This window comes from Streptomyces macrolidinus, from assembly GCF_023887685.1.
GTDB classification, from domain to species: domain Bacteria; phylum Actinomycetota; class Actinomycetes; order Streptomycetales; family Streptomycetaceae; genus Streptomyces; species Streptomyces macrolidinus.
On sequence record NZ_JAMWMR010000021.1, the window covers coordinates 57,672 to 114,650 of the forward strand.

Below are 56,979 nucleotides of genomic sequence, written 5' to 3' on the forward strand. Positions count from 1 at the left end.
TCCTGAGCGCGACAGGCGGCTCCGCGTCCCCGACACCGGGCGCCCCCAAGCCCTCCTCCTCCCCCACCCCATCCGACTCGCCCTCTCCCACGGACACCGCGACGGCCCCAACTCCGCCTGCGGGCACCGGCAATGACAACGGACCACTCGGCGGCAGCCTGGCCTCCACCGGGTCCTCGTCGACCCTCCCGCTCGCCGGGACGGCGATCGTGGCGGTGGCGGTGGGCACGGGCGCGGTCGTACTCGTACGCCGCCGGAAGACGAACCGGTCCTGACGGCACGAGCGTCCACGACGCTGCGTGCGTGGGACATGTGCGCACCGTACGCAGGAATACGCTCGGTGCTCAGGCGAAGAAGGTGCGGAACGCCCCTGCGATGCCGACCTTCATGTCTCCGCCTCCAGCGGTTCCAACTGTTCGGCGGGCCAAGGCGGTTGCATCTCCAGGGGTACGACCGCCTCGCTGGTGTGCACCAGGAAGGTCAGCGTCTCCTGGAAGTACAGCCGGATGCTGTGCTCGTCGTGCGACAGGTATCCGATGGACACGTCCTGGCCGAGGTGCAGTGCGAAGTCGCCGCCCCGCCGCGACAGCAGGAAGGCGCCGTCGATGGCGGGTGCCCAGACGATGTCGCCGTCGAGTACTCGGGCGATGTGGTTGATGATCGGGTAGCCGTAGTCGGACGTCTCACTGACGGCGGTGTACGCCTCGGCGCTCAACGCCAGGGCGTACGGGCCGCCGACACCGGCGAGCCGCAGCACGGTCAGGGCCTTGCTGACGGCGTCCGGGTAGGCGCTCACCTCGGTCGGCAGGGTCAGCGCCGGGTTGGACGAACCTTCCCGCAGACCGACGATGTGCGCTGCGGCGTACCCCTCGAATACCGCGCGGTCCTCGGCGATGGCGATCTTCCGGGCGGCGTCCTTGACCGGCTGCCAGTCCGCGTCCTTCGCGCCGCGAGCGACATCGTCCACCTGCTGCCGGTCGACGGTGAACGGCACCCGCAGCTCGACCAGGGGCTGGAACCGGCGCAGCCGGGCCTCTACCCCGTCGGCCGGTGCCTCGACACCCTGAAGGTGCCCGCTGCCCACCCCTGCCGGATCGAGTCCGCCCGTCGCGGGCATGTCCACGATCCGGCGGGCCGCGACGTGCCGGGTGAACGTACGCCGTGCCTCGTCCTCCAGATCGGCCCAGGCTGCGGCGGAGACGGGTGCAAGTTCCCGGTGCAGGTTGTCCATCGCGGGGCTCGCCTTCTCTCGCCTTCTGTCACTTCCTCAGGTCGCCGATGCCCAGGGAGCCGTCCGAGGCTGCGAGCCGGGCCGGTGCCGTCCTGTCCTCCTCGCTCTCCTCGCTCTCCTCGCTCTTCTCCCTCTCGCCGCTCTCGCCGCTCGCCTCGTCGGGGAGGTTGTCGAGGAAGTCGCTGGTGGGCGCGTAGAACAGCGAGCCCGTCACGGGGGTGGAGAAGTCCAGGATCCGGTCGTGGGAGGCGGGCGGCGCACCCAGGAACATGCGCTCCAGCATGCGTTCCGTCACGGCCGGGGTACGGGCGTAGCCGATGAAGTAGGTGCCGAACTCGCCCTGCCCGATGGTACCGAAGGGCATGTTGTCGCGCAGGATCTCGTGCTTGGTCCCGTCCGGGTCCTCGATCGTGGTCAGTGCCACGTGGGAGTCGGGCGGCTTGACGTCGTCGTCGAGTTCGACGTCGGACAGCTTCCTGCGTCCGATCGCCCTCTCCTGCGCCTCGACGGGAAGGGCGTTCCACGCCTGAAGATCGTGCAGGTACTTCTGCACGATCACATAGCTGCCTCCGCTGAACTCGGCGTCCTCGTCACCGATCAGGACCGCCGCGTTCGCCGCGGGCCCCGTCGGGTTCTCGGTGCCGTCCACGAATCCGAGCAGGTCACGCATGTCGAAGTAGGTGAACCCGTGCACCTCGTCGCGGACGGTGACAGCGCCTCGGAGCCGGTCCATGATCTCGCTGCCCAGGGCGAAGCAGAGGTCGGGGCGCGCCGCGCGGATGTGGAAGAGCAGATCGCCGGGTGTCGAGACCGCCCGGTGCCGGTCTCCGGCCAGCTCACGGAAGGGATGCAGTTCCGCGGGGCGGGGCCCAGCGAAGAGCCGGTCCCAGACCTCCGAGCCGATGCCGACGACCGCGCTCAGCCTCCCCTCGGACATCGCGCGGAAGGCCACGGCCCGCTGGAGCCCGTTGAGGTCCGCCAGGAGCTGCCGTACGACCGGTTCGCCACCCTGGTCGACGGTCACGACGAGGAAGATCGCGGCGTGCGTGAGCGGGGACAGCACCGGCTGGGGTATCGGCTCCTGGGCGTGGGCGCACATGCGAGGGCCCCTTCCAGCCGTGGCGGACGGGCACGGTACGACGAGGAGTACGGCGTACTGGGAGGGGGAAGTGCGGCGTACTGCGAGGGGGAGGTACGGCGTACTACCAGAACGCCCCGCGGGGCGTCCTCTGGTTCACCGTATGCCGCGGACCCGGCACTCGCCACCGCTTGGCGGCCCGTCGACGGGACAGCCACAGCTACCGACGATCGGCCGCACACCCGGGAGTGGCGCGCACCCGGCACCTACGTGTCCGCGAGCACCGCGTCGATCATCTTGCGCAGACGCTCCTCGGACAGTCCCTGCAACGAGCGGGCCGCGATCTTCCCGTCCTGGTCGAGCACGATCGTGGAGGGGAGTGTCTGCGGGTTCAGTGTCCCCTTGGGGAATCCGGCGAGGACGAGCTTCCCCGTGGGGTCGTACAGACTCGGGTAGTCCACGTGGAAGTCCTTCTCGAAGGCGACGGCCTGGGTGCGGCTCGCCTCGCGTGTGTTGATGCCGACGAACTCCACGCCCTTGCCCTTGACCGCCTTGGCGACCTTCACGAAATTCGGGATCTCGGCACGGCAGGGGACGCACCACGAGCCCCATACGTTCATCACGACGACCTTGCCCCGGAGATCGGCGACGTCGAGCCGCTTCCCGTCGAGGGTTTCGCCCTTCATGGCACCGGCTGGTTGCCGATCGGCCTTGCGGACGGTGGAGATGCCGTCGGCGTCGGTCACGTAGTGCGCCCGGTCGCCCCCGGCCCCACTGTTGTCGCAGCCGGTCAGGGACAGGGCAGCCGCGGTGACCAGGGCTGCCGCCAGGGGGAGGTGAAGGGCTCGGCCGAGATGCATGCGCGCAGTCTCGCACGGCCCTCGCCGCGCCCCTTCACCGCCTTCGGATCATGGAACAGCTCAGATCAAGCCATCTCGGCCGCCGCTCAACCACGGGACATCGGCGCGCAGTTCGCGAATCCTTTCTGCCGACTCCTGACCAGGTCAGAGGCCTTCTTGCACCGCTCGGCCCCTCGCCGTGACGCCCGCTCGGGCTGTCCGGATCACGCTCCCCTCCCCCGCCGATTGTCAGTGGTGTGCAGGAGGGTCGTTCCCAACCGCTTCCCTCACCGAGGAGACTCCATGAAGACCGTGCTCGCCCTCACCGCCCTTCGGCCCGCGCTCGAGAACCCTCCTGCTCGGCTCGCCGCTCCGGTCGCGTTCCGGCGCGTGGTCGACGCTCGCCGCGCCCTGTTCGCCTCCGCGTCACGACCGTCATCGAGGTGGGGGGCATGACCGACTCGACCCTGCCCGCACCGGCCCTGCTCGACTGGGTTCGCAAGGAACTCCGTACGCCGGTCTCCGTCACAGCGCACCCCTCACCCACCCGCGAGGACTCCCGCGTCTGGGCTCTTCGCCGCCCCGACGGCGTCCGGTTCTGCCTGAAGGTCTCTTCCCGGCCGCTGAGTTACGAGCGGGAGACCTTCGCGCTGCGCCACGCGGTCCCGGCGCTCGGATCCGGCCACGCACCGCAGTTGCGCGCTTCGAGCGCCGAGCATCTGGCCCTGCTGCTGACCGCCGTCCCGGGCCGCCCGCTCGGACGGCTGAAGCTGACCCCCGCGGAGGAAGTCCGCGCCCACTGGCAAGGCGGCGCTCTGCTGGCCCGGTTGCACGCGGCCGGTGATCTGTCCGGCCCCCGCCGCGCCGAGGCCGCGCGGTCGCTGCGGGCCGCGGCGGACGAAGCCGAGGAGTATCTGCAACAGGCCGCCGGACGGCTGACACCGGCCGAGCGGAGGCTCGTTCGCGAGCTCACCGAGCGGCTGCGCTGCCTTCCACCGCTGCCGCTCGCGTTCGTCCACGGCGCTGCCCGGCCTCGGAACCTCCTGTGGTCCCCGGCTTCGGCGCAGGCCTGCTGGATCGGCTTCGAACGGGCCCGATTCGCCACCGTGGTACACGACTTCGTCCCGATGAGCTGCGGGATCTGGGCGGAACGGCCCGAGTTGGCGGCGGCGTGCTTCCGGGGCTACGGCCGCGAATTGGTACCCGAGGAGCACTACGCACTGAGAGGCCTTGCGGCCCTCGACGCGGTGCGCTGCCTGGTCCGGGGCCCCGCGCACCATGACGCCGCGACGACCGCGCGAGGAAGACGCACGCTGGACCAGCTCACGGCAGGGGCGTTCGGGGAACTCCACGCCCTCGCTCGGAGTCGCTGACCGACGCATCCACGAGGCTGTACCATGCCGGGGCGCGGCCCCGTGGCCCCCGGCTCGACGGCACCGGGAGAGGAGATGCCCCGGCGCGGCCCCGCTCGTTCGGGGAGCAGTACGAGCAGCGCGCCGAGGAACAGACCCAGTGCGGGCAGCGTCGGGAAGCGACCGTCATGGGCCAAGCCCTGTACGGCGAATCAGGTCAGCGCGGCGGCTGTTGCGGCCAGGCCCAGCCACAGCCGCCAGGGACGGCGCGGGTCGGCGTGCGGGCGAGCCCACTCGTACAGCAGCGAGAGCACGTGCTCCAGCGGTCCGAGCGCAACCACCACACCGGTCATGACGATGCCGAGCACCACCAACCACGGCACACGCAGGGTCCACCAGGCCGAGGAGGCGAACGCGGGCTCGGGGGCGAGTCCGGTCAGATAGAACGCGGCGGCGACGAGCAGCATGTGCCACAGGTACAGGGTCATGCTGGCGCCACCCACCGGCCGCACCACCCGCCCTACGCGTTCGCGGTCCGTCAACCGCCGTGCCCACGGGGCGACCAGAAGGCACAGTCCCACCTGGGCCACGGTCCAGGCCAGCATCGCCGCCGACGGCGGATTGGTGTGCGGCCCGGCGCGCGGCAGGTGCGGCGGAGAGCCCGTGTCGCAATCAAGCTGTGCCCTGTACGACACCGGGTGTGGTCGCGCGTTGACCTTACGAGGGTCGGCTGGTGGTGTCCGGGGACAGGGCCGGACTGAGGTCGGCCTGGCGCAGTTCGGCCAGCAACTCGCTCTGCCCTGCGAGCAGTTCGGTCAGGATGCGGCGGGCCGCGCGCAGGAGTTCGGCGACGTCGCCGCCGGCGAGCGCGTAGCTGACGGTCGCGCCCTCCCGTATGGACACCACGATTCCCGAGCGGCGCAGGACGGCCAACTGCTGCGAGAGGCTGGACGGTTCGATCCCGATCTCGGCGAGCAGGTCACGTACGGGGACGGGACCGCGCTGCAACAGTTCCAGGACCCGGATACGGACCGGGTGTCCGAGCATGCGGAAGAACTCGGCCTTGGCCTGGTAGAGGGGGACCTGCATGGTGAGTGGCTCGCTCCCTGCCGCGTGACGGGTGGTGTGCTGGGCGCGGCGGCCCGGTGTGTGCCGCCGCGGGCTGTCCTGCGGACCGATCCTCGCGGCTCCGGCCCCGCACACCCGTGAGATTGCTCTGATCTGGATGTGTCCAGATGAAGAAGTCTTCAACTCGTGGGTGTGCGGAGGCAGTGACGGAAGGGCTGCTCAGACCTCGAGGTCGGCCTCGATGCGCTTGAGCTGGTGGCGGGCCATGGCGAGGTTGGACCGTTCCCTGTCGAGCACGAGGTAGAGGAACAGCCCGTTGCCGCCTCGGCCCGTGAGCGGGCGGATGAGGTGGTACTGGCTGCCGAGCGTGATGAGTATGTCCTCGATCTCGCCCTTGAGGCCGAGGTGTTCCATGGTGCGGGTCTTGGCGCGGATCACGTCCGTGTTGCCCGCCGCGGCGACGGTCAGGTCGAGGTCCTTGCCGCCGCCCAGGGTGCCCAGCGCCATACCGCTGGTGTAGTCCACGAGGGCCGCTCCCAGGGAGCCCTCGATCGAGGTCATCATCTCCTTGAGGGAGATCTCCACATTGGCCATACCGGTGTCTCCTCCTGGTCACTCCTGACCCGGGCGTCTCCCGCCGGGCTGGTGCCCTGGACCTTACGGACTGTGCGCAACCGGTAACCGGCTTGCTTCGGGATTGATCGAGAGAGCCCCGAAGCGACGACAGATGTGCGTTCTCTGATCGCTTACGTACGAAGAGTGATCGCATCGCCCAGCGAGGTTCAGGGTTCCGGGTTCGGCATTCGACGCCCGTGAACGTGACGGCGGCCACACCATCACCCATGACCCTCACCACATTCGCGCGCGAATCCGGCCCGCAGTGACACCGATCACCGCGTCACCTGGGGTGTTTTGTCTACGTTCGTAGGCGCATGCCCCCTTCCCCCAAGAACTGTTGAGGCCTGCCTCCATGCCGTACCGTCTCTTCTCCCTGTCACGTCCGCACTCGATGGGCGGGCACCGGGGCAGGCGCGCCGTCGCCTGCGCCGGTGTGATCCTCGCGTCCGTGACGACGTTCCTCTCGCTCGACGCGATCACCGCGGAACCCGCCCGCGCGGCCACGTCGTCGTCGCACACCGACACCCACGAGGGAGCCGCCGGACCGATGGAGAAGAAGCCCGAGGCGCGCGTGACGGCGGCGGTGCTCAGTCTGGACGGCGCACATCCCGAGCCCACGGTCTACGGGGCCGACACCCCGTACGACACCGCGAGCATCATCAAGGTCGACATCCTCGCGGCGGTGCTGCTCCAGGCCCAGGACGAGGGGCGGTCCCTGACTCCTCAGGAAGAGGAGTACGCGAAGGCCATGATCGAGCACAGCGACAACGACTCGACGAGCGCCCTGTGGCGGCAGATCGGGCTGGCGCCGGGCCTCGAGGCGGCCAACAAGCGGCTGGGCCTGACCGCGACGAAGGGCGGCCCCGGTCCTCTGTGGGGGCTCACCCAGACGACGGCGAGTGACCAAATACGGCTGCTGCGCGTGCTGTTCGACACCGGCCCGGCCACGCACACGAAGGCCACGGACGCCACAGACGCTTCGGTCGCCAAGGACGCCAAGGATGCCGAGGACTCCACAACTCTGAACGAGGCCTCCCGCGCCTACATCCGGACGCTCATGGCCCATGTCGCCGACGACCAGGCGTGGGGTGTCTCGGCGGCCGGGCCCGGAGCCGAATGGGCGCTGAAGAACGGCTGGTTGCAGCGCAGCACGACCGGGCTGTGGGACATCAACAGCGTCGGGCAGGTCACCGTCGAAGGACACCGCTACCTCGTCGCCGTTCTCTCCGACGGCAACACGTCGATGAAGGACGGCATCTCGGTGGTGGAGCACGCGGCCCGGACGGCCGTGTCCTCGGCCTCCGCCCGGTGATTCGGCCGGGTCCACGTCCGGTGATTCGGCCGGGTCCACTCCCACTGGCTGCCCACTGACCCGGCCGTGTCCACCGGTCGAGTGACGGCAGGGAGACCGCCGGTCGGGTGACACCCCTTCGGGTGACATCGGCCCGTAGGGCCGCCCACCACCGCGCTGCCCGGCCCCGTACCCCTCCCCCGTCCGGTGCGGGGCGCCGCCCGGCAGCACAGCCCTCGGCCTCGCTCAACACGGATCGACACAGCGTGACGGAGCTGACCCCCGCTGTGAACGGGCCGTGCTAAGGCAGAGGTATGAGACAGTCCCGAATCGCGGCCGGTGTGACCTCCCTCCTTCTCACCGCCGCCTGCGCCCTCACCGGCGCCACGTCCGCACAGGCACTCCCGCACACAGCGGCGGCCCGGGGCTATGTGGCCCTCGGCGACTCCTACTCCGCCGGTGTCGGAGCCGGTCGCTACCTCGGCTCCAGCGGCGACTGCCTGCGCAGCAGCCAGGCCTATCCCGCCCTGTGGGCCGCCGCCCACGCGCGCTCGTCGTTCAGCTTCACCGCCTGCAACGGCGCCCACACGACCGATGTCCTCGGCCGCCAGCTCGGCCCGCTCAACAGAAGTACGGGCCTGGTGAGCGTCACCGCGGGCGGCAGTGACTCGGGCTTCTCCAGTGTCATGAAGAACTGTGTGCTGCGGGGCACCAGCGCGTGTCTGACCTCCGTCGCCGGGGCGCGCAGGTACATGGACAAGACGCTGCCGCGCGACCTGGACCGTCTCTACACCGGCATCAGGCGGAAGGCGCCCGTCGCCCATGTCGTGGTCATGGGCTATCCGCATCTGTACCAGCTCAACGGCAGGTGCGCGGCGGGTCTCGCGGAGACCTCCCGGTCGGCCGTGAACAACGCCGTCGACCATCTCAACACCGTGATCGCGAAGCGCGCCGCCGACCACGGATTCACCTTCACCGATGTCCGGGCCGCCTTCCGCGGACACGAGATCTGCTCCACGAGCCCCTGGATGCGCAGCATCAACCTGCTGGCTCCCGTCGAGTCCTACCACCCCACGGCCCTCGGCCACTCCCGCGGCTACCTGCCCCTCTTCAACCGCACGACCTGACGTACCACGGCGGCCGGGCGCCCGGTTGTGTGCGCGGCTCACGCCTCGCGATCGAACGCGCGCCGCGAACACGGCGCCGCGCACTCGTTCCGATCGGCGATTGAGCCGGGGCACGGGATTCGAGAGCGTGGAGCGCGTCGGATCACGGGGCGGGGACGCACCACGCATCACTCCGCTCCCGCATCACGTGTCACGCATCAGGCCCCGGTTCGCCGGGGCCGGAACACCAACGGGAGAATCAGATGTTCGGCATGAAGACGAAGCGCGCCCTCGCTCTGAGCGGGGCGAGCGCCGCCCTGGTCGGCGCGGGAATGCTCGCCGCCACGCCCGCCCTGGCCTCCACCATGGTGGTGGCCTGGAAGCACGCCAATGTGCACGCGGGTCCCGCCGTCGGTGAACGCAACGTCAGCTTCGTCAATCCCAACCAGAGCTACACGGGGCTGTGTTGGCTCGAAGGCGACCTGGTCACCGACGGTGGCATCAGCAACCGCAACTGGGTCCGCCTCCAGCTCAACTCCGGCGGCATCGGCTACGTCAGCGCCATCTACCTGAAGGGCAACGACAAGGGGAACGTGCCCAACCACTGCTGATACAGCGGCTGGTGGTGGCGTCCGCCCGAACTCCGGGCGGGCGCCGCCGTCGTCTGTACGGGCACAGTGACGGTGCCGTTCACTCACTCACGGTGCCGGGTCCCGGTGCGAGCAGCCCGAGGCGGGTCAGTGCCGCGTTCAGCCAGGCGACCGGGGCAGCCGTGGGCGACGGCGAGGACGGTCCCGTCCCCTCGGTCTTCCGATTCCCCTCGACCTTCCGGGAGGCGGCGGTCATCCAGTCCGTGTCGGCGAGGCGGCACGCCAGTGGCTTCAGCTTCGCGTGGAGGAGCGTCGCGGTGGTGATGGCGGTCAGGGTGATGCCCCAGCCGACGGGGCCCAGCGGGGTCGATCCGAAGAACCGGCTGACGCCCGGGGTCTGGATGATGCCGACGAGCACGGCGGCCGAGCCGAGGGTGGCCACGAGCACATGACGGTCGGTGCCGCCGCTGGTGAGCGTCTGCGCGAGCTGTGTGCCGACCACGGCGGCCAACGCCACGGTGCCCGCGCGGCGTCGGGTACCGGTGCAGCGCGCACCGGCCCAGGCCAGCCCGGCGCCGAGAGCGGTGGTGAGACCGCGTTGCAGCATCTCCTGGGTGAGAGCGGTGCCCAGCGCGTGATGAGGGCCTTCCTGGAGGAGCTGCTCCCCGGTGTTCTCGGCCGGGGTGCGGACGGCGATGGAGAGCGCGGGAGCGAGGTCGGTCAGCAGGTTGACGAGCATGATCTGGCGGGCGTTCAGCGGTGAACTGCCCGCCGACGCGGAGGCGAGCACGCTGAAGCCGACCTCGCCGAGGTTGCCGCCGATCAGGATGGCCAGTGCGGTCCGCACGGAGGTCCACATCGCCCGGCCCTCGGTCAGGGCGGCGACGATCGTGTCCAGGCGGTCGTCGCCGATGACCAGGTCGGCGGCGGCCGTGGCCGCGGGGGTGCCGCGCCGTCCCAGCGCGATCCCGACGTCCGCGAGGCGGATGGCGGGCGCGTCGTTGGCGCCGTCGCCGGTCATCGCCACGACCCGGCCGAGCCGCTGGAAGGCCTGCACGATACGGACCTTGTGGTGGGGGGCGCAGCGGGCGATCACATCCACCTTGGGCAGCAGTTCGTCGAGCGCGTCGTCCTCGAGCGCGTCCAACTCCGGCCCCGTGCACACGGTTTGATCCAGGTCGCCGGTGACCGAGGCCGCGATGGCCTCGGCGGTGGCGGCGTGGTCCCCGGTGACCAGGACCGTGTGCACCCCGGCCGCGCGCAGCCGGGCGATGGCCGGTGCCGCGCCGGGGCGCACCGGGTCGGCCAGGATGACGAAGCCGACGAAGACCAGGTCCCGCACGCTGTCGTCGGTGAGTTCCGCTCCCGACCGTACCGTCCGTTCGGCCACGGCGAGGACGCGGCGTCCGGCACCCGCGAGTTCCTCGGTGGCCGCGGTGAGGGCCGTGCGCGCGGCGGCGTCGAGCGCGCTCTCCGTTCCGTTCAGGCGTCTGCGGCGGCAGCGGGCCAGGACGACTTCGGGGGCGCCTTTGATGCTGAGCAGGGTGGCGCCGCCCGCGGTGCGGCCCGCCGTGGCGTGGTAGGCGCGGGACGGGTCGAAGGGCAGGGAGCCGGTGCGCCGCCAGCGGGGTGCGCCGCGGCTGACGGAGACGCGTGCCCGGCGGGCCGCCAGGTCCACGGCCCGGTCGGTCTGGTGGGCCATCGGCTCGGACTGCCGGGCGGCCGGTGTGGCCCGGAGCGCGGCGGCCAGAACCGCCTTGTGCCATAGGCCGATCCGGTCGACGGGCAGGGTCCGCTCGCCGTCGCTGACGGCGGAGAGCTGGAGATCGCCCTCGGTGAGGGTGCCGGTCTTGTCGAAGCACAGGACGTCGGCCCGGCCGAGTGCCTCGATCGTGCGCGGGTTGCGTACCAGCGCGCCCCGCTCGGCGAGTCGGCGCGCGGAGGCCAACTGGGCCGCGTTGACGAGGAACGGCAGTCCTTCGGGCACCGACGCGACGGCCAGGTTCACCGCGGACACGAGGGAGTCGGCGAGCGGGCGCCCGTGGAGCAGTCCGGCGACCGCCACGGCCGCGGCGGACACCGTCGCCACCGGCAGGCTCGCCTTGGTCAGCGCCGACAAGCGCGCCTCGACGCCGGTCACCGGTGCCGCCTCCCGCGCGGTGGCCATGGTGCGGCCGGCCTCGGTGGCCGCCCCGGTGGCGACGACCACGGCGACCGCGTCCCCGGCGGAGACGGTGGTGCCCTCGTAGAGCATCGAGTGCCGTCCGGTGAGCTGCGAGGCGACCACCGGTGCCGGGTCCTTGGCCACAGGCAGGGACTCGCCCGTCAGCGACGACTCGTCGACCTCCAGACCGTGGGCCTCCAGGAGTCGGCAGTCGGCGGGGACCACGTCCTCGGGGCGCAGCAGCACGATGTCCCCGGGGACCAGTTCCTCGGCGGTGACCAGGCGCTCGCCGCCTCCGCGTCGTACGCGTGCGCCGACCGCGGAGCGGGCGGTCAGTTCGGCGAGGGCCCGCTCGGTCCGGACTCGCTGCACCCCGCCGACCAGTGCCGACGTGGCCGTGATCGAGGCGACCAGCGCGGCGTCGGCCCGCGATCCCACGACGGCGGCCAGGGCCGCGCCCCCGGCGAGGACCGGGGTGAGCGGGTTGGCCAGTTCTTCGAGGAACGCGGACAGCACGCCGGTACGGGGCGTCCCGGTCCCGGTGGGGTCCTTGGCGCGTGCCGCGGCGTCCTCGGCGCTGAGCCCGGCGCCGCTCGTACGCAACCGGTCCATGACCCTGGAGGTGGGCATCAGGTGCCAGGGCACGTCTTCGGCGGAGGGGGTGAGGGGGCGGGCGCACAACTGGCGGGCGCGCCAGACGCCGAGGCCGAAGGCGATCCCTCCGGCGGTGGTGGACGCCGTCTGGCCGCGCGCGCACGCGTCGGCGGCCCGTGCGCGCAGTGCGGCGACGGCGCCGATGCCGCCGCCGCTCGCGGCCAGGACGGCGCAGTCCCGGTCGACCTGGCGGGCGACGCCGACGCCCGCGAGGAGCAGCGCGACCGCGTCCAGGTCGGTGCCGACCAGCAGGTGGGCTCCCCAGGCGGGCGGCTCGCCCGCCGGGTGGACGCCGATGCCGCAGTCGGAGGCGCCCAGCGCACGCCGGTTGCCCGAGACCAGCAGTACGGTCGCGCCGTCCGCCTGCAACGCGCGTACGGAGGCGACGAGGTGGCCGTCGGCGGGCACCATCGCGTCGACGAAGCCGAGTTCCGGGCAGGGCTGGTCGGCGGCGAGCACCACGCGGATGCCGGAGCGGCGGGCGGCGGCGGTCAGGGCCTGCGCGCCCGGCAGCGTCTGCATCGCCGCTCCCGCGACGGCCATCAGACGGCGCTCGAAGGCGAGGCCCAGGACCAGTTCGCCGCCCTCGTCCCGCAGCCGTTCCGCGTCCCGTCGCCCGGTGCGGCCGGTCACCTCCAGGTCCTCCAGCGGGCCGAGCGACCAGCCCGTGCCGTCGTGGTGGACCTGTGCGGGCGCGGCCGGGTCGAACAGGGCGAAGAGGATGTCGGCCACTTGTTCGAGTTCGACGCCGTCGAGCAGGGCCAGGTCGGTCAGTTCGTACCGGCCGCTGCGCAACGCGTCCACGTCCAGGAGCACGGTGTCGAGCTGGCCCAGGCGGCGCAGTACACCGCGGTCCATGGCCACGACGCCGCGCAGTGCGAGGAAGCGGCCGAGGCTGGTGGCGAAGCCCTCGCGCCCGGCCTCCGGTGCCTTCGGCAGGCCGGCCAGCGCCACCGACAGCGCGCGCCGCGGTCCCGCGTAGGGCAGGGTCAGGGCGCCGACGGTGGCCCCGGCGGCCATGGCCCGTTCGGCATAGCCCGCCGTCAGGTCCTCGCGGGCCTTGGGCCGTTCCCGCACGATGGGTTCGGCGTGCGCGTGGTCCGGGCCCGGCACGAGGTGCGGCTCCGCGCGGGCCCACGCGTCGAGGGCGGCGTCGGCCTCCCGCCACTGGGCCAGGCGCTGGACGGTGTCGAGGACCAGGCCACCGCCGCGCGTGGCCATGCCCTGGAGGAGCGCGTTGAGTACGGGGACCAGCGCGTCCGAACGCTCCGCTCCGATGAGCCCGTGCGTCATCACCCTGCGCAGCCGGGGGTGGTACTGGACCGCCGTGGCCAGTGCGCCCACTTCGCCCGGCAGGGGCGTCCACGGGGACACGCGGGTGGCCGCCGTGAGCACCAGGCCCGCGAGGTCCGCCATGAGCACCGGAAGCGCCGGTCGCCTGTGGCGCCCCTCGGCCGGGTGGTGCGGTTCGGGGTGCCCGTGGTGGGGCACGCCCGGACCGTCGGTCATGGCGGCCCCCGCGGCCTCGGCTCGGGCGACGATCCGGATCAGTTCCCGCTGGGGTGGGGGCGGCGAGGCCAGCTCCACGACGACGCGCTCGGCGGGGGCGTTCAGCCGGGCCCACAGCACGCCGGGGTGGTCCTCGAGCGCGCGTTCCACGATCCGGCCCACCGATGCGCCGCTGGGTCCCCGTACGCCGCGCACCTCGATGTGGCAGCGTCCGGGACGGGACCAGACGTCCCGGCGCTCCAGGCCGAGCAGGACGGCGGCCGTGCCGGCGGCGCCGCGCACGGCGGCGGTCATCGCGCCGGCCAGCCCTCCGGCGAGCGCCGCGGGTAGCTGCGAGGGCACCCCTGACAGCAACGACATCCGCGCGCCACCTCCCGAGCAGGCCGGTCCCTCGGTCTCTCGTCCTGTTTCCGGTCATCATGACCCGCTCCGAAGGCCCCCGCCTGTGCTGCTGATCCGAACGGCTCCCGGCTCGCAGGCCTCTGAGCGCGCGGGTAGCTTGCACTCAGCGGGGGGCCGACGTCCCGGACCCACGAACGGATGTGAACCGTGACCACGCCGAAGACCCCCGGCAAACGCCCGGCCACGACGAAGACCGGGACGTCCCGCCCGGCCGCGAAGGCGACGCGCACCCCCCGCACACCCCGGTCCGGTACGCAGCCGGTCGCGAAGGCCGAGCGCGCGCCGCGGTCCTCACCTACGCAGCCGGTCGCGGCGTCGCCGAAGACGGACCCCGGCGGCCACACGATCACCCTCACCGTGCCGACGCTCGGCGAGGCCGCCACCCGGGCGCTCAACGCGGCGACGACGCCTGTGGCCACCGCCCGGCGCCTCCTGCCCGTCAAGGGCGGCCTGCCGCTGTACACGGGTCTCGGCGTCCTGACGGTCGCAAGCGTGATCGAATGGCCGGTGGCCCTCGGTATCGGTGTCGGCTACGCCGTTCTCCGGGCCCATGGCCACCTCGTCCAACGCCCCGCGCGGGAGCGGTGAGACGACGACTCGTACCCGCGGCCTCACCCACGGCGACAGCGGTCGCACGGTGTTCCGTGGCAGGGCACTGTGGAAGGCATGGGCGCCAGACGTCAACATGTCGCACGTGTCTGGCAGCCGTGGCTGTCGAGCCACGTGCTGCTGCTGATACCGATCACCCTCATCGTGCTGATCACGTTCGCCGACGTCGTGACCCCGCGCGACATCGTCCTCAGTCCGCTGCTGGCGATCGCGCCCGCGATCACGGCGTGGTTCGAAGGCCCCCGGGTGACCGCCTTCATCGGTGCGCTGGCCGTGGCGGGCCAGGCGCTCACCGGGTGGAGACACGATCTGCTGCTGTCCCGCAACATCCTGGCTCCGATGGCCGCTCTGGCGATCCTGTCGGGCGTGGTCGTGTTCTTCTGCGTGGTCCGTGACCGGCAGCGGCGTCAGCTCGCGCAGGTACGGACGGTCGCCGAGGCCGCCCAGCACGTCCTGCTGTGGCCGCTGCCCACCCAGCTCGGCCCGCTGCAGCTCGCCTGTCTCTACCAGGCGGCCGAGGAGGAGGCCGAGATCGGTGGCGACCTGTACGCCGCCGCTCGTACGGACAGCGGGGCGCGGGTGATGATCGGCGACGTGCGCGGCAAGGGCCTGCCCGCCCTCGGCGAGGCCGCCCTGCTGCTCGGCGCGTTCCGTGAGGCGGCCCATCAGCACGCCTCGCTGCCGCGGCTCGCCGCCGCGCTGGAGCACAGCATCGCCCGCTATCTCACGGACTTCGAGCCCGAGCACGAGGGCGAGGCGGGCGAGCGCTTCGTGACCGCTCTGCTGCTGGAGTTCCCCGACGACGAGCCCGTCATCCGGATGACCAGTTGCGGCCATCTCGCACCCATGCTGCTCGGCCCGTACCACACCGTGACCATGCCCAGCCTGCATCCCGCGCCGCCGCTCGGCATCGGCCTGACCGATCCCGACCAGCACGCTCTCGATGTGGTGCCGTTCGGCCCCGGCGACACCCTGCTGCTCTACACCGACGGGATCATCGAGGCCCGCGACCGGCACGGCACCTTCTATCCGCTGGCGGAACGCGCCGCCCAGTGGGCCGGCCACCACCCCGAGGCGCTGCTGCACCATCTCCAGCGCGATCTGATCGCGCACACCGACGGGCGGCTGGACGACGACGTGGCGCTCATCGCCATCCGTCGCACCCCGGTCCCCCACCCGGGCCACCACCTCGGGCGCACCTTCCAGACCGGCGCGTTCCGCTATCCCTCCGAGAGCACGGAGTCGTAGGGCTCCTGATCACAGGCGTCAGCCGTCGTACGGCCAGTCTTCCGTTCCGGGACCGCCTCCGGCGGTGAGGCGGCGATAGGCGGCTCTGGCATGGGCCAGCCGGGCGACCGTCGTCCCCACGAGCGCGGCGCCGAGCAGGCAGGCCAGCCAGCGCGTGTCACGGCCCTCGGCCCAGGTGAGGGTGCCGGCGGGCGGGATGGCGAAGCCGTTGAGGAACAGCCAGCACAGGACGGCCGTGCCGGGAGCGGCGGTGAAGCGTGCGCACAGGCTCAGCAGGACGGCCATCAGGGACAGCCCGATCAGAGCGAGGCCGGGGCGGTCAGGGCCCACGACGGTGTTGAGGGACACCACCAGTACGAGGGCACCGCTGAAGGCAGCGGTCCATATCAGCGGGGTGGCGACGGGCTCAGGGACGGGCCTGGCCCCGTTGCCGAGGGACACCCACTCGATCATGCAGATGCTTCCTTCCGATCGCACGGTCTCCGGCGATGTGTATGTACTCGCACACGTGAGAGGGTCCGCATCACAGCGGCCTGGTCGGCCAGTCGAGCAGCCGGGCGCCTATCACCGCGGTCTGCAAGGTGTAGCGGTGGGCGGGATCGGTGGGGTCGTAGTCGGTCATCGCGTGGATACGCGCCAGCCGGTAGGTCAGAGCGCGCACGCTGAGCGACAGCCGCCGGGCGGTCTCGGCGGCCACGCACCCGGTGTCGAAGTACACGGAGAGGGTCTCGAGCAGGGGCCGCGCCCCGCCCCGTGCCGCCGCCAGCGCCCCCAGGGTGTTGCCGACCAGGTCCACCAGCGCCTGCCGGTCCCGGGCCAGGACGGGGAAGACCAGCAGGTCGGCGGCGCGCAGCACGGGCTCGTCGAAGCCCATGCGCTGGGCGACGTCCAGGGCGTTGAGGGACTCTTCGTAGCTGTGCCCGATGCCGGTCACACCCGGCCGGGACCGGCCGATGGCGACCTGGCTGGTGCCCGTGGTGCAGGCGTAGACGAGCTTGGCGAAGTGGGTGAGGACGTCGTCCTGGTCGCCGGGGGCGATGCACAGCATCCGCCCCTCCTTCGTGGTGAACAGGATGCGGCGGTTCTCGAAGCGTGCGAAGAGTTCGCTCATGACCTGCCGGGGCACGGGGTCGGTCTCGTCGTACTTCTCCGGTCCCTCGGCCACCGCGACCGCGTGCGCGCGGGACAGGCGCAGTCCGAACCGCTCGGAGCGGGCCGCGAGATGGCCCGGTTCCCCGCGCCCGTGGAGCAGGTCGTCGATGAACTCGCGCCGGGCCGCCTCCTCCTTGCGGACGACGAGGCGCTGCGCGTGCTCGTATCCGTCGGCGAAGGCGTCCACCGCCTGGGCTATGACGGACAGGACGCTGTCCGGGTCGGCCGCCGCGGGCCAGCCTTCGCGGCCCGCGACGAGATGCGCCCGTACCAGGCCGCGCCAGCCGTGTCCGGCCTCGGCCGCGCGGGCGCCGAGGGCGCGTCGGGACTCGATCTCGTCGCGTGTGAGGCGCCGGCCGGTGGGCGCGGCGTCGGCCAGGATCTGCTCGAACCCTTCGAGGAACACCTCGGCAGCGTTCTGGACCATCCTGTCTTCCCCTTCCGGCGCGGGCCTCGTTCCGCGCGTGTTCACATAGGGCCGCGTCACATGGGGCCGCGTCACATAGGGCCGTATCACATACGGCCGTCCGGGTGAACGCCTTCCGGCCTGTTCGGCGGCCTCACACCCTGCGGCCTCAGCCTGTTCGGCGGCCTCACACCCTGCGGCCTCACGCCCTGCTCCTGCCCTGTCAGCCGTGCGCATGGGCCGCCTCGGCGTCGCGGGCGGCGGCGGTCTCGTCGCGAGGCTCGGGGGCGGGCCGACGGCCGATCCGGCGGGCGAGGGGTTCGGTCCAGCGGGCGGCGAGCGGTCCGAGGACGACCAGGATCAGGACGTACGCGGTGGCCAGCGGCCCGATCCGCGGTTCCACGCCGACGGCGAGCCCGGCGATGACGATGGAGAACTCGCCGCGCGCGACCAGGGTGCCACCGGCCCGCCAGCGGCCCTTGACCGAGACTCCGGCGCGGCCCGCCGCCCAGTACCCGGTGGCGACCTTGGTCAGCGCGGTGACGACGGCCAGGGCCAGCGCGGGGAGCAGCACGGGCGGGATGGCCGCCGGGTCGGTGCTCAGGCCGAAGAAGACGAAGAAGACGGCGGCGAACAGGTCGCGCAGCGGGGTGAGGAGGTTGCCGGCGCCCTCGGCGACCTCGCCGGACAGGGCGATGCCGACCAGGAACGCGCCCACGGCGGCCGAGACCTGGACCTCCTGCGCGAGTCCGGCGACGAGCAGGGTCAGGCCGAGCACGACCAGGAGGAGCATCTCGGGCAGTTCGGAGGAGACGGCGCGGCTCACCAGGCGGCCGTGGCGCAGGGCCACGTACAGGACGACGCCCACGGTGCCGAGCGCGACGAGCAGGGTGAGGGCGCCCCCGGCCGGGCTGACCCCGGCGAGCAGGGCGGTGAGGATCGGCAGGTAGACGGCCATGGCCAGGTCCTCCAGGACCAGGACGCCGAGGACGGCCGGGGTCTCGCGGTTGCCGAGCCGTCTGAGGTCGCCGAGCACCTTGGCGATCACGCCGGAGGAGGAGATCCAGGTGACTCCGGCCAGGGCGACGGCGGCCACCGGTCCCCAGCCGAGGACCAGCGCCGCGAGGGCGCCGGGGGTGGCGTTGAGGACCAAATCGACCACACCGGAGGGGTATTGGGTCTTGAGGTTGGTGACGAGGTCGGAGGCGCTGTATTCGAGGCCGAGCATGAGCAGCAGAAGGACGACTCCGATCTCGGCACCGGTGGCCACGAACTCCTCGCTGGCCTGCAGCGGCAGGATACCGCCGCGTCCGAAGGCGAGTCCCGCGAGGAGATACAGGGGTATGGGTGACAGGCCCACCCGGCCGGCGAGGCGGCCCAACAGTCCCAACGCGAGGATGGTGGCCCCGAGTTCGATGAGCAGCGCGGTGGTGTTGTGCACGGGCGTCTGACCTCCGTGGGATCGGTGCGGTGGCGGCGTCTGTGCCTGGCGGGGCCTGGCGGCGGGGCGGAGCACAGGAAGGTGTGCCGTGCCGTCGCGTGTACGCGGGGTCGCCTCCGGGGCCGGTCGGTCGCGCGCTGTCTTCCGGCGGGACGGTGCGCGAAGGGACCGGTGCGGGCGTGGGGGTGAACGAACGGCCCGTCCGTGCGGGCTGGTCGGGGTGGCCGCGGCGGCGGCTCACGTCAGCGCGAGAGGCGGATGCTCAGACCGCGCTGTCGGTATCAGGAACGCTGTCACGGGCGGCGTTGATCACGCGCACGTGGATGATCCGCCCCATGTCACGCCCCCCTCATATCGGGCCGGAACACCGGCCGTTGCCCCGATGACGAGCACTCTCACGCCCAGTGGGGGTAAGCGCTCGATAAGGAACTCTACCGCAGGGTAAATACCTAATATCGCACCAAGTGGCGCGTCAAGGCATCAGTCGAGCGCGGGAACGGTGTGAGAGAGGCCGATAACCGCCGGGGGCCTCGCGGGTGTTCGGCCCGCGTCGCCTCGCCGTGCGTCCGGGTCAGTGTTGTCCCAGGTCCCGGCCGTCCAGGGACAGTTCGTCCAGATCCTCCTGGAACTCCTCGGCGTTGAGGAGCAGCATCGGGTCCAGCCCGTCGGGCGGCCCGCCCTGACCGTCCGGCCCGAGCAGGGGCTGTTCGGTCCAGATGCACTTCCCCGTCGAGGTGTAGCGCGCGCCCCAGCGCTGGGAGAGCGCCGTGACGAGTTGAAGGCCTCGGCCGCCCTCGTCGTTCTCGGTGGCACGGCGGATGCGCGGCATCGTCAGGCTGCCGTCGAAGACCTCGCAGATCAGTTCGCCCGCGCGCAGCAGGCGCAGCCGGACCGGCCCCTGGGCGTGGCGTACGACGTTGCCGACCAGTTCGCTGGCGAGGAGTTCGGTGGTGGGGGTCAGGTTCTCCAGGCCCCAGGCGGAGAGTTGCTCCCGTACGTGCTGGCGGGCCTGCCCGGCCGCCTTCGGGTCCTTGGGGAGCGGCCAGGAGGCCATCCGCTCGTCGTCCAGGGCGTGCAGCCGGGCGATGAGGAACGCCGCGTCGTCCTCCGCCTGGCTGTCGGCGGGGAGCAGTTCGGCCTCCACGGCGTCGCACAGGCGCTCCAGGTCGGCGTCGAGGCCCTCCTCGTGGGCGGTGCGCAGGACGCGGGCCAGATCCGCCATGCCCGTGTCGACGTCCCGGTTCGCCGACTCGACCAGCCCGTCGGTGTAGAGCACGAGCAGGCTTCCCTCGGGGACCTTCAGGTCCACTGTCTCGAAGGGCGGGTCGGCGGCGCCCAGCGGCGGGTCGGAGCCCAACTGCGGGAAGTGCACGGTGCCGTCGGGGTGCACCAGGGCGGGCGGCGGGTGCCCAGCGCGGGCGATGGAGCAGACCTGGGTGGTGGAGTCGTAGAGCGCGTACAGGCAGGTGACGTACGACTCCTCGCCCATGCCGCCGACGATGTCGTTGAGGTGTCCCATGATTTCGTCGGGGGGCAGTTCGAGGTCGGCCAGGGTGTGGACGGCGGTGCGCAGGCGGCCCATGGTGGCCGCCTCGGGCAGCCCGTGGCCCATGACGTCTCCGACGACGAGGGCGACCTGTCCGCCGGAGAGCGGGATGATGTCGTACCAGTCACCACCCACGTCCATGCCCTGTCCGGCGGGGAGATAGCGTGCGGCGGCCGTGCACGCCGGGTCGTGGGGCAGGTCCCGGGGCAGCAGGCTGCGCTGGAGTTCACGGGACCGGGTGTGCTCGGCGTCGTAGAGCCGGGCCCGTTCCAGCGCCTGGGCGACGAGGGCGGTGATCGTGTTCAGCAGGGTGCGTTCCTCGTCGGTGAGGCGGCGGGGACGGTCGAAGCTGAGGACGTTCACCCCGAACGTACGGCCGGACGCGGTCAGCGGCAGGAACGCCCAGGCCTGCTTCTTCGCCATCGCGGCCAGATGGGAGAGTTCGGGTCCGTACGCGGTCATCTCGTGCACCGACGACACGAACAGGGGCGTGCCGGACAGGATCGTGCTCCAAGGCGGCTCGTTCGGTCTGCGCACATGGCCGTCGACGGCTTCGAGGAAGTCCTCCGGGTAGCCGAAGGCTCCGACGTTGCGCAGCCGGTCGCCCTCGACGGCCTGCACCAGCAGGCCGGTGGCGTCGAAGGGCGGCAGCACGCGCCAGGCGACCGCGTCCACCACGTCGCGCGAGGTCGTCGCCTTGGCGAGCGCCGTGGTCAACTCCGTGATGTGCGCGGCCCGTTCGGATGCCGCACGCTCGGCCGCCTCGCGCTCCTCCTCCATGCGCCGCCGGTCCGTGACATCGGTGAGGTAGAGGGTGCGGCCGTCGGCGCCCGGGACCAGCCGCAGGTGGTAGCAGCGCCCGGTGTCCGGCATGCGCAGATCGAAGCCGGAGGTCCGCTCCTTGGCGGCGGCCCGGCGGCAGTGGCTCTCCAGGTCCGGGATCCTGCGCAGGGCGGGGACGTCCCACAGCAGACGTCCGAGCAGCTCCTTCTCGGAGCAGTCCAGGGTGTGTTCCGCTTCGAGGTTGGCGAAGGTGATCCGCCAGTCGTCGTCCACCGCCAGGAAGCCGTCGCTCATGTACCGCAGGGCCCGGCCGAGCGCGTCGCGGGCGGATCCCTCCTTGCTCTCCCACACCACGCCCCGCATATGGCGGGGTCGGCCCTTGCTGTCGTAGATCACCCGGGCGCGGGTCTGCAACCAGCGGTACGTGCCGTCGGCGCGCCGTACCCGGTACTCGATCTCGTACGGGGAGTGGTCGCGGATCGCGCGCTGCGCCGCCGCGAACGTGGGGGCCAGATCGTCGGGGTGCATGTCCCGCATCCAGCCTTCCATCTTGCCGTTGAACTCGGCCGGATTGATGATGTACAGGTCCAACGCCGCCTGGTCCAGGATCAGTTCGTCGGTCTCGATGTTCCAGTCCCACGATCCGACCTTGACCTCCTGGAGGGCCTGCCACAGGCGCTCGCCGTTGTGCCCGGTCCGGGAGGGTCCGGCCGGTGGCGGCGCCTGGGCCATGCGTTCCTCGGCCCAGGCGACCACGGCCCGCAGGAAGTCCCACTGCCGGGGCGTGGGTTCGCCTCCCTCACTCGTCAGGACGGTGAGCACGGCGATGTTGCGGCCCCCGCCGGACAGCGGCAGGGCGACCAGGCCGGTGCCGGGCCAGGCGATGCCCTCCGTCGACGCCCACGGCCCCTGGGCGTCGGTGGACATCAGCGGCGCCCACAGACCGTCGTCATGGTGCAGGGCACGCGCCGGGACCCTCGGGCTCTCCTGGTCGATGGTCTCCCAGGAGTGGGTGAGGGCGGAGGGAAAGCCGACCGACGAGACCAGGCGCAGCGCGGCCGTCGGGCCGCGCAGATGGATCGTGCCGCCCAGGGCGCCCAGCTCGCCCACGGCATGCTCCAGCGCCAGCCGGAACACCTCGCTTTCCGGGACACCGGGAGCCACCGCACTGAGCAGAGCCAGCCGTGCGTTCATAGTGCGGATTTTATCGTTATCCCACCATTTACAGCCATGCCGCACCAGAGCACCCGCTTCCGGCCACCCCCTCTCAGCGTCCTCTCAGCAGGTGCCCCACAGGCTGGGGCATGACGGGGGAACGACACGTCACGAACCGAGAAGCGACGAAAGGGAGCCCATGGCCTCCCACACCGCGGCCCGGCCCGTCATTCCGTCCGAGGGCCCCACAAGGACCACCCCGGCGACGGACACGGCCTCCCGACTGCACGAGTTCTTCGAATCCACCTGTGACCGCACCCCGTCCGCCGTGGCGCTCGTGTGCGAGCAGCGGCATCTGACGTACGCCGATCTGGAGGCACGCGCCAACCGGATCGCCCATCACCTGCGCGGCCTGGGCGTCACCTCGGGCACGCGGGTGGCGCTGCTGCTGCCGCGCTCCGTGGGCATGTACGCGTCGCTGCTGGGTGTCTGCAAGGCCGGGGCGACGTACGTGCCCATCGACCCGACGTCTCCACCGGACCGTGTCTCCTACATCCTGGGCGACGCCGAGGTGGCCGTCCTGCTGACGACCTCCGCTCTCGCGCCGGGGATACGGCGGGCAAAGACCTCCCGGGCCTGCCGGGTGATCGAGGTCGACACGTGGGCCGGTGAACTGGCCGCCCTCCCCACGACACGCCCCTCCCTCGGGCCGCAGGCCGCGGCCGACCCCCTCGCGTACATCACGTACACCTCGGGATCCAGCGGCAAGCCCAAGGGCGTGGAGATCGCCCAGTCGAGCATCTGCAACTTCCTGCGGGTGGTGACCCCTGTCTACGACGTCCGTCCGCACGACCGGGTGTACCAGGGCATGACCATCGCGTTCGACTTCTCGATCGAGGAGATCTGGCCGACCTGGTCCGTGGGCGCCACGCTCGTCGCGGGGCCGGCCGGCCCCGGGCGGCTCGGCGCCGAACTCGCCGACTTCCTGGAGGACACCGCCGTCACGCTGCTGTACTGCGTGCCGACGCTGCTGGCGACGATCCCGCGCGAGCTGTCGCGCATCCGCAGCATCGTCGTGGGCGGCGAGGCGTGCCCGGAGCCGCTGGTCGAGCGGTGGAGCAGACCCGGCCGCCGCATCCTCAACACCTACGGGCCGACCGAGGCCACGGTCACCGCGACCTGGCAGGAGCTGCGTCCGGACCGGCCCGTGACCATCGGGCGCCCGCTGCCGACCTATTCGGCGGTCCTGCTGGACGAACAGCGCCGGGCCGTGCCCGACGGCGCGGTGGGCGAGATCTGCCTCGGCGGTCCCGGCCTCGCGCGCGGCTATGTGGGACGGCCGGATCTGACCGCCGACCGCTTCATCGAGCACCCGCTGGCACCCCGTGGCGGTCGGCTCTACCGCACCGGGGACCTCGGCCGGATCGGTGACGGCGGGGAGATCGAGTATCTGGGCCGGGCCGATGCGGAGGTGAAGATCCGCGGCTACCGGGTCGCGCTCGGTGAGATCGACAACGTCCTGCTGGAGGAGCCCGGTGTGGCCGAGGCGGTCACCGCGCTCGTCGCGACGCCGGACACGGGAGCGGACACGGGACCGGACACGGGCGCCTCGCGGTCCGCGGACGGCGCGGGCGAGAACGGCAAGGTCCTCGCCGCCTACGTGGTCCGCGCGACGGACTCCCCGGGCCTGGACGGCGCCTCCGACGAAACCCTCGCCGCCCGCCTGCACGAACGCCTGCGGCGCGCGCTGCCCGCGTACATGGTGCCGTCGTTCCTCGACGTCCTCGACCGCCTCCCGGCCATGCCGAGCGGCAAGGTCGACCGCAAGCAACTCCCCGCGCCCACCGGCCGCAGGCTCGTGGGCACCGGTCATGTGGTGCCCGCACGGGGCGAACGGGAGACCCTGGTGCGGGACGTCTGGGCCCAGGTGCTCGGCATCCCCGCGCACACCCTGTCGGCCGAGGCGGACTTCTTCACCGACCTCGGCGGCCACTCCCTGCTCGCGGCCCGCGTCGTATCGCTGCTGCGCGGCCGGCCGGGCGAGAGCGGCGCCACACTGCGTGACCTGTACGAACACCCGACGGTGCGCGCGTTCGCGGCGCGGCCTGGCACCACGTCGGCCACGGCCCCCACGGCCGGGCCGCCCCGCCCCGCCCCGATCCGCCACGGCAGCCGCCGGATCGCGCTGACCGGTCTCGCGCAGGCCGGGGCGCTCTATGTCCTGCTGTTCGTGCTGACCTTGCCGGTATCCGTGTCGTACGCGGTCCATCACGGCACGGTCTCGGGCTGGACGGCGCTGCAGCCCTTGCTCGCCGTGCTGGCCGGCTACCTCGTCGTCCGCTGGATCGCCCCCCTCGCCCTGGCGCGCCCCCTGGCGGCGGGCATACGCCCCGGCAGCTACCCCTTGTGGGGCCTGACCTATCTGCGCCTGTGGCTGCTGAACCTGCTGCTGGTCGGCGTCAGCCCGTTGCGCGTGCTCAGCGGCTCACCGCTGATGGGCCCCTGTCTACGGCTGCTCGGCGCGCGCGTCGGAGCTCGCACCACGATCGCCACCAGCCTCGTCTCTCTGCCGACCCTGCTGAGCGTCGGCAGCGACACGGCGATCGGCTACGGCGCCTCCCTGCGCTCCTGGCACGTCGAGGACGGATGGGTCACGGTCGCCCCGATCAGCATCGGCGAGCGGGCGTACGTCGGCGCGGGCGCGGTGCTCGAACCGGGCGCGCGCATGGGGCACCGCTCGGGCGTCGGCGAGCAGTCCGTCATCGGCCAGGGCGAGGCGGTGCCCGCCGGAGCGCGCCGGGCCGGGTCGCCCGCGCGCGCTGTCGAGTCCCTGTCCCCCACCGTCGAGCGCATGCTGGGCAGACCCGGCGCCCCCGACCGCTGGCGGCCCCGTCATCTGGCCGGCGCGCTGCTCGGTCTGGCCTTCCTGGAGTCGGCCGCGCTGATGATGATCGCGCCGAGCGTCGCGCTGTTCTGGTTCATGTGGCTGCGCTGGGGCACGGGCGCGGGACTGGCCGCCACCGCGCTGTCCGGCCCGCTGTCCGTGGTCACGGTGTGCCTCGTGGTCGCCGTCGGCAAGCGCGTGATCCTGCCGCACGTGCCCACCGGCATCCATCCGGCGCGCTCCTCGCTCGGCGTGCGCAAGTGGATCGCGGACAAGCTGCTGGAGTACAGCCTCACGTTCACCAACCCGCTCTACGCCACCCTCTACACCGTGCCGTGGCTGCGGCTGCTCGGCGCGCGCGTCGGCCGGGGCGCCGAGGTGTCCACCACCGCGTACATCGATCCGGACCTGCTCACCCTCCGGGACGGCAGCTTCGTCGCGGACATGGCGAGCGTGGGCGCCGCCGCCTTCGGGGGCGACCGGATGGCGTTCGGGCCCACCGAGGTCGGCAGCCGCGCCTTCGTCGGCAACGCCGCGCTCGTACCGGCCGGGACGGAGCTGGGAGCGGGCTCGCTGGTCGGCGTGGGCACGGTCCCGCCGCCGGACGGCGCCGCCGACGGCACCACCTGGCTGGGCTCGCCCGCGCTGCGGCTGCCGGTGCGCCAGAGCAGCGGCTCCTACCCGGAGGAACTGACGTTCCGGCCGACCCGCAAGGCGGTCCTCGGCCGCCTGGGCATCGAGTTCTTCCGCGCCACCATGCCCGCCTCGCTGCTGGCCGCGAGCGCCTACCTGTATCTCCTCACGCTGTCCGGCCTCACCTCCCGTACGGGGCTGGTGACGGCGGTCCTCGTGTCACCGCTCCTCGCGATGGGCGCGGCGGGCGCGGTCGTCCTGTACTGCGCGGCGGTCAAGCGTGTCGTCGTCGGGACGTACCGGCCGCGCGTCGAGCCGCTGTGGAGCCTGTTCGTACGCCGTACGGAGTTCGTCACCGGTCTGTTCGAGGCCGCCGCGGTCCCGGCCGGGGTCGGTACGCTGGTGGGGACACCGTTCCTGCCCCCGGTGCTCCGCCTCTTCGGCGCCCGCATCGGCCGGCGTACCTGGATCGGGACCACCTTCCTCACCGAGTTCGACCTGGTGGAGGTGGGTGATGACGCGGCGGTCGGGATGAACGTCTCGCTGCAGACACATCTGTTCGAGGACCGGGTCATGAAGATGTCGACCGTGACCGTCCAGGCCAGGACGAGCATCGGCACCCGCGCGATCGTGCTGTACGACGCGGTGGTGGGCGAGGACGTCCGGCTCGGGGCGCTGTCCCTGGTCATGAAGGGTGAACGCCTGACACCCGGGACCAGTTGGCGCGGGCTCCCCGCCGAGGGAGTGGCCGAGCGGGCCGAGGACCTCGACGGCGACGGGACGCGATGCGCGGCGATGACGGAGGCGGGCCCGTGAGGTTCCCATGGCGACGGCGGGGCGGTGAGCACCGGGTGCCGGATGCCGGGACGCCCGGCGAGCAGGGCCGCCCGCTCGCGCTCGTGTACCGGGGCCGGGCCTCCTCGCCCGGTTGCCCCGAGGCGGTCGCGGAACTGCTCGCCGCCGGGCCCTGGAACCTGGACGTCCGCTTCACCGGGCCGCGCGAGGAGCTGCCGCTGACGGCCGAGACGCTCTCGCACGCTCTCGTGTACGCCCAGCCGGGCGGCGGCACGCTCTCCCCCGCGTACCGCAAGCTGCGGCGGCAGCGCGACGCGATCCGTGACTTCGTCCAGGGCGGCGGCCGGTACCTGGGCTTCTGCCTGGGCGCCTATCTGGCCGGGGCGACCCCAGGGTTCGACCTGCTGCCGGGCGACACCGACCAGTACATCTCCGCACCCGGATGCACGATCCACCACGACGGCAACACACTGGTCGAGGTGGCGTGGCGGGGCCGGCCCCGCACGGTGTTCTTCCAGGACGGGCCGTACTTCGTCCTCGACAAGGACGCAGATCCGGAGGTCCTCGCCACCTATCCGAACGGGCTGCCCGCCGCGCTGGTGACGCCGTTCGGGTCAGGCCGCGTGGGCGTCACGGGACCGCACCCGGAGGCCACGGACGACTGGTTCACCGACTACGGCCTGCCCGTCCAGAACAACCGCGACCTGGCCGTGGACCTGGTGGACACGGTGCTACGGGGACCGCGCCGCTGACCACGAGTGTCAGCACTGCCTGAGCACGCGTGTCAGCGCTGTCTGATCGCCGAGATGTCGAACACCAGCTTGATCTTGTCCGAGACCAGCACACCGCCCGTGTCCAGCGCCGTGTTCCAGGTCAGGCCCCACTCCGAGCGCAGGATCTGCGCCGTGCCCTCGAAGCCGACGCGCTCGTTGCCGAACGGGTCCTTGGCCGCGCCGTTGAACTCCAGGTCGAGGGTGAGGGGCTTGGTGGTGCCGAGGATCGTCAGTTCGCCGGTCATGCGGTACAGCCCGCCGCCCAGGTCCTCCGCCCGGGTGGAGCGGAACGTCATCGTCGGGTACTCCTCGACCTTGAAGAAGTCCGGGCTGCGCAGGTGGTTGTCCCGGTCCGGCTGACCCGTGTCGATACTCGCCACGTTCACCTCGACGAACGCGCTGGACTTCGACGGGTCCGTACCGTCCAGCCGGAGCGTGCCGGTGAACTCGTGGAAGCTGCCCTTCACATTGGTGACCATGGCGTGGCGCGCCACGAAGCCGATGGAGGTGTGTGCCGGGTCGAGCATGTACTCGCCCGTCAGGGCCGCCAGGTCGGTGGTGGCCGTGGCGGCGGACCCGGGGCCGGTGGCCCGGTCGGTCATGGCCGCCGTCTCGGGCGTGGCCTTGTGCTTGCGGCTGAAAATACCCATGACGTGCTCCTCGGGCGGTGCGCGGGGCGTGCGTCGGGGACCCCGCGGCGTCAGGAGGTCGAACTTCCGGCGCTACGGACGTTACGCCGGGTTGCGACGTTCTGCCCTCCGGCGATGACTCGGCGGACCTCGCTCAGGTGAGGTCGGCGACGATCCGGCGGGCGGCTTCGGTGATCAGGGACTCACGGGGCGGTGTGTGGTAGCCGGGCCGGTCGGACATGAGGGCCAGTACGAGCGGGGCGCTGCCGGTCGGCCATACGAGGGCGATGTCGTTGGCCCTTCCGTAGTCCCCGGTCCCGGTCTTGTTGGCCACCTTCCATCCCCGGGGCAGCGCGGCCCGGATGCGGCGGGGGCCTTCGTTGCGTTCGAGCCAGTCCTTGAGCAGGGCGCGCTTGTCCGCGCTCAGTGCGTCGCCCAGCAGCAGCTTCTGGTGGTCGGTGGCGATCGCCCGGGGCGTGGTGGTGTCGCGCGGGTCCTCGATGCCGTGCCGGTTCAGCTCGGGCTCGTAGTCGTCCATCCGGCTGTGGGGATCGCCGAGTTCGCGCAGATAGGCGGTCAGCTTCACCGGGCCCCCGAGGTCGCGCATCAGCAGGTTGGCGGCCGTGCCGTCGCTGTGGCGGAGGGCGGCGTCACACAGATCCCTGATGGTCATGCCGGTCTCGATGTGGTCCTTGGTGATCGGCGAGATCGAGTTGACGTCGGCCTTGGTGTAGGTGACGTGGTGGTCCAGGTGGGCGAGCGGGTTGCGGTGCAGGACCGCCGCCGCGGCGAATGTCTTGAAGGTGGAGCAGAACGCGAAGCGTTCGTCGGCACGGTAGGCCATGGTGGCACCGCTGCCGGTCGCCAGCGCGTACACGCCCAGCCGCGCACCGTGCTCGCGTTCGAGCTCCGCGCACCACGTGGCGTCCACCGTGGGGGCGGGGGAACGGGAGGGGCCGCGCCCCTGCGTCGAAGGCGGCGTGGGCGCCGCGCGCTCCTCCGCGCCGCAGCCCGCCAGGGGCAGCAGAGCCGCGGTCATCAGGAACGCGCGACGGGACGGCCCGAACTCTTCGAAGGACATGCGGCGTTACCTTCTCTCGTCCGACCTGACTCAACGCGCCCAGCGGCGCACAGGTTACGCACACCGCCCGACCGCCCTCGCCGAACCGCCGATCGCCCCTCCGTACCGCTCTGTTACCGTGGTCCGCGACGCGGGGTGCCCGAACACCGGGCTGAGATCACACCCGTTGAACCTGATCTAGTTCGGACTAGCGAAGGGACGTCGTCGTTGACTGCTGTTCCCAAGGTGCTGTCGATCGCCGGCACCGATCCCAGCGGTGGCGCGGGAATCCAGGGCGATCTGAAGACGTTCTCGGCCCTCGGCGGCTACGGCATGGCCGTGATCACCGGGCTGGTCGCCCAGACCACCACGGGTGTGCGCGAGATACTCGAGGTGCCCGCGGCGTTCGTCCACGCGCAGTTGGAGACGCTGCTGACCGACGTCCCCGCGGACGCGGTGAAGATCGGCATGCTGGGCGAGGCGTCGGTCATCCATGCCGTCGCCGCGGCGCTGGACCGGTTCTCCCCTCCGTACGTCGTCCTCGACCCGGTCATGGTGGCCACGAGCGGCGACCGGCTGCTGGCAGCGGACGCGGTGGCCGCGCTGCGTGAGGTCCTGCTGCCCCGCGCCGATCTGATCACGCCGAACCTGCCCGAGGCCGCGGACCTGTTGGGCGACCGACCGGCCACCGACATCGCGGAGATGCGCGACCAGGTACGGCGGTTGCACGCGCTCGGGGCCCGGCGCGTGCTGCTGAAGGGCGGCCATCTCGACGGCGTCACGTGCGTGGACGTCTACAGCGAGGGCGACCGCCCGGTGGAGATCGCCGTACCACGGATACCAACGCGCCATACCCATGGCACCGGTTGCACGCTGTCCTCGGCCATCGCGGCGCTGCGGCCCGGCAGTTCGGACTGGCTCACGGCCGTCCGGGAGGCCAAGGACTACCTCACGGGGGCCCTGCGCGCCGCCGACACCCTGCACGTCGGACAGGGGCGCGGGCCGGTCCACCACTTCCACGCGCTCTGGCGGGACGAGCGGGACGAGGGGCACGCTCTCGTGCGGTGAACAGGCGCCGGACGCCACGAACTCACAGCATGCGCAGCACGCCCACGACCTTGCCGAGGATCTGGGCCCGGTCGCCGCGGATCGGCTCGTAGGCCGGGTTGCGGGGCATGAGCCACACTTGCCCGTCCTGGCGGCGCAGTTGCTTGACGGTGGCCTCGTCACCGAGGAGCGCGGCGACGATATCGCCGTGGTCGGCGCTGTCCTGTCGGCGGACGGTGACGATGTCGCCGTCGCAGATCGCCGCGTCGATCATGCTGTCACCGGACACGGTCAGGGCGAACAGGTCGCCCTCGCCGCACAGTTGGCGTGGCAGCGGATAGACGTCCTCCACCATCTCCTCGGCCAGCAGGGGCGCCCCGGCGGCGATCCGCCCGACCAGGGGCACCTCCACCGGCGGCACGGCCGTCGTGTCCAACTCGGGCGCCCAGGACGGCCGTACCTGGTAGGCGCGCGGCCGGTTGGGGTCGCGGTACAGGATCCCCTTGCGTTCGAGGACCATCAACTGATGCGCCACCGAGGAGGTGCTCGCCAGGTGCACGGCCCGCCCGATCTCGCGCATCGAGGGCGGGTAGCCCTGCCGCTCGACCGTGTCGGTGATGAACCGGACGATGTCTCTCTGACGGGGCGTCAGTTCGCCTTCGACGGCTCCGCTGCCCGGCGGCCGGCCCCGGCGTGCTCGCGGGCTGCTCTCCATCTCGGCACCTCCGTACACGATCGCGCGCAAGGCGACCCTATCCCGCCTCCCGCACGGGCGGAACACCCACCGCGCGCGCATGGGATCATGGTCGGGAACCCGGTGCGCAGACCGCATCGCCGAAGGAGGACACCCCCGATGTTCGACGCGCTGAAGAACCTCAAGGACAAGGCCGAGGAACTCGCCGAGACCCACGGCGAGACCATCAGCCAGGGACTGACGAAGGTCGGCGAGTTCATCGACGACAAGACCGACCACAAGTACAGCGACAAGATCGACACCGGGGTGGAGAAGGCCCAGGACTTCGTCGAGCACCTGGGCGAGAAGAAGTCCTCGGACTGAACCGGGCCACGCGGCCGTCCACGCCTTCCTGCGCCCGGCGAGGTCGCATAGTCTGGAAGAGTTCTTCGCTGTGAAGAGTTCTTCAATTCACCAACCGCCGTGCACATGGGCCGTTCGGGAGGAGGCCCGGATGCGCGAATCCGAGTTCGCCGAGGCGATGCTCCAGCGGATACGGCAGGCGCGGGCGGCCGACGACGTCTTCGCGGAGGCCGTCGCGCAGGACGAGTTGGAGGACGCCGTGCGACTGGCCCGGCGGCACGGGATCCGCGTGGCTGACACCGACAGGCAAGAGGAGTGATCCGGGTGCCGGTTCCGCTGTACGAGGCGAAGGCGGAGTTCTTCCGCATGCTGGGGCACCCGGTGCGCATCCGGGTCCTGGAACTGCTCCAGGACGGCCCGAAGCCGGTACGGGATCTGCTCGCGGCCATAGAGGTCGAACCGTCCAACCTGTCCCAGCAGTTGGCCGTGCTGCGCCGCTCCGGCATCGTGACCGCGACGCGCACGGGCTCGACGGTCGTGTACGAACTGGCCGGTGGCGATGTGGCGCAGTTGCTCGCCGCCGCCCGCCGGATCCTCGCCGTCCTGCTGGCCGGACGCCAGGATCTGCTGGCGGAACTCCGCTCGGGGGAGACGGCGCCTTGAGAGGCGCGGGCAGGTTCCGGCTGCCCTGGCGCCGGGAACGACGGACCGCGGCCCCCGCACCCCTCCCGTCGCCCGTACGACGCCATGTCGCCTCGGTGGAGTTGGGCCCGCGGGCGGTAGGACGCGCCCGGGAAGCCGTGGCCGCGCAGTTGCCCGCGGCCGGGGTCGCTCCGGGGTCGGCGTTCGCGGACGCGGTGCTGCTGGTGGTCAGCGAGCTGGTGGCGAACGTCCTGCGGCACGCGGACCGTTCACCGGTGATGGACGTCGGACTGACGGCCTCGGGCGGGCATCTGGTCGTCGGTGTGGCGGACGCAGAGCCGCGACTGCCGGACCTCAGCGAGGAGGGCATGGGGGCCGGGCTGCGGATGGTCACGGAACTGGCCGCCGAGTACCACGGCGAGGTCAGCGCGGAACCGGCCGTCGACCGCAGCGGCAAGGTGGTCCTCGTACGGTTCGAACTCCCCGCGGAGCGGGCGTAGGCGAGCGGGGAGCACGGGATGAACCTCTGCCGCAAGGGGCCGACCGGCCCTGTGTGCACCCCTGTCGGCCGGTGGACCGCCGTCCTTCGAGCGGGGAAGGATCAGGTGTTCCCGGGGGTGGCCGCTTCCCATGGCCCACCCCCCGTGCCACCGTGCCGGAACAGGTTCGGCGCGTAGGCAGCGGAGGAAGGACTGCCGTAAGTGATCGCTCTTGTGGGTCACCCCGATCTCACCGCGCCCACCCTGGCGATGCTGGAGGAGGAACTGCGCCGTCGGCTGGCCGACTTCGCGCGCGCGGGACGGGCCGGGCTGGTCCGTGCCGGTCGGGGACTGCCGCTCGTCTTCGGCCGGGCGGCCCGTGCCGCGGGCCTGCCGCTGGTGACCGTGCTGCCCGCCAGGAAGGGGCTGCCCACGGTGCTGAAGGAGGCCGACCTCAAGGCCGCCGGTGAACTCCTGGTGCTCTCCGAGCAGGTACGGCTGCTGGAGTACGACCCGGCCGACCGCGGCGCCTGCGTGGGCGCGGACGAGAGCGTGCTCCGCGCCTGCGAACGGCTGCTGGCGGTGTGGGACGGCTCCCCGTCCAACGGCAGGGACGCGACGGCGCACCTGGTGGCCTACGCGCGCAGCAGCGGCATCGCCGTGGACGTGTTCTGGCCCACGGGCGCCCGGCGCATGGCCGCGGAGGAGGCGTCGTGAACCCTGTGCGTGCCGAACGGGGCGTCGCGGCCCACCACATGGTGGAGGTGAGCCGCGACGAGGCCCTGCGGCTGCTGGGCACGGTCGAGATGGGCCGGGTGGCCTTCACCGAACAGGCGCTGCCCGCGATCCGTCCGGTCAACCACGTGGTGGGGGACGACGGCACCATCGTGATCCGCACCCACACCGGCTCCACCCTGCTCGGGCACTCCCTGGCCTCCGAGGTTGTGGCCTACGAGGCCGACCGGATCGACCCGGTCACCCGCACCGGCTGGAGCGTCGTGGTCACCGGGGTCGCGTCCCGGGTGACCGCCCCCGACGACGTGGCCCGCTACCGGCGTCTGCTGGTCCCATGGGTCAACGCCGAGATGGCTCATGTGGTGCGCATCGTCCCCGAGTTGGTGGCGGGCTACCGCCTCGAAGCGGCGCCCTCCTAGGACGTCCGCCCTGGGGTGATGACACGTTCACACCCGTTCGAATCAAGGCGTTCTGCTGTGGGCTAAGCCTGTCGCGGTCGGGCGGGAGAGGCGACAGGATCGGGCCATGCAGCCGATCTTCGTTCTCGTGCACAGCCCGTCCGTGGGCCCCTCGACCTGGACCCCCGTGGCCGACCGTCTGACATCGGCGGGGTACCGGGTACAGGTGCCGTCGCTGCTGCACGTGGGTGAGGGTGCCCCGCCGTTCTGGCCCCGCGCCGTCGACGCCGTACGCGACGACCTGCGCCGGGTCCCGGCCGACACCCCGGTCGTCCTGGTCGCCCACAGCAACGCGGGCCTGTTCCTCCCGGCGATCCGCGCGGGCCTCGACCACCCGGTGGCCGCCTCGGTCTTCGTCGACGCCGCGCTGCCCGCCCGCGACGGCGAGACCCCGGTGGCCACGCCCGAACTGCTGGACTTCCTGCGCCCGATGGCCGTGCACGGCGTCCTGCCACGCTGGACCGACTGGTGGGACGAGGCGGACATCGCCCCCATGTTCTCCGACCCGGTGATGCGGAAGACGGTCGTCGAGGAGCAGCCCACGCTGCCGCTGTCCTACTACGAGCAGCGCATCCCGGTCCCCGCCGGCTGGGACGACCACCCCTGCTCGTACCTGCTGTTCGGGCCGCCGTACGAGGAGCTCGCCGCCGAGGCGCGCGAGCGCGGCTGGCGCGTGGCACATCTGCCCGGCGAGCATCTCCACCAGATCATCGACCCCGCGGGCACGGCACGGCACCTCGTCGAACTCACCACGACGACGTGACCCGCCTCCGTACGGACGGCTGCTGCCCCGCCTGTCGGGGCACTAGTCAAGACATCCCGTCAGCCGCTCATAGGCACGGTGGGCGTCGGCCAGCAGGTGCTCGGCCTCGCTGCGGGTGCCGCAGTCGGTGACCTCGTAAGGGGTCCGTGGCTGCAAGCGGGTCAGGACGGCGGCCCAGGCGTCCAGGGCGGCGGGCCGGTGCGCCGGGTCGTCGGTGTCCGCCGAGCCGCCGACGCGCGGGTCCTCGGCCACGCACAGCAACACGCGAGCCACCGGGAGCGGCTGCGAGGAGGCCAGGTGCAGGACGGCCAGCGGCAGCGCCGGGACGGTGGCGCCGGGCAGGGCGGGTTCGGGCATCAGCACCAGGGCGTCCAGCGGGTGCCCCTCGTCCAGGGTGTCGGGGATGTGACCGTGCCCGACCGGCCGGCCGCCGGAGGTGAGACGGCCGGACACGACGTCGTCGACCGTACGGAGGGCGGACGAAGCGGTGGCATCGATGTCGACGGTGATCCGGAGCATGTCCCGACCTCCTCACACACGGGTCCGGTCGGAAGCTGGTCGGAAGCTGAAGACCGGCGGTACACCCCTCCGCCGTATACCGGCAGTCTCCCGCCGTCCCTCCGGGGCGGCAACCATGGGCCGTCCGCGCCCCGCCCGAGCTGCGGGCCGCCCGAGGTCGGCGCATGGTAGTCGTATGAGAGGGCGCCGTCCACCTGTGGTCGTACTGCCGCTGTCGCCGGACGGTGGTCGACGGGTCACGATCCACGGCGAGCGCATGGGCATGGCGTACAGCCTGTTCGACGTGATGGACTTCCTGCACCGTGCCGGGCTGCCCACCACGGACACGGCCGTCGACGACCCCGAACTGATCGAGTGGCGCGGCGGCGGACCCTACGACTGGAACGACACTCCGTAGGGCGCACCCCGACCGTAGCGGCACACGTCGGCAGTCCCGCCCTACGCGTTCCCGCCTCCCGGCACCCGCAGTGTGAACCAGCCGACCTTGTGGCCGAACAGCCACACCAGCCCCAGATACAGATCCGGTGCGGCTTGCCGGATCTCGTCCCGAACTCCCTGTGCCAGAAGGGATGTTCGGGAGTAGTCGACGACGATGCAGTCCTGTCCGTCCAGTTGGCTCGGTCCCACCGTGACCGTGCCGACGACGGCGAGCAGGTCCAGCGGTGTGAGCCGGTTGCTCAGATGGCCGTCCGGGCTGAAGAGCTTGCCGCGCCACAGGTTCAGTCCCACGAACACGGCGAGCAGCCGGGCTCCGACGCTCCCCGCCCAGGGGAGAACGGCCGTGCCCTCCATCGGGCCCTTGGGGATCTCACCGGGCGGGCTGGTACGGAAGATCTCCTCGAGTTCCTCTTCTTCGGCCTTCAGCAGCTCGATCTCGTCGAGTACCACGGTGGTCCTCCTGGCCGTCGCCATCGCCGTCACGCTCACACCCCGTCTCTGACCGCTGGGATCACCGCTTCACGCGATCCGCCGCGTGCTCCACCTTGACCGCGGGCGGCGGGGCCCACCACCGCTGGTGCGCTGAACGGCCGCACCGGTAGCCCCCGAGGTGGTGTGACGCACGCGCGCGAGGGAAGTCAGGGTGCGCCGGATGCTCCCGCGCGCCCCCCTTGTGGTAGTTCGCCGGGGACACCCGTGTGGGCAGTGTTCGTGGCGTAGTCACAACTTGGCGTTCTTGAAGGGACCTTGCGCACATGAACCGTCGCATCGCTCACCGGGCCGGGCTCGCCGTCTCCACCGCGCTGGTGACCGGCGGACTGCTGGCGGCCACGGCGCCCGCCGCCCTCGCCGCGCCCGCGAAGTACTCCCAGTCGGCCGCCGCCGGGGAGCTGCGGAAGGCGGGCGTCACCTGGACCTCCTCCGGCGGATGCAGCAACCGGAACAACTCGAAGTGCACCTCCTTCGAGCAGATCAACAGGACGACCGTGTCCGGGGTGATCGCCTTCAAGAGGGCGAGCCACTGCGCGGTGACCATCACCGGCGGCACGGAACGGGGGCACGCCGGCGGCACGTACAGCCACTGGAACGGCTACAAGGTCGACGTCCGGGTGACCTCCTGCGTGGACAGGTTCGTGACCAAGTTCCACTACATCGGCGAGCGGCACGGTGACCGGGCGCGGCAGTACAAGTCACCCGCGGGCAACATCTACGCGCGCGAGGGCTCGCACTGGGACATCACCTACTACAACGGCAGGGCCTGAGCCCGAGCGAGGGGGCCCGGTGACGGCACCGGTCCCCCACGGCCGCTACCCCTTGACCACTCCGAGCGGCACCAGACGGGCCACCATGCGGGCCAGGCCCGCGCCCTCGGTGGCGCGGGCGACCGCGTCGACGTCCTTGTAGGCGTCCGGGGCCTCCTCCGCGAGCCCGCGCCAGGACGACGGCCGTACGGAGATGCCCCGCGACTCCAGGTCGCCGCGCAACTGCTCGCCGCGGACCTGGCGCAGCGCCTCGTGACGGCTCCACACGCGTCCCGCGCCATGGGCGGAGGACCAGAAGGCGTCGTTGCCGTCGGCGCCGACCATCACGTACGAGGCGGTGCCCATCGTGCCGGGCACCAGGACGGGATGCCCGGACTCGACGAGGCCCTCCGGAAGGGCCGGGTGGCCGGGGGGCAGCGCCAGGGTGGCTCCCTTGCGGTGGACGCACAACCGGCGCGGTACGCCGTCCACGTCATGGGTCTCGATCTTGGCGGTGTTGTGCGAGACGTCGTAGACCAGGTCCAGTCCCGCCTTCGCGGCGACGGCGAAGGCGTGGCGCGCGGCCTCGGCGAGCAGTTGCCGGTTGGCGCGGCCGTAGTTGGCGGCGGCTGCCATCGCCCCGAGATACCCGCGGCCCGGTGAGGAGACGACGGGCGCGCACGCGAGTTGCCGGTCGGGGAGCTGGATGCCGAACGAGCGCAGCGACTGGTCCATGACGCGGACGTGGTCGGTGCACACCTGGTGGCCCAGGCCGCGCGACCCGCAGTGGATCATGACGCACACCTGCCCGGTGTGCAGCCCGAAGACGGCGGCGGTCTCGGCGTCGTACACCTGCTCGACGGCCTGTACTTCCAGGAAGTGGTTGCCGGATCCCAGGCTGCCCACCTGCTGCAGCCCCCGTTCCACGGCCCGCTGCCCGACATGCGACGGGTCGGCCCCTTCCAGGGCCCCTCGGTCCTCGCAGCGCTCCAGGTCGCGGGCCACGCCATGGCCGCACTCGACCGCGTACCCGGCCCCCTCGACCAGCAGCTTCTCCATCTGCGCCCGGCCGGACAGCTTCCACAGCCCGCCGCGCCCCGTGCCGCGCGGAACGGTGTCGCCGAGGAGATCCATCAGCGCGCGCATCCTGGGCGCCAGGGACGTACGGTCGATGCCCGCGGCGAGCAGCCGTACCCCGCAGGAGATGTCGAATCCGACCCCGCCGGGCGAGACCACTCCCCCGGCGTCGACGTCGGTGGCGGCGACCCCTCCGATCGGGAAGCCGTATCCCCAGTGCACATCCGGCATGGCGTACGAGGCGCGCACGATGCCGGGCAGGGTCGCCACGTTGACGACCTGCTCCAGCGCCTTGTCCCCGACGGCCTGCGGCAGCAGCTCCTCGGTCGCGAAGACCACACCCGGCACCCGCATCCGGTCCTGCGGCTCGATCCGGAACCGGAACGGGCCCTCCCGCACCAGCGTGATGTCGTCCATACCCGTCACCACCCGTCGATGGGTCGCCGTCCCGGGCCGCGCGCTTCCGGACCCGGGCCGTCGGGCCGCTCAGGAGGCCGGTTGGAGAAGGAGGTTCCGGATGCCGTGCGGGACCTGTTCCAGCGCGGCCTCCAGTTGTCCGGGAGAGACCCGCTCATGGACGGCGGTGGTGACCGCCGCGGCCATCTCGGGAACGTCCTCGACGGAGACCCTGGCTTCCTGTGAGAAGCGGTTCACATAGCCGTCGCGGTCGTACTTGATCGGGACGACGCTGGGGTTCCAGCCGTCGTAGTAGGCGCCGCGCATCACCTCGGGAAGCTGGGCGGCGAAGTGGGCGGCCACATCGACGGTGAGCCGGTCCCTGAGCGTGTGCAGCCAGGTCCGTAGGACCCGGTGGGCGAGATGGCGGTCCTCGGTCCCCATACTCTCGGCCACCGCCTTCAGCCACACGTTCGCGGTGTGGACGGTGTGGTTGAAGTCCGACGGGTGTGTGGCGGACATGAGTCTTCCCCTTCCGGTGCGCCCGTGGGATCCGGGCGGTTCGCGGAATACGGCCCCTGGGCGGACGCGGGCTTCTCGCCCTGCTGTGCTCGCCCCTGTGTGGAAGAGACGGTGGCTTCGGCGGCTCCACGCGCACCTGCCCCGTGGCGTCCATCGTAGGGCGCGGGGCACCGGTCGGCAGCCGCACCGGGGTGGCGCGGGCGGACGGCGGACGGGCGGTGGCGGCAGCGCTCAGACGTCGAGTGTCACCGCGCAGGTCCAGCCCTCGGGCCCCGGACGGAAGTCGAGCTGGTGCAGCGTGACCGCCTTCGGTACGGCTCCCGTCGACGGCAGTGTGTCGATGTCGGCCATCCACAGACCGACGCGCACACCGTCCGCGACCGCGACCGGTGTCACCTCGACCGGGATCTCCCCCTCGGTGTCCAGCCGGTAGAGGATCTCCTCCAGCAGGGCCACGAGCACGTCCTCGTCCCGCTCCCCTCGCACCACGACCTCCCTGTCCCGGACCCCGACCGCCCCGGTCAGATCCAGGAACGACTCGCAGACGGCCCGTACCGCCTGCGCCAGACACTCCTCGCGGGTCGGGGCCCACGCCTCCACCCGCAGGTCCGCGGTGTGCGGAACACCGCGATGGCCGCTGCTCCGCATGGCGTCTCCCTGTGGGTGGGTCCGTACGAGCCTCGGCCGCTATCCGTGGTGATGCGGAACCATGGCTCCACCACCGGCCCGCACCGCCTCCACCACCTCCTGGTGCAGCTCACGGCTGTCCCGCTCCGACGGGCACGGCACGGGGCTGCCGGCGAGGGTGTACCACTGGGAGGCGCCGCTGTACTGGACCGCCACATCGATCTGATGGCCGTCCCAGGTGGTGTGCACGGTCAGGTCGCCCGTCACTGTCCCGGCCTCGTCGGTGCGGGCTCCGCCCGGTCCGGTGAACACCCCCGTCGTCGTCCATGATGCCCACAGCATGACCATCAGCCTTCCTTCCTGACCGCGGGCACCGTTCCGCACGGTTCACCACGGGAACCTCGCCCTCGGGGTTCTGGTTCCATGGTGGCCCCACCACGCCGACCCGGCCCCACCACGGAGGCGCTCGAGGGTTTCCTTGGTGAGATGGCGAAGCGGCACGCGAGGTGCCCCGCCGAAAGGCGAACTCCCCCACATGGGTGTAGTTATTCACCCCAACGGCCCACAGAATCAGGGAAGAGCACCCCCCAGAGCGTTACGGTCGTGCCATCGTGATCGATTACGAGTGACAACCAGATGATGTTCGACAGAATCTGCAACGAACCGCTTGACGATCCGCTGATACAACGCGACCTCGTGGCTTCCGGACCATCCGGATCGGCCATGACCGACGCGAGGGCACCGGACCGGTCACCTTTGGCCGATGGTCATCAAACATCCTCAAGGAGCTTGCAGCGATGGAGAAGCCTGCCGAGGTCTTGATCACTGGTTCGGGCCCATCCGAGACAGCCGGCAAGGGAGCGACCGCGGACACCGAAAGGAAACTGGCCGAAGTACTGGCCGACCTGGTCAGCGTCGAACAGGTATCTGTCGACAGTCACTTCTTCGAGGATCTCGGGGCCAATTCCCTTGTCATGGCGCAATTCTGCGCGCGGGTGAGAAAGCGGCCGGATCTGCCGTCCGTGTCCATGAAGGACATCTACCGGCAGCCCACGATCCGCGGCCTGGCCGCGTCCCTCGCGGACGCCGTGCCCGTCAACGCGCCGACGCCCGCCGCGAATCCGGCGACGTCCACGGCGACAGCACCGCCCCCGCGCCCCCGGTCGAGCACCCGGAACTACATCCTGTGCGGAATCCTCCAGTTGCTGGCCTTCCTGGCGTATTCGTTCGTCACCGGTCTGGTCACCGCCGAAGGGTACGACTGGGTCTCCGACGGCCCCGACGCGTTCCACATCTATCTGCGGTCGGTCGTGTTCGGCGGCACCGGATTCCTCGTGGTGTGCCTGTTTCCGATCGCGGCCAAATGGATTCTCATCGGCCGCTGGAAACCCCGTGAGTTCCCGGTCTGGGGGCTGACGTATCTGCGGTTCTGGATCATCAAGGTGCTGCTTCACGCCAACCCCATGATCCTGCTCGTCGGCAACCCGCTGTACGTGCTGTATCTGCGGGCGCTCGGCGCGCGGATCGGCAAGGGGGTCACGATCCTCTCCCGCAGTGTCCCGGTCTGTACGGACCTGCTCACGATCGGCTCCGGCGCGGTGATCCGCAAGGACTCGTTCTTCCTCTGCTACCGGGCGCACGCGGGGAAGATCCAGACGGGCCGGGTCACCCTCGGCCGGGATGTGTTCGTCGGTGAGAAGACCGTGCTCGACATCGACACGTCGATGGGCGACAAGGCCCAGCTCGGCCACGCGTCCGCCCTGTACCGCGGCCAGACGATCCCGGACGGCGAGCACCACCACGGATCCCCGGCGCAGCCCACGGACATCGACCATGTGCGGGTCGCCCCGGCCTCCTGCGGCACCGCGCGCCGGGTGCGCTTCGCCCTCAGCGGCCTGTGTCAGCTCTTCGTCCTGTACATCCCGCTGTTCATCGGCGGTTCGTACATGCTGTTCTCCTTGGTCCCGGCGCTCGGTGACCGGCTGAACCCCGACTCGGTCAGGATCCTGTCGACCGAGTTCCTCGTCGACGCCCTGACCCTGTCCTTCCTGGCGTTCTTCGGCTTCTTCTGCGCAGGACTGGCCGCGATGTGCGTGGTGCCGAGACTGCTGAGTCTGCTGGTCAAGCCCGACCGGGTCTATCCGCTCTACAGCGTCCACTACGCGGCGCACCGGGCGATCGTCGGCCTCACGAACCTGAAGTTCTTCACCTGGTTCTTCGGCGACAGCTCCTATATCGTCCACTATCTGCGCGGTATCGGTTACGACCTGTCCAAAGTCGAGCAGACAGGATCGAACTTCGGTACGGAAGTACAGCAGGAGACGCCGTTCCTGGCATCGGTCGGCAGCGGCACCATGGTGGCCGACGGGTTGTCCATCCTCAACGCCGAATACTCCAACACCTCCTTCCGGGTCACGCGTGCGTCGATCGGCGCGCACAACTTCCTCGGCAACAACATCGCCTTCCCCGCGGGAGCCAGGACGGGCGAGAACTGTCTGCTCGCCACGAAGGTCATGGTTCCGCTCGACGGTGAGATCCGCGAAGGTGTCGGACTGCTCGGCTCGCCCAGCTTCGAGATTCCCCGGTCCGTGGAGCGTGACTCCCGGTTCGACCATCTCAGGACCGGCGACGAACTCCACCGCCATCTCTCCGCGAAGAACCGTTACAACGCCCGCTCGATGAGCCTCCATCTGCTCCTGCGCTGGCTGCACACCTTCATCCTCACGGGATTCGGTCTGGCCTCCGTGGAACTCTACGGTGTGCTCGGGTATGTGGTGATCGGCTTCTATCTGGCCTTCTCCCTCGGATTCACCACCCTGTACTTCGTCCTGGTGGAACGCACCATCACTTCGTTCCGCCGGCTCAGCCCCCGGTTGTGCTCCATCTACGACCCGTACTTCTGGTGGCACGAGCGCCTGTGGAAGGTGCCCGACAAATACCTCAACGTGTTCAACGGGACGCCGTTCAAGAACGTGGTCTGGCGGCTGATGGGTGTGCGCATCGGCCGCAGGGTCTTCGACGACGGTGTCTATATGACGGAGCGGACGCTCAGCACCGTCGGGGACGACTGCACCCTCAACGTCGGCAGCAAGATCCAGTGCCATTCGCAGGAGGACGGCACCTTCAAGTCCGACCACACCACGCTCGGTTCGGGCTGCACGCTCGGGGTCGCCGCCCATGTGCACTACGGCGTGACGATCGGTGACGGTGCCGTACTGGCACCCGACTCCTTCCTGATGAAGGGCGAGGAAGTCCCTCCGGACGCACGGTGGGGAGGAAACCCCGCCGTGGAGATGCCGGCCGACTCCGATCAGCCCTCCGGCATCGGCTCGGCGACAGCAACCGGAACCGGAAGCGCTACGGCAGACGGCGCCGCGGCGACGGCGAGTTGAGGAAGGCCATTCGATGGGAGCGCATGTACAAGCGGACCGGGAGTTCTGGAGCGGTGTGCTGGCCGCCGGTGGTGTCACCACGGTCCCCCGCTGGGTCCGCAGGCCCAGGGCAGGTACGGCGGAGTACGAGGCAGTGGTGCCCGGCGACGTCCTGACGACGGTCCGCACGCTGGCGTCGGAGTCCGGAGTGCCGCCGAGCGCGGTGCTCCTGGCCGCGAACGCCAAGGTGCTGTCCGCGCTGTCGGGCGAGCAGCAGGTGGTGACGGGATACGCGGCCGGAGCGGCGGGCGGTCCGCTGCCCTGCCGCCTGACCGTCGCCCCCGGTTCCTGGCGCGACCTGGTGCGCCACGCGCACCGCGTCGAGGCGGACGTGCTGGCCCATCGTGACTTCCCGGTGGCCGAGTTGCGGCGGGAGTCGGGCGTCGCGGGAGCGTCGTCCGAGGTCGTGTACGACCCGGCGGGAGCCGAGGGCGAGCTGACCGGGGACGCGGTGCTGAGGGTGGACTGGTGCGACCGCGGCGGGAAGCTCGCGGTGCGGCTGCGGTACCGCACCGAGGCGCTGGACGCCGAGTCCGCGGCCCGTATCGGCGGCTACCATCTGACGGCGCTGGGACTGATCGCGGCCGACCCCGACGCCGACCACGCACGGCAGAGCCTGCTGGCGCCCGATGAGCGGGAGTACCAGCTCGACGGGCTGGCCGGGCCGAGCCGGACGCTGCCGACGGCGCGGGTGCATGAACTCTTCGAGCAGCGGGTGCGTGCGCATCCGGAGGCCGTGGCCGCGGTCCACGGCGACCGCGCGTGGACGTACGGAGAGCTGAACGCGCGCGCGAACCGGCTGGCGCGGGCGCTGCTGGCGCGGGGGCTGGGCCGCGAGGACGTGGTGGGCGTGGTCACCGAACGCGATCTCGACTGGCCGGCCGCCGTGTTGGCGGTGTTCAAGGCCGGGGGTGTGTATCTGCCGATCGAACCGCACTTCCCGGCCGGCCGCATCGAGGCAACGTTGTCACGTGCCGAGTGCCGCCTCGTGCTGACCGAGTCCGGCAGTACGGACAGCCTCGACCAGGCCCTGACCTCCCTGCCCGGGGTCGAGAAGCTGCTGGTCGGGGAGGCCTACGCGGAACAGCATGACGACGGTGACGTAGGGGTGGAGGTCACGGCCGATCAACTGGCCTATATCTACTTCACCTCCGGCTCCACGGGTGCGCCGAAGGGGGCGATGTGCGAGCACGCGGGCATGCTCAACCATCTCTACGCCAAGATCGACGACTTGGGCATCGATCAGGGTCACGTGGTGGCGCAGACGGCCCCGCAGTGTTTCGACATCTCGCTGTGGCAGTTGCTGTCCGCGCTGTTGGTGGGCGGACGGACACTCCTGGTCGGTCAGGAGGCGATCGTCGACGTGGAGCGGTTCGTCGACACCATCGCCCGAGGCCGTGTGAGGGTCATGCAGGTGGTGCCCTCCTATCTGGAGGTGGTGGTCTCCTACCTGGAGCAGTACCCTCGCGCGCTGCCGGACCTGAGATGTGTGTCGGTGACCGGTGAGGCCTTGAAGTGGGAGCTGGTCCAGCGCTGGTTCACCTGCCGACCGGGCGTCCGGCTGATCAACGCCTATGGCCTGACGGAGACATCGGACGACACCAACCACGAGATCATGGACGAGGCCCCGGAGGGCAGGCGCGTCCTGCTGGGGCACGCGGTCAACAACGTACGTGTCTACGTCGTCGACGAGCGGTTGGCGCTCGTGCCGCTGGGCGCGCCGGGGCTGATCGCGTTCTCCGGGGTGTGCGTGGGGCGGGGGTACATCAACGATCCGGAGCGGACCCGGGAGGCCTATCGGGAGGATCCGTACCGGCCCGGTGAGCGGCTCTATCTGGGCGGTGACTGGGGGCGCTGGCACCCGGGCGGCAAGCTGGAGTTCCTCGGCCGCCGCGACAACCAGGTGAAGATCCGCGGCTTCCGGATCGAGATCGGCGAGATCGAGAACACCCTGCTGCGGGTGCCGGGGGTGCGCGACGGCGCGGTGGTGGTCACCGAACGGCCCGACCGGAGCACCCACTTGATCGCGTTCTACACCGGACAGTCCCTGCCCGCAGACGAGTTGCGCCGGGCGCTGGGTGCCGCGCTGCCGGTCTATATGGTCCCCTCGGCGTTCCACTGGCGCGACAGCCTGCCGCTGACCGCCAACGGCAAGATCGACAGGAAGGCCCTGACCGCGCTGGCCGAGCAGGCCGCACAGACCGCGGACGCCGCGGGCGCCGAGGCGCGGGACCGTGCCCCGCAGACCCCGGCCGAGCGGAAGCTGGCCGCTGTCTGGGCCGAGGTGCTGGGCGTCCCCGCGCACCGGATCGGCCGCCAGGACCACTTCTTCGACTCCGGCGGCACGTCACTGTCGGCGGTGAAGCTCACCATCGCCCTGGACCGTGCGGTGTCCCTCAAGGACATCACGCGCCACCCGGTGCTCGCCGACCTCGCCGCGCTCCTCGACGGCACCCCCCAGGAGCGCCCGGAGCTGCTCCAGCCCCTCTCGGAGCCGGGCGGTACGGCGCGAGGTGCCCTGGTCTGCTTCCCCTACGCCGGTGGCAACGCGGTGAACTTCATGCCGATGGCCGCCGCCCTGGCCGAGGGCGGCCCCGCGGTGTACGCGGTCGATCTGCCCGGCCATGATCTGGCCGCCCACCACGAGCCGTTCGCACCGCTGACACGGGTGGCGGACCAGGTCACCGCCGAGATCACCGCGCGCGGTCTGACCAGGGTCATGCTGTGGGGCCACTCCTCGGGCACCGCACTCGCCGTGGAGACGGCGCGGATGCTGCGGGACCGCGGGGTGGAGGTTCTCAGGGTGTTCCTCGGCGCGCAACTGCCCGGCACCGCGGACGACCGGCGCGCCGCCATCACCGAGCTGACGGAGCAGAGCAACGCCGAGATCGCCGCGCGGCTCGCCGCGGACAGCGGGTACACCGAACTCGGCGAGTTGAACGCGCGACACGCCGAGCACATCGGCGCCGCCTACCGTCACGACTGTGTGTCCGCGCACCGCTACTTCGCCGACGCCCTGGACCGCCCTCCGGCGGTGAAGCTGTCCGCGCCGGTGACCGTGGTCATCGCCGCCGACGACCCGAGCACGGCCACGTTCCGCGCCCGATACCGCGACTGGCGGCTGCTGGCCGAGCACGTCGAGTTGCACGAGATCCCCGACGGCGGCCACTACTTCCTGCGCACCCGTCCCGCCGAGGCGGCGAAGGCCGTCCTGGGCCCCGCCGAACTGATGGCGTCCTCCTGACCCTTGGGCCTCATCGAGCCTCCTGAGTGGCGATCGAAAGGAATCCGAGATGTCCCTCTCCTCCCCGGCCTCACTTCTCGAAGTGGCGCTGCAGCCGGGCAAACCCGCGACGCTGCAGGTCGACTCCCCCGGCGATGCGCCGGGTTGGGCGGCCCGGCATCGCGAGGCCCTGCGTGCCCGGGTCACCGAACACGGCGCGGTGCTCGTCCGTGGTCTGGGACTGCGGGAGCCGGCTCAGGTCGGTGCCGTCTTCGCGGGGCTGGCGGGTGAGCTGATGACGGAGCGGGAGGCGTTCGCGCCCCGGGAGTCCTACGGCCCCGGGCTGTACTCCTCCTCCACCTGGCCGCCCAACCAGCCGATGTGTATGCACCATGAGCTGAGCTACACCCTCGAGGTCCCCGGTCTGATGCTGTTCGCGTGTCTGACCGCGGCCGACGAGGGCGGGGCCACCGGGGTCGCCGACGCGGAGCAGATGCTCCAGGCGCTGCCGACGACCCTCACCGAGCGGTTCGAGCGCGAGGGCTGGCTGCTCACACGCAGCTACAACGACGAGATCGGGGCGTCCCTGACGGAGTCGTTCGGCACCGAGGACCGGGCCGCCATCGAGCAGTACTGCCGCTCCCGTGCCATCGACTTCACGTGGCAGAGCGACGGCTCCCTGCACACCCGCCAGCGCCGCAGCGCCGTCGTACGCCACCCGGTCACCGGCCGGCGCTGCTGGTTCAACCAGATCGCCTTCCTCAACGAGTGGACCCTGGCCCCGGAGGTGCGCGAGTACCTGGTGGACGTCTACGGCGAGGACGGGCTGCCGTTCAACACCCGCTTCGGGGACGGCACCCCGATCAGCGAGGACATCGTCCAGCAGTTGAACGCCACCTACGAGGAGCACACCCGGCGCGAGCCCTGGCGGCCCGGCGACCTGATGCTCGTCGACAACATCCGCACCGCGCACAGCAGAGAGCCCTACAGCGGAGAGCGCCAGGTCCTGGTCGCCATGGCCGAACCCCGACGGCTCGCCGATCACTCCGCCACCGTGGAGGTGAACCCTCGATGACAGCACAGCCGTCACTCGCCCCGCAGCCGGGGACGTCCCCATCCGGCCCGCCGTCCTTCGCGCTGGTCTCCGGCACCCAGGTGCAGCAGGCGCTGAGCGGGCACGAACGGGAGATCGTGGATCTCGTCGAGGCCATCTACCGGCTGCACGGCGCCGGGGACTCGGTCAACCCGCCGTCGTACTTCCTGCGCTTCCCGGACCGTCCCGCCGACCGCATCATCGCGCTCCCGGCCTCCATCGGCGGGCCGATCCGCGTGGACGGTCTGAAGTGGATCTCCAGCTTCCCGGCCAATGTGTCGGCCGGTCTGCCGCGGGCGTCCGCCGTGCTCATCCTCAACGACCACGACACGGGCTACCCCTTCGCCTGCCTGGAGAGTTCCATCATCAGCGCCACCAGGACGGCGGCCTCCGCCGCGCTGGCGGCCGACCGGCTCAGCCGCAACCGTCCGCGCCCCACCCGGATCGGCTTCGTCGGCACGGGCCTGATCGCCCGCTACATCCACACCTTCCTGGCGGGCACCGGCTGGACGTTCGACACCATCGGCGTCCACGACCTGTCCACCGACAGCAGCACCGGATTCTGCGGCTACCTACGGGAGTCCGGTGCGGTGGCCGAGGACGCACACATCACCGTCCATGACAGCGCGGAGGAACTGATCCGCTCCAGCGACCTGGTGGTCTTCGCCACCGTCGCGGGCGCGCCCCATGTCACCGACCCGTCCTGGTTCGACCACCACCCGCTGGTCCTGCATGTGTCCCTGCGCGACCTCGACCCCCGTATCCTGCTCGCCTCGGCCAACTTCGTCGACGACGTCGAGCACTGTCTGAAGGCCGACACCTCTCCCCACCTGGCCGAGCAACTCACCGGCAACCGCGACTTCCTGGACGGCACCCTCGACGACGTCCTGACCGGCCGGGTCACCCCGCCCACCGACCGGCCCGTGATCTTCTCGCCCTTCGGGCTCGGGGTCCTCGACCTCGCCGTCGGCAAGTACGTCTACGACGAACTGGCCCGAACCGGACGCCTCCACCTCATCGACGACTTCTTCCACGAACTGCGCCGGTACGGCTGAACGCCCGTGCCGTTCGATCCTGTTGTCAGGAGGCCATCGTGCCCGTCATTTCCGCCCCTCACGCCTTCAACGAAGGCCGGCTCTTCGTCGACCTCCAGTCGATCTTCGGACGCTCCCTCTACTTGAAATGCGAGGGCTTCAATTTCGCCGGCTCCATCAAGTTGAAAGCGGCGGCCGAGATGGTGGAGACCGCCGAGCGGGACGGGGTCCTGAAGCCGGATTCGATCCTGGTCGAGTCCTCGTCCGGCAACCTCGGCGTGGCGCTCAGCATGATCGCCGCGAGCAAGGGCTACCGGTTCCTGTGCGTGACGGACTCCCGGTGCAATCTGTCGACGCGGTTGCTGATGGAGGCGCTGGGCAGCGAGGTGCACATCCTCTCCGACCTGGACGCCAACGGCGGCTTCCTCGGCGCGCGGATCGACTACGTCCGGGGGCTGTGCGCCTCCGACGAGCGATATGTGTGGCTCAGCCAGTACACCAACCCGGGCAACTGGCGGGCGCACTACCGCAAGACGGCACCGGAGATCGCCCGCGAGTTCCCGCGCCTGGACGTGCTGTTCATCGGCGCGGGCACCACCGGCACCCTGATGGGCTGCGCGCGCTACTTCCGGGAGCGGCACCGGCCGGTGCAGATCATCGCGGTGGACAGCGTGGGTTCGGTGGCCTTCGGCGGCAAGCCCGGCCGCCGGATGATCCCGGGTCTGGGCATGAGCATGCGTCCGCCGCTGCTCGACGAGTCCTTCGTGGACGAGGTGATATGGGTCGAGGAGGCGGACACGATCCGCGCCTGCCACCGTCTGGCCCGGCGCGGGTTCCTGTTCGGCGGGTCCACGGGGACGGTCGTCAGCGGGGCGATGGACTGGCTGACCCGGCATGACACCCGGGGCCTGACCGCGGTGGCCATCGCCCCGGACCTCGGCGAGCGCTACCTGGACACCATCTACCAGGCCAACTGGCTCCAGGACCTGTACGGCGACCACGTCTTCGACGCCGCGGAGGTGCCCGCCGCGTCCCGGGTGATCAAGCCCGTACCCCGAGCACCCGGCCGACGACCCAAGCCGTGACACGGCACGCCACGGCACGGCACGGCACGGCACGGCACGCCACGGCACGGCACGGAGAGCCTCGTGCTCAGTCGCTGTCGAGGCCGTCGATCAGACGGTTGAGGAACCGGGTGAAGGTGTCCTCGGGGCCGAGGGGACGTCCGGAGGCCGCGAGGGCTTCGGCGAGTTCGGGGTGGTGGCCGTCCGCCGCCACGGCCGCGAGGTAGCGGGCCTCGGCCGCGGCGCGGTCGGGCGAGCGTGACACCGCGGCCTGGGCGATCTCGTAGGAGACATGCCCGGCCACGAAGGCGGTGAGCTGGGCGAAGATCTCCAGCTTCGCGGCACCGTCGAGTCCGGTGGGCCGCAGGGCGGCGAGCGCGTGTTCCAGGAACGCCAGGGTGTGGGGTCCGGGGGTGCGGCGCGTGGACAGGGCGGCGGGCAGCCAGGGGTGGCGCAGCATCAGGGCGCGCTGGAGGCGGGCGATGGCCTTGAGGTCGGTGCGCCAGTCGCCGGTGGAGGTGACCGTGGTCGGCAGTTCGCCGCTGACGTGGTCGATCATCAGCTCCAGCAGCGCCTCCTTGTCGGGGGCGTAGCTGTAGAGCGACATGACGCCGGCGCCGACCTGTGCGGCGACCTTCCGCATGGTGACCGCGTCGAGTCCCTCCGCGTCGGCGAGGGCGACGGCCGCCGCCGTGATCGTCTCGCGGTCGTAGGCGGGCCGACGTCCCCTGCGGGGCTGACCGGACGTCAGCCAGAGCTGCTGGGGGTCGACACCTGTGGCACCGGCCCCTCGGTCGCCCGCTCGCTCACTGGCCGCTCGGTCACCGGACATGGCCTCGGCTCCTTCCCTGATCGCGGAAGCCCTTGCATCCGCCATCCAACCATCCCGTATTCTCGTACAACGTACGTGAATTGAGGAGGGGAACGATGTCATCACCCACGCACGCTCCTGTGCCGAGGCCGGCCTGGGCGCCGCCGTCCGGGAAGCCGCCGCTGTCCGCACGGATGATGAGGGCGACCTGGCGCGGGCTCCCGGCGAGGCGGCACGACGTCGGCCGGGAGCCGGGCCTGGTCGTACCGGCCGACGACGGCAGCCCGTTGCTCACGGACCACTACTTCCCGCGCGCCGAGGGCGACTTCCCCACCCTGCTGGTGCGCTCGCCCTACGGCCGGGGCTTCCCGTGGTCCCCCATGTACGGCCTGCTCTTCGCCGAACAGGGCTTCCACGTGGTCCTGCAGAGCTGCCGCGGCACGGGCGGTTCGGGCGGCGCGTTCGATCTGTGGCGCAACGAGGCCGCCGACGGGCAGGCCACGGTGCGCTGGCTGCGCGAACAGCCCTGGTTCGACGGACGGCTCGGCACCATCGGCGCCAGCTACCTGGGCTATGTGCAGTGGGGCCTCGCCCTGGCCCCGCCGCCCGAGCTGAAGGCCATGGTCATGCAGGTGGGGCTGCACGATCCCTACGCCCTCTTCTACGAACACGGAGTGCTCCGCCTGGAGACCGCACTCGCCGACGGCGTGGGCATCACCTACCAGCATCAGGGGATGGCAGCGTTCCTGAAGGCGTCCCTGCGCCTGCAACGCCGTCTGCGGGACATCACCACCGCGCGACCGCTGCGCCGCGCGTACGTGCCCGCCCTCGGGGAGGTGCCCTGGCTGGACGAGGTGATGACGCACCCGGACGCCGCGGACCCGTACTGGAGCGGCGCGTCGTCGGCGGCGGTGGCGGAGCGGCTGGAGGTGCCGACCGCTCTGATCACCGGGTGGCACGACGCGCTGGTCGACCAGAGCTTCGAGCAGTACGCACGCCTGCGGCGGGCCGGATGCGACACATCCCTGCTCGTCGGCCCCTGGACCCATACCTCCGCGCTGCAGAAGGGATGGCCCGAGGTGTTCGCCGAGAGCCTCGCCTGGCTGCGCGCGCACCTGTGCGACGACCCCTCCGGTCTGCGTCCCACGCGCGTGCGCGTCCACAGAGGCGACGACGGCTGGCGGGACCTCGACGACTGGCCGTCGGCACCGGCCACCACCGCGTGGTACCCGACCCAGGACGGCCACCTCACCCGGCACGGCCCCACGGACTCCGACCCCGTGGCGTCGTTCCGCTACGACCCGGCCGACCCGACACCGTCCGTCGGCGGACCCCTGCTCTCCCGGACCGCCGGTGCTCGGGACAACAGGGCGCTGGAGGCCCGGGACGACGTGCTCACGTTCACCAGCGCCCCGCTGACCGAGCCCGTGGACCTCCTCGGCCCGGTCTCCGCGCGCCTCAGCGTCGCCACGGACACCGGTCACGCCCATGTCTTCGCCCGCCTGTGCGAGGTGGACGCGCAAGGCCGCTCGATCAACATCTGCGACGGACTGGCCCCGCTCCGGACGACGGGCCAGGAGCCATCGCGGGTCACGGTGCCCATGAGCTCCACCGCCCACCGCTTCGCCGCCGGTCACCGCATCCGCTGGCAGATCAGCGGAGGCGCCCATCCCCGCTATGCCCGCAGCCCCGGCACCGGGGAGTCCCCGGTGGACGCCACCAGCTTCACCCCGGTACGGATCACGCTCCACGCGGACTCGGCGCTGCTGCTCGCGCACAGTTCCGAGCTGGATCAGTCCTCCGCTTCACATGGGGGTACTCGGTCATAGGGAAGAGGTGCCCGCTTCGCCGCGGGGCCGGTCGTCCACCGGCTCCCCGGCGCGGCGGCCGATCGATGCGGAGGTCCGTGTCATGTCCACTCAGGTCGCCTGTCGCAGGGTGTACGAGGAGACCTCACCGCAGGACGGCAAGCGTGTGCTGGTCGACCGGGTCTGGCCACGAGGGATGCGCAAGGAGGACGCGCATCTGGACGAGTGGCTACGGGACGTGGCGCCCTCCACCGAGCTGCGCCAGTGGTACGGCCATGAGCCGTCCCGGTTCACCGAGTTCCGCCGTCGTTACCGCGCGGAGCTGCGCGATGCCGGCCACCGTGAGGCGGCCGGGCATCTGCGCGAACTGGCATCCCGGAACAGGCTCACGCTCCTCACCGCCACGAAGGACGTGGACCACAGCCAGGCCGCCGTCCTGGCGGAGTGGCTGGGCGAGAAGCACTGACCTCATCGGTCGGGGTTGCTGAGCAGGTGGCGGGGGTCGGCCGCGCTCCTGATGGCGGACTCGACGGCCGCGACACGGTCCGCGAGCAGACCGAGCGCCGCGACAGCCCGCGTGAGCGGGTCGCTCTCCGCTCCGCCGAGGGACTGGGAGCGGACGTACGCGGCCTTCACCTCGGCCCAGCGCACGGCCTCCTCGGCGGTGAGCGTGCCCCGTAGCTCGGCCAGCTTCAGGAGGTTGGCCTCGGCCGAGGAGGTGAGGGTCTGGGCCTCCGCCCGGTAGTGGTCCTCGATGACGGCCGCGCGTTCCGCGTCGTTCATGACCGGCTGCACCCGCTGGGCGATCTTGTTCATGTTGCGGTACGAACCCTGCAACTGGAACGGCGGCTCGGCGCGGGACACGTCGGCCTGGGCGGCGGAAGCGATGTACGCGGTGTTGACCGCCAGGACCGTCTCGCGCAGCGCGAGCAGATGCCGCAGGACGGCGAGGATCTGCTCCAACTCCGCGGGGGCGTACGGGTGGACGAGCCGGTCGGCCCCGGCCGCGGGGTCCCCGGCGGCCAGCCGGACGAGCAGGTCCAGGTCCGCGCGGTCGCGGCCCGCGAGAGGGGCGAGCACCGGGTTCGCGGTGAGCGCGTTCTCCAGGAAGCTGAGCGCGAAGACGTCCTCCTTGCCGCTCAGGACGTCACCGAGGTTCCAGACGTCGGCGCGGTTGGCGAGCATGTCGGGCACCCGGAAGCGGCTGCCGGACTCGGTGTAGGGGTTGCCCGCCATACAGACCGCGAACCGCTTGCCCCGCAGGTCGAAGGTGCGCGGCTCGCCGCCCCACACACCCTCGACGCGGCGGGTGGTGTCGCACAGCGGGATGAACTTCTGGAGCAGCTCGGGCGAGGTGTGCTGGATGTCGTCCAGATACAGCAGGGTGTTGTTCCCGGCCGCCAGCGCGAAGTTGATCTTCTCGATCTCCTGACGCGCGGTGGCGTTCGGGGCGTCGGCCGGGTCGAGCGAGGTGACGGCGTGGCCGAGCGCCGGGCCGCTCACCTTGACGAGCATGAGGCCGAGGCGGTCGGCGACGTACTCCATGAGGGTCGTCTTGCCGTAGCCCGGCGGGGAGATGAGCAGCAGCAGACCGCCGGTGTCGGTGCGCCGTGAATCGCCCGCGGTACCGAGCTGCTTGGCGAGGTTGTCGCCGATCAGCGGCAGATACACCTCGTCGATGAGGCGGTTGCGGACGAACGCGGGCATGGTGCGCGGGCGGTGGTCGTCCAGGCGCAGCCGCGAGCGTTCGGCGGTCACCAGCTCGGTGCGGCGGCGCTGGTAGGCGCGGAACGCAGGCACGTCCCGCTCCCTGAACGCCGCCGTCCGGACGAGGAACTCATCGATCCTCAAGGGCAGTTGACGGCTGTGAATGCGCGGGTGGGTGCCGAGCAGTCCCTCGGCGGTGGCCGTCAGCGGGGCGTCCGACTCGTAGCGGGTCAGGTCGGGACACAGCTCGGCGGCCACCGCCTCGTCCAGGTCCCCGGCGGTGAGTTCCGTGCCGGTGGCGGACGCGTACGACGACAGCCAGGCCTCGGCCAGTTGACGCCGTGCGGCGAGGTCGCCGACCGCGGCGAGGTCCTCGTCGTAGGCCGAAACACCCACGGTGTGGCGGAACTTGTCGAGCAGGGTGTGCGTGGCGGCGCTGAGGACGAAGCCCTCGGGGCCGCTTGTCAGCTCCTCGACGAGATAGGCGGCTGCCGCGGCGGCACTCCCGTGCTCCCCGATCGCGTCGGCGAGTTCGGCACGCAGGTCGGCCAGGGCCGGTGTCGGGCCGAAGGTCTGCTCGGCGCGGGCGAGGGACACCGCGCGCCGCGTCCAGTGCTGGCGCTCCTCCGCCGTGGTGCCGTGCGCCCAGAACAGGTGGGCGGCGGCGCGGGCGGCGGGCTCGTGGCGCAACGGCCCGGCCGCTTCGTACAGGTCGAGCAGCGCGCGGAGGACGACGGTGGCGTCGTGGTCGTGGATGCCGCGTTCGTAGCCTTCGTCGTACGCCTCTTCCGCCGCCTTGCGTACGAGGGCGGGCAGGTCGTCGGCCTGGGCGAGAGCCGCCGGACCGTGGGCGTCGAGGAGTCGGGCGGCGAGGTGTTCGGCGCGGTACACCTCCGGTGATTCGGAGGGCAGTTGACGGTCGCGGAGGCGGACGTCCGCGGCGTCCGGGTCGGTGGCGGGTGAGCGGTAGTCGGTGCCGGTCAGGGCGAAGGCGAGGCCGTCGCCGTCCGGGACCAGGGTGAGGTCGAGCGGCTGGGTGTTGACCGCGAAGCGGTGGCTGCCGAACCGGACGGTCCGGCCGCCGTCGGCGTACAGGTCGGTGCGGTCGCGCAGGGCGCGGGCGGCCTCCTGGCGCGCGGCCTTGAGGCGGCCCGCCAGTTCCTCGGCCCGCACGCTGTCGCCGAGCGCACGCAACTCGTCCGCGGTGGTGCGGACCTTGGCGACCATGGGGTCGGAGGCGAAGTAGGTGTTGACCGCGTCGGTGTCGGCGAGCGTGGCGCAGCGGCGGGCGATGGTCTCCAACACCCGGGTGGCGGAGGCCGCGAGCTGTTCCGCGCGGCGGGCGCGGGCGTCGGCGAGGCTCTGCTTGCGGGCGGTGAAGGCCTCGTAGACCTCACCGCGCTTGTCGGCGAGTGTGCCGAGGAAGTCCCCGAACTCCGCGAATCGGGACTCCAGATCCTCCACCCGTACGAGGACGCGCGCGAGGTGTTCGTCGCAGGCCTCGGGGGTGTCGGACGCGGCCAGCGCGCCGGTGACGGCCTGGCCGAGCAGGGCGAACTCGGCGGCGAACTCGGCGCGTCCCTCGTTCTCCATGAGGTCGCGGCGGCGGGCGTCGAGGGTGGCGCGGGCGCGGTTGACGCCGCCCATCACCTCGGCGATGCGTTCCAGGATGGAGGTGCGGACGGTGGCGTCGCCGATGGTGAGCCCGGCGACCACCTCGGTCACCGTGTCGAGTCCGTCGGCGAGTTGGTCCAGGCGCGTCACGAGGGGCGCCGCCTCGGCGACGGTGGCGATCGACTCGGCGTCGGTGACGAGCCGTTCGATGTCCTCGTGGTGACGGGTGAAGGCGTCCGGGCGAGCGAGGAAGGTGACGGCGCGCTGCCCGAAGGCGGCGAGGTCCGTCTCGACACCGGAGGCCAGTTCGTCGATACGGGCGGTGTCCGCGTACCGCATCTCCCTGATCGTCAGCAAGTGACCCTGGGCGTGGCGCAGTTCGGTCAGCCCGTTCACCCAGGCGGCGGCGTCGCGCGGGGCCTCGCCGCGCAGTCGGCGTACCACCCCGGCGACGGCGCCCGCGGCTTCTTCGAGGGCGTCGGCGGCCTGCCGGGTCAGCGTCTGTACGGTCTCGAACTCGGCCAGTACCTGCCGGGCGGTGGCGTGGACGTCGTCCAACGGGGTGCGCAGATCGCCGAGTTCGTCCTCGCCGAGCCAGTGGTGGGTGTCGGCGGCGCGGACACACGCGGCGGCCAGGGCCTTGTACACCTCGGTCGTCGGGGTGGTCTCGGCGACGGCGCGGGTGATGGACAGGCAGTCGGCGATGCCGCGGACGAGGTCGGCGTTGCCGACGCGGGCGAGCGGTCCGCTGCCGGTGGGGGCGGTGGCGGCGTAGGTGTCGGAGACGTAGGGGGAGGTCCACAGTTGGACGGGGTGGACCCGGGCGGGTTCGTCGCTCTCGACACGCAGCACGGTGAGCGTGCCGTCGTCGAACAGGGACCAGCCGTGGCAGGACAGCGGGGCGTCGATCTCCTTGCGGATCACGTTGTAGGGCAGGAGCAGGCTGTTGCCGCCCGCCCGCGCGCGGAACGCGAAGAGGACGTCCTCACCGTTGGGTGAGCGCACTTCGCGCTGGAACTCCAGGTCCGCCGTGTCGAGTTCGTAGGTCTTGCAGGTTCCGGTGGACAGGCAGTAGCCGCCCGCGAAGACGATCCCCTGGTCCTCGGGCAGCCGTCGGCAGGCCTGTCCGATGCCGTCGAGGCGGACCACGGACCGGGTGAGGGTGTTGAACACCAGGTACCGGTGGGCGTCCTCCTTGTAGGGGCGGACGCGCAGCAGGATCAGGGCGCCCACGCGTGCGTGGGCGATGTCGGCGTCGGCGAGCGACTGGAGCGGTTCGTCGACGGGCTCGGCATAGATCCCCTCCCCCGTCTCGGTGTCGTCCTCCACCTTGACGGTCAGCGTGCCTCCGACCGTGGTGACGAACACCTCGCCCTGGACGGCGACATGCGGGTGGCGGCCCAGTACGTGTTCCTCGCGGGTCGCCTCGGTCCAGGTGAAGTCGTAGGGCGGCGGGAAGACATGGTCGCGGTCTCCGCGCGCGTCGAGGAAGGACGCCCGCCCGTCGTCGGTGAGCGCCCAGCGCAGGACGCGGATGTCCTCGGCCTTCGCGCCGGTCTGGAAGACGGCGAGCAGCTTGCCGTCGAGGCGGCGCAGCCGGAGGAGGCGGGCCTGCCGGTAGTAGCGGTGCAGGGCCGTGAACTCCCGTACGAAGTCGGGGTCGTCCAGCAGGCCGGGGACGGCGCTCGCGGGCAGCCGGTTCAACTCGCGGTCGTGCAGGGCGAAGACGTCGTCCACGGCCTTCTCGGCCGTCACGCCGGACGAGGTGTTGTACCCGAACAGGAGGGTGTCACCGACGGCCGCGATGTCGCCGGGCACGCCCGGGTGTTCGGTGCGCAGCCGCTCGGTGCGGGCGAGTTCGAGACGCGTCGAGCCGAACTCCTCGGTGCGGCGGGCGTCGAGCGCCTGGACGCGGCGGGCCAGTTCGGCGGCCTGCGCGGCGAGGCGGTCGCGCAACACCTCGTAGGTGCCGGTGTCGAGCATGTCGTGGGCCTCGCGGGTACCGGTGTCCTGGCCGGTTGTCATGGGATCCCTCTCAGGAAGTCAGGAGTGACGGTCCGGAGCTGCCCCCCGTGTGGCAGCTCCGGACCGCCGACCGGTCAGCTCTTCGCGCTGCCGTTCAGCGCTGCGAGCGAAGTGTCCGCGAGTCCCAACTCGCCTGCCTTCTCCAGCAGTTGCTGAAGCTGCCCGGTGTTCGT

The 56,979-nt window shown here is 71.4% G+C and carries 49 protein-coding genes and 1 riboswitch (2 of these 50 running past the window's edge); of the genes, 26 read left to right on the forward strand and 23 right to left on the reverse strand.

Features of this window, described 5'->3' with window-relative positions:
- Positions 1-275: the 3' end of a hypothetical protein gene (locus tag NGF19_RS21765; RefSeq protein WP_252426753.1), read on the forward strand. It extends 937 nt beyond the left edge of the window; only the last 275 of its 1,212 coding nucleotides appear in the window; its start codon lies beyond the left edge, outside the window; it ends in the stop codon at positions 273-275.
- Positions 276-385: 110 nt separating this feature from the next.
- Here the strand turns inward: NGF19_RS21765 and NGF19_RS21770 are convergent, their stop codons facing one another.
- From NGF19_RS21770 to NGF19_RS21780, 3 genes are all read right to left on the reverse strand, one after another.
- Complete coding sequence (locus NGF19_RS21770) at positions 386-1,231, reverse strand: family 1 encapsulin nanocompartment shell protein (RefSeq protein ID WP_252426754.1); 846 nt, start codon at positions 1,229-1,231, stop codon at positions 386-388.
- Positions 1,232-1,259: 28 nt separating this feature from the next.
- Positions 1,260-2,330: a Dyp-type peroxidase gene (locus NGF19_RS21775; protein WP_252426755.1), complete on the reverse strand. Its 1,071-nt coding sequence runs from the start codon at positions 2,328-2,330 to the stop codon at positions 1,260-1,262.
- 245 nt (positions 2,331-2,575) lie between these two features.
- Positions 2,576-3,169, reverse strand: a complete 594-nt coding sequence (locus NGF19_RS21780) for a TlpA family protein disulfide reductase (RefSeq protein WP_252426756.1) — start codon at positions 3,167-3,169, stop codon at positions 2,576-2,578.
- 431 nt (positions 3,170-3,600) lie between these two features.
- Between NGF19_RS21780 and NGF19_RS21785 the strand changes: the two genes are divergently transcribed.
- Complete coding sequence (locus tag NGF19_RS21785; protein WP_252426757.1) at positions 3,601-4,521, forward strand: phosphotransferase; 921 nt, start codon at positions 3,601-3,603, stop codon at positions 4,519-4,521.
- 191 nt (positions 4,522-4,712) lie between these two features.
- Here NGF19_RS21785 and NGF19_RS21790 read toward each other — a convergent pair whose 3' ends face one another.
- From NGF19_RS21790 to NGF19_RS21800, 3 genes are all read right to left on the reverse strand, one after another.
- Positions 4,713-5,195 carry an acyltransferase family protein gene (locus NGF19_RS21790; RefSeq protein ID WP_308288509.1) on the reverse strand — a complete coding sequence of 161 codons (483 nt, stop codon included), beginning with the start codon at positions 5,193-5,195 and terminating at the stop codon, positions 4,713-4,715.
- 22 nt (positions 5,196-5,217) lie between these two features.
- Positions 5,218-5,589, reverse strand: a complete 372-nt coding sequence (locus NGF19_RS21795; RefSeq protein WP_252426759.1) for an ArsR/SmtB family transcription factor — start codon at positions 5,587-5,589, stop codon at positions 5,218-5,220.
- 198 nt (positions 5,590-5,787) lie between these two features.
- Entirely contained in the window at positions 5,788-6,162 is a 375-nt protein-coding gene (locus NGF19_RS21800; protein ID WP_252426760.1) for a roadblock/LC7 domain-containing protein, read from the reverse strand.
- A gap of 376 nt (positions 6,163-6,538) precedes the next feature.
- On the opposite strand from NGF19_RS21800, the gene NGF19_RS21805 reads away from it, so the two are divergent.
- From NGF19_RS21805 to NGF19_RS21815, 3 genes are all read left to right on the forward strand, one after another.
- A complete protein-coding gene (locus NGF19_RS21805; RefSeq protein ID WP_252426761.1) occupies positions 6,539-7,498 on the forward strand; it encodes a serine hydrolase in 960 nt (319 codons plus the stop codon).
- Between the two features lie 293 nt (positions 7,499-7,791).
- Entirely contained in the window at positions 7,792-8,604 is an 813-nt protein-coding gene (locus tag NGF19_RS21810) for an SGNH/GDSL hydrolase family protein (protein ID WP_252426762.1), read from the forward strand.
- Between the two features lie 251 nt (positions 8,605-8,855).
- The gene (locus tag NGF19_RS21815; RefSeq protein WP_252426763.1) at positions 8,856-9,194 is read left to right on the forward strand and encodes an SH3 domain-containing protein; all 339 of its coding nucleotides are present in this window, start codon (positions 8,856-8,858) and stop codon (positions 9,192-9,194) included.
- Positions 9,195-9,273: 79 nt separating this feature from the next.
- On the opposite strand, the gene NGF19_RS21820 is transcribed toward NGF19_RS21815, so the two are convergent.
- Complete coding sequence (locus NGF19_RS21820; RefSeq protein WP_252426764.1) at positions 9,274-13,860, reverse strand: cation-translocating P-type ATPase; 4,587 nt, start codon at positions 13,858-13,860, stop codon at positions 9,274-9,276.
- A 189-nt stretch (positions 13,861-14,049) separates the two neighbouring features.
- On the opposite strand from NGF19_RS21820, the gene NGF19_RS21825 reads away from it, so the two are divergent.
- Both NGF19_RS21825 and NGF19_RS21830 read left to right on the forward strand, forming a co-directional pair.
- Positions 14,050-14,490: a hypothetical protein gene (locus NGF19_RS21825; protein WP_252426765.1), complete on the forward strand. Its 441-nt coding sequence runs from the start codon at positions 14,050-14,052 to the stop codon at positions 14,488-14,490.
- A gap of 78 nt (positions 14,491-14,568) precedes the next feature.
- Complete coding sequence (locus tag NGF19_RS21830) at positions 14,569-15,759, forward strand: PP2C family protein-serine/threonine phosphatase (protein WP_252426766.1); 1,191 nt, start codon at positions 14,569-14,571, stop codon at positions 15,757-15,759.
- 18 nt (positions 15,760-15,777) lie between these two features.
- Here the strand turns inward: NGF19_RS21830 and NGF19_RS21835 are convergent, their stop codons facing one another.
- The 4 genes from NGF19_RS21835 to NGF19_RS21850 all read right to left on the reverse strand — a co-directional run bounded on the left by NGF19_RS21835 (position 15,778) and on the right by NGF19_RS21850 (position 22,281).
- Positions 15,778-16,212: a hypothetical protein gene (locus NGF19_RS21835; RefSeq protein WP_252426767.1), complete on the reverse strand. Its 435-nt coding sequence runs from the start codon at positions 16,210-16,212 to the stop codon at positions 15,778-15,780.
- Positions 16,213-16,282: 70 nt separating this feature from the next.
- Complete coding sequence (locus tag NGF19_RS21840) at positions 16,283-17,338, reverse strand: PucR family transcriptional regulator (protein ID WP_252426768.1); 1,056 nt, start codon at positions 17,336-17,338, stop codon at positions 16,283-16,285.
- Between the two features lie 202 nt (positions 17,339-17,540).
- Positions 17,541-18,758: a cation:proton antiporter gene (locus NGF19_RS21845; protein WP_252426769.1), complete on the reverse strand. Its 1,218-nt coding sequence runs from the start codon at positions 18,756-18,758 to the stop codon at positions 17,541-17,543.
- A 571-nt stretch (positions 18,759-19,329) separates the two neighbouring features.
- Complete coding sequence (locus NGF19_RS21850) at positions 19,330-22,281, reverse strand: SpoIIE family protein phosphatase (protein ID WP_252426770.1); 2,952 nt, start codon at positions 22,279-22,281, stop codon at positions 19,330-19,332.
- 160 nt (positions 22,282-22,441) lie between these two features.
- On the opposite strand from NGF19_RS21850, the gene NGF19_RS21855 reads away from it, so the two are divergent.
- Positions 22,442-26,575, forward strand: a complete 4,134-nt coding sequence (locus NGF19_RS21855; RefSeq protein WP_252426771.1) for a Pls/PosA family non-ribosomal peptide synthetase — start codon at positions 22,442-22,444, stop codon at positions 26,573-26,575.
- Positions 26,572-27,306, forward strand: coding sequence for a BPL-N domain-containing protein (locus NGF19_RS21860; RefSeq protein ID WP_252426772.1), 735 nt, complete (start codon positions 26,572-26,574; stop codon positions 27,304-27,306). Before NGF19_RS21855 ends, NGF19_RS21860 begins: the two co-directional genes overlap by 4 nt.
- A 32-nt stretch (positions 27,307-27,338) precedes the next feature.
- Here the strand turns inward: NGF19_RS21860 and NGF19_RS21865 are convergent, their stop codons facing one another.
- Entirely contained in the window at positions 27,339-27,977 is a 639-nt protein-coding gene (locus NGF19_RS21865) for a YceI family protein (protein ID WP_372505713.1), read from the reverse strand.
- A gap of 133 nt (positions 27,978-28,110) precedes the next feature.
- A complete protein-coding gene (gene bla / locus NGF19_RS21870) occupies positions 28,111-29,037 on the reverse strand; it encodes a class A beta-lactamase (RefSeq protein WP_252426773.1) in 927 nt (308 codons plus the stop codon).
- Positions 29,038-29,158: 121 nt separating this feature from the next.
- Positions 29,159-29,253, forward strand: a riboswitch (TPP riboswitch).
- On the opposite strand from bla, the gene thiD reads away from it, so the two are divergent.
- Entirely contained in the window at positions 29,245-30,084 is an 840-nt protein-coding gene (gene thiD / locus NGF19_RS21875) for a bifunctional hydroxymethylpyrimidine kinase/phosphomethylpyrimidine kinase (RefSeq protein ID WP_252426774.1), read from the forward strand. Its footprint overlaps the riboswitch before it by 9 nt.
- Before the next feature lie 22 nt (positions 30,085-30,106).
- Here thiD and lexA read toward each other — a convergent pair whose 3' ends face one another.
- Positions 30,107-30,778 (reverse strand): transcriptional repressor LexA, encoded by a 672-nt coding sequence (gene lexA, locus NGF19_RS21880; RefSeq protein WP_252426775.1) that lies wholly within the window; start codon positions 30,776-30,778, stop codon positions 30,107-30,109.
- 138 nt (positions 30,779-30,916) lie between these two features.
- On the opposite strand from lexA, the gene NGF19_RS21885 reads away from it, so the two are divergent.
- The 7 genes from NGF19_RS21885 (at position 30,917) to NGF19_RS21915 (ending at position 34,176) form a co-directional block, all read left to right on the forward strand.
- Positions 30,917-31,120 carry an antitoxin gene (locus tag NGF19_RS21885; RefSeq protein WP_252426776.1) on the forward strand — a complete coding sequence of 68 codons (204 nt, stop codon included), beginning with the start codon at positions 30,917-30,919 and terminating at the stop codon, positions 31,118-31,120.
- Between the two features lie 130 nt (positions 31,121-31,250).
- Positions 31,251-31,418 (forward strand): hypothetical protein, encoded by a 168-nt coding sequence (locus NGF19_RS21890; protein ID WP_252426777.1) that lies wholly within the window; start codon positions 31,251-31,253, stop codon positions 31,416-31,418.
- A 5-nt stretch (positions 31,419-31,423) separates the two neighbouring features.
- Positions 31,424-31,762, forward strand: coding sequence for an ArsR/SmtB family transcription factor (locus NGF19_RS21895; RefSeq protein ID WP_252426778.1), 339 nt, complete (start codon positions 31,424-31,426; stop codon positions 31,760-31,762).
- Positions 31,759-32,241, forward strand: a complete 483-nt coding sequence (locus NGF19_RS21900) for an ATP-binding protein (protein ID WP_252426779.1) — start codon at positions 31,759-31,761, stop codon at positions 32,239-32,241. Before NGF19_RS21895 ends, NGF19_RS21900 begins: the two co-directional genes overlap by 4 nt.
- Before the next feature lie 201 nt (positions 32,242-32,442).
- Positions 32,443-32,937 (forward strand): hypothetical protein, encoded by a 495-nt coding sequence (locus NGF19_RS21905; RefSeq protein WP_252426780.1) that lies wholly within the window; start codon positions 32,443-32,445, stop codon positions 32,935-32,937.
- A complete protein-coding gene (locus tag NGF19_RS21910) occupies positions 32,934-33,374 on the forward strand; it encodes a pyridoxamine 5'-phosphate oxidase family protein (RefSeq protein ID WP_308288510.1) in 441 nt (146 codons plus the stop codon). The genes NGF19_RS21905 and NGF19_RS21910 overlap by 4 nt, the downstream gene beginning before the upstream one ends.
- Positions 33,375-33,480: 106 nt before the next feature.
- Positions 33,481-34,176 (forward strand): alpha/beta fold hydrolase, encoded by a 696-nt coding sequence (locus NGF19_RS21915; protein ID WP_252426781.1) that lies wholly within the window; start codon positions 33,481-33,483, stop codon positions 34,174-34,176.
- Between the two features lie 42 nt (positions 34,177-34,218).
- Here NGF19_RS21915 and NGF19_RS21920 read toward each other — a convergent pair whose 3' ends face one another.
- Positions 34,219-34,695 carry an inorganic diphosphatase gene (locus NGF19_RS21920; RefSeq protein ID WP_252426782.1) on the reverse strand — a complete coding sequence of 159 codons (477 nt, stop codon included), beginning with the start codon at positions 34,693-34,695 and terminating at the stop codon, positions 34,219-34,221.
- Positions 34,696-34,870: 175 nt separating this feature from the next.
- Between NGF19_RS21920 and NGF19_RS21925 the strand changes: the two genes are divergently transcribed.
- Positions 34,871-35,092, forward strand: a complete 222-nt coding sequence (locus NGF19_RS21925) for a hypothetical protein (protein ID WP_252426783.1) — start codon at positions 34,871-34,873, stop codon at positions 35,090-35,092.
- 41 nt (positions 35,093-35,133) lie between these two features.
- On the opposite strand, the gene NGF19_RS21930 is transcribed toward NGF19_RS21925, so the two are convergent.
- Positions 35,134-35,607 (reverse strand): hypothetical protein, encoded by a 474-nt coding sequence (locus NGF19_RS21930; RefSeq protein WP_252426784.1) that lies wholly within the window; start codon positions 35,605-35,607, stop codon positions 35,134-35,136.
- A gap of 281 nt (positions 35,608-35,888) precedes the next feature.
- Here NGF19_RS21930 and NGF19_RS21935 point away from each other — a divergent pair, with 281 nt between their 5' ends.
- Positions 35,889-36,395 carry a hypothetical protein gene (locus NGF19_RS21935; protein ID WP_252426785.1) on the forward strand — a complete coding sequence of 169 codons (507 nt, stop codon included), beginning with the start codon at positions 35,889-35,891 and terminating at the stop codon, positions 36,393-36,395.
- A gap of 45 nt (positions 36,396-36,440) precedes the next feature.
- On the opposite strand, the gene NGF19_RS21940 is transcribed toward NGF19_RS21935, so the two are convergent.
- The 4 genes from NGF19_RS21940 to NGF19_RS21955 all read right to left on the reverse strand — a co-directional run bounded on the left by NGF19_RS21940 (position 36,441) and on the right by NGF19_RS21955 (position 39,338).
- Complete coding sequence (locus tag NGF19_RS21940; RefSeq protein ID WP_289736563.1) at positions 36,441-37,868, reverse strand: RtcB family protein; 1,428 nt, start codon at positions 37,866-37,868, stop codon at positions 36,441-36,443.
- A 69-nt stretch (positions 37,869-37,937) separates the two neighbouring features.
- Positions 37,938-38,369, reverse strand: a complete 432-nt coding sequence (locus tag NGF19_RS21945) for a DUF2267 domain-containing protein (RefSeq protein WP_252426786.1) — start codon at positions 38,367-38,369, stop codon at positions 37,938-37,940.
- 231 nt (positions 38,370-38,600) lie between these two features.
- Positions 38,601-39,017 (reverse strand): archease, encoded by a 417-nt coding sequence (locus NGF19_RS21950; protein WP_252426787.1) that lies wholly within the window; start codon positions 39,015-39,017, stop codon positions 38,601-38,603.
- Between the two features lie 39 nt (positions 39,018-39,056).
- Positions 39,057-39,338 (reverse strand): hypothetical protein, encoded by a 282-nt coding sequence (locus NGF19_RS21955; protein ID WP_252426788.1) that lies wholly within the window; start codon positions 39,336-39,338, stop codon positions 39,057-39,059.
- A 455-nt stretch (positions 39,339-39,793) separates the two neighbouring features.
- Here NGF19_RS21955 and NGF19_RS21960 point away from each other — a divergent pair, with 455 nt between their 5' ends.
- From NGF19_RS21960 to sbnA, 5 genes are read left to right on the forward strand one after another with little or no spacing between them, the layout of a single operon-like run.
- Positions 39,794-42,388, forward strand: a complete 2,595-nt coding sequence (locus NGF19_RS21960) for a Pls/PosA family non-ribosomal peptide synthetase (protein WP_252426789.1) — start codon at positions 39,794-39,796, stop codon at positions 42,386-42,388.
- 13 nt (positions 42,389-42,401) lie between these two features.
- On the forward strand, positions 42,402-45,671 hold the full coding sequence (locus NGF19_RS21965; protein ID WP_252426790.1) for a non-ribosomal peptide synthetase: 3,270 nt from the start codon (positions 42,402-42,404) through the stop codon (positions 45,669-45,671).
- 49 nt (positions 45,672-45,720) lie between these two features.
- On the forward strand, positions 45,721-46,725 hold the full coding sequence (locus NGF19_RS21970) for a TauD/TfdA family dioxygenase (RefSeq protein WP_252426791.1): 1,005 nt from the start codon (positions 45,721-45,723) through the stop codon (positions 46,723-46,725).
- Positions 46,722-47,798, forward strand: coding sequence for a 2,3-diaminopropionate biosynthesis protein SbnB (sbnB, locus tag NGF19_RS21975; protein WP_252426792.1), 1,077 nt, complete (start codon positions 46,722-46,724; stop codon positions 47,796-47,798). Before NGF19_RS21970 ends, sbnB begins: the two co-directional genes overlap by 4 nt.
- A gap of 38 nt (positions 47,799-47,836) precedes the next feature.
- Positions 47,837-48,862 (forward strand): 2,3-diaminopropionate biosynthesis protein SbnA, encoded by a 1,026-nt coding sequence (sbnA, locus tag NGF19_RS21980; protein WP_252426793.1) that lies wholly within the window; start codon positions 47,837-47,839, stop codon positions 48,860-48,862.
- A gap of 67 nt (positions 48,863-48,929) precedes the next feature.
- Here the strand turns inward: sbnA and NGF19_RS21985 are convergent, their stop codons facing one another.
- Entirely contained in the window at positions 48,930-49,673 is a 744-nt protein-coding gene (locus NGF19_RS21985; protein WP_252426794.1) for a TetR/AcrR family transcriptional regulator, read from the reverse strand.
- A 95-nt stretch (positions 49,674-49,768) separates the two neighbouring features.
- Between NGF19_RS21985 and NGF19_RS21990 the strand changes: the two genes are divergently transcribed.
- Positions 49,769-51,481, forward strand: coding sequence for a CocE/NonD family hydrolase (locus NGF19_RS21990; RefSeq protein WP_252426795.1), 1,713 nt, complete (start codon positions 49,769-49,771; stop codon positions 51,479-51,481).
- 82 nt (positions 51,482-51,563) lie between these two features.
- Positions 51,564-51,926, forward strand: a complete 363-nt coding sequence (locus NGF19_RS21995) for a DUF488 domain-containing protein (RefSeq protein ID WP_252426796.1) — start codon at positions 51,564-51,566, stop codon at positions 51,924-51,926.
- A 2-nt stretch (positions 51,927-51,928) separates the two neighbouring features.
- On the opposite strand, the gene NGF19_RS22000 is transcribed toward NGF19_RS21995, so the two are convergent.
- Complete coding sequence (locus tag NGF19_RS22000; protein ID WP_252426797.1) at positions 51,929-56,806, reverse strand: DNA repair ATPase; 4,878 nt, start codon at positions 56,804-56,806, stop codon at positions 51,929-51,931.
- Positions 56,807-56,880: 74 nt separating this feature from the next.
- On the reverse strand, positions 56,881-56,979 hold the end of the coding sequence (locus tag NGF19_RS22005) for a flotillin family protein (protein ID WP_252426798.1). It continues 1,935 nt past the right edge of the window; 99 of the gene's 2,034 nt are visible here — the last part of the coding sequence; the start codon falls outside the window, past its right edge — the gene reads right to left on this strand; it ends in the stop codon at positions 56,881-56,883.

What these genes read in the sequence shown, in the direction of transcription:
- NGF19_RS21890 (WP_252426777.1), top strand. Translation starts at nt 31,251, where the DNA reads ATGCGCGAATCCGAGTTCGCCGAGGCGATGCTCCAGCGGATACGGCAG.
- NGF19_RS21995 (WP_252426796.1), top strand. Translation starts at nt 51,564, where the DNA reads ATGTCCACTCAGGTCGCCTGTCGCAGGGTGTACGAGGAGACCTCACCG.
- NGF19_RS21800 (WP_252426760.1), bottom strand. Translation starts at nt 6,162, where the DNA reads ATGGCCAATGTGGAGATCTCCCTCAAGGAGATGATGACCTCGATCGAG.
- lexA (WP_252426775.1), bottom strand. Translation starts at nt 30,778, where the DNA reads ATGGAGAGCAGCCCGCGAGCACGCCGGGGCCGGCCGCCGGGCAGCGGA.
- NGF19_RS21945 (WP_252426786.1), bottom strand. Translation starts at nt 38,369, where the DNA reads ATGTCCGCCACACACCCGTCGGACTTCAACCACACCGTCCACACCGCG.
- NGF19_RS21780 (WP_252426756.1), bottom strand. Translation starts at nt 3,169, where the DNA reads ATGCATCTCGGCCGAGCCCTTCACCTCCCCCTGGCGGCAGCCCTGGTC.
- NGF19_RS21970 (WP_252426791.1), top strand. Translation starts at nt 45,721, where the DNA reads ATGTCCCTCTCCTCCCCGGCCTCACTTCTCGAAGTGGCGCTGCAGCCG.
- NGF19_RS21820 (WP_252426764.1), bottom strand. Translation starts at nt 13,860, where the DNA reads ATGTCGTTGCTGTCAGGGGTGCCCTCGCAGCTACCCGCGGCGCTCGCC.
- NGF19_RS21950 (WP_252426787.1), bottom strand. Translation starts at nt 39,017, where the DNA reads ATGCGGAGCAGCGGCCATCGCGGTGTTCCGCACACCGCGGACCTGCGG.
- NGF19_RS21785 (WP_252426757.1), top strand. Translation starts at nt 3,601, where the DNA reads ATGACCGACTCGACCCTGCCCGCACCGGCCCTGCTCGACTGGGTTCGC.
- NGF19_RS21805 (WP_252426761.1), top strand. Translation starts at nt 6,539, where the DNA reads ATGCCGTACCGTCTCTTCTCCCTGTCACGTCCGCACTCGATGGGCGGG.
- NGF19_RS21935 (WP_252426785.1), top strand. Translation starts at nt 35,889, where the DNA reads ATGAACCGTCGCATCGCTCACCGGGCCGGGCTCGCCGTCTCCACCGCG.
- NGF19_RS21940 (WP_289736563.1), bottom strand. Translation starts at nt 37,868, where the DNA reads ATGGACGACATCACGCTGGTGCGGGAGGGCCCGTTCCGGTTCCGGATC.
- NGF19_RS21865 (WP_372505713.1), bottom strand. Translation starts at nt 27,977, where the DNA reads ATGGGTATTTTCAGCCGCAAGCACAAGGCCACGCCCGAGACGGCGGCC.
- NGF19_RS21915 (WP_252426781.1), top strand. Translation starts at nt 33,481, where the DNA reads ATGCAGCCGATCTTCGTTCTCGTGCACAGCCCGTCCGTGGGCCCCTCG.
- NGF19_RS22000 (WP_252426797.1), bottom strand. Translation starts at nt 56,806, where the DNA reads ATGACAACCGGCCAGGACACCGGTACCCGCGAGGCCCACGACATGCTC.
- NGF19_RS21960 (WP_252426789.1), top strand. Translation starts at nt 39,794, where the DNA reads ATGGAGAAGCCTGCCGAGGTCTTGATCACTGGTTCGGGCCCATCCGAG.
- NGF19_RS21850 (WP_252426770.1), bottom strand. Translation starts at nt 22,281, where the DNA reads ATGAACGCACGGCTGGCTCTGCTCAGTGCGGTGGCTCCCGGTGTCCCG.
- NGF19_RS21775 (WP_252426755.1), bottom strand. Translation starts at nt 2,330, where the DNA reads ATGTGCGCCCACGCCCAGGAGCCGATACCCCAGCCGGTGCTGTCCCCG.
- NGF19_RS21885 (WP_252426776.1), top strand. Translation starts at nt 30,917, where the DNA reads ATGTTCGACGCGCTGAAGAACCTCAAGGACAAGGCCGAGGAACTCGCC.
- NGF19_RS21985 (WP_252426794.1), bottom strand. Translation starts at nt 49,673, where the DNA reads ATGTCCGGTGACCGAGCGGCCAGTGAGCGAGCGGGCGACCGAGGGGCC.
- NGF19_RS21830 (WP_252426766.1), top strand. Translation starts at nt 14,569, where the DNA reads ATGGGCGCCAGACGTCAACATGTCGCACGTGTCTGGCAGCCGTGGCTG.
- NGF19_RS21990 (WP_252426795.1), top strand. Translation starts at nt 49,769, where the DNA reads ATGTCATCACCCACGCACGCTCCTGTGCCGAGGCCGGCCTGGGCGCCG.
- NGF19_RS21810 (WP_252426762.1), top strand. Translation starts at nt 7,792, where the DNA reads ATGAGACAGTCCCGAATCGCGGCCGGTGTGACCTCCCTCCTTCTCACC.
- NGF19_RS21930 (WP_252426784.1), bottom strand. Translation starts at nt 35,607, where the DNA reads ATGGCGACGGCCAGGAGGACCACCGTGGTACTCGACGAGATCGAGCTG.
- NGF19_RS21920 (WP_252426782.1), bottom strand. Translation starts at nt 34,695, where the DNA reads ATGCTCCGGATCACCGTCGACATCGATGCCACCGCTTCGTCCGCCCTC.
- NGF19_RS21815 (WP_252426763.1), top strand. Translation starts at nt 8,856, where the DNA reads ATGAAGACGAAGCGCGCCCTCGCTCTGAGCGGGGCGAGCGCCGCCCTG.
- NGF19_RS21925 (WP_252426783.1), top strand. Translation starts at nt 34,871, where the DNA reads ATGAGAGGGCGCCGTCCACCTGTGGTCGTACTGCCGCTGTCGCCGGAC.
- NGF19_RS21855 (WP_252426771.1), top strand. Translation starts at nt 22,442, where the DNA reads ATGGCCTCCCACACCGCGGCCCGGCCCGTCATTCCGTCCGAGGGCCCC.
- sbnB (WP_252426792.1), top strand. Translation starts at nt 46,722, where the DNA reads ATGACAGCACAGCCGTCACTCGCCCCGCAGCCGGGGACGTCCCCATCC.
- NGF19_RS21770 (WP_252426754.1), bottom strand. Translation starts at nt 1,231, where the DNA reads ATGGACAACCTGCACCGGGAACTTGCACCCGTCTCCGCCGCAGCCTGG.
- NGF19_RS21840 (WP_252426768.1), bottom strand. Translation starts at nt 17,338, where the DNA reads ATGGTCCAGAACGCTGCCGAGGTGTTCCTCGAAGGGTTCGAGCAGATC.
- NGF19_RS21835 (WP_252426767.1), bottom strand. Translation starts at nt 16,212, where the DNA reads ATGATCGAGTGGGTGTCCCTCGGCAACGGGGCCAGGCCCGTCCCTGAG.
- bla (WP_252426773.1), bottom strand. Translation starts at nt 29,037, where the DNA reads ATGTCCTTCGAAGAGTTCGGGCCGTCCCGTCGCGCGTTCCTGATGACC.
- NGF19_RS21955 (WP_252426788.1), bottom strand. Translation starts at nt 39,338, where the DNA reads ATGCTGTGGGCATCATGGACGACGACGGGGGTGTTCACCGGACCGGGC.
- NGF19_RS21965 (WP_252426790.1), top strand. Translation starts at nt 42,402, where the DNA reads ATGGGAGCGCATGTACAAGCGGACCGGGAGTTCTGGAGCGGTGTGCTG.
- NGF19_RS21795 (WP_252426759.1), bottom strand. Translation starts at nt 5,589, where the DNA reads ATGCAGGTCCCCCTCTACCAGGCCAAGGCCGAGTTCTTCCGCATGCTC.